This window comes from Ferrimicrobium sp. (assembly GCF_027364955.1).
Taxonomy (GTDB): Bacteria; Actinomycetota; Acidimicrobiia; order Acidimicrobiales; family Acidimicrobiaceae; genus Ferrimicrobium.
On record NZ_DAHXOI010000008.1, the window covers coordinates 57,672 to 112,334 of the forward strand.

Annotated in this window: 64 protein-coding genes, 1 tRNA gene and 1 pseudogene (2 of these 66 running past the window's edge); 54 read left to right on the plus strand and 12 right to left on the minus strand. The window is 58.1% G+C overall.

Features of this window, described 5'->3' with window-relative positions; genetic code table 11:
* The 32 genes from rplB to glmS form a co-directional block, all read left to right on the plus strand.
* Positions 1–628 carry the 3' portion of a 50S ribosomal protein L2 gene (gene rplB / locus M7Q83_RS07205; RefSeq protein WP_298336846.1) on the plus strand. It extends 209 nt beyond the left edge of the window, so the window shows 628 of its 837 coding nt (coding positions 210–837); the start codon falls outside the window, past its left edge; its stop codon occupies positions 626–628.
* Positions 629–631: 3 nt separating this feature from the next.
* On the plus strand, positions 632–913 hold the full coding sequence (gene rpsS, locus M7Q83_RS07210; protein ID WP_298208828.1) for a 30S ribosomal protein S19: 282 nt from the start codon (positions 632–634) through the stop codon (positions 911–913).
* Entirely contained in the window at positions 913–1,668 is a 756-nt protein-coding gene (rplV, locus tag M7Q83_RS14250; RefSeq protein ID WP_366526382.1) for a 50S ribosomal protein L22, read from the plus strand. Before rpsS ends, rplV begins: the two co-directional genes overlap by 1 nt.
* Entirely contained in the window at positions 1,668–2,552 is an 885-nt protein-coding gene (gene rpsC / locus M7Q83_RS07220) for a 30S ribosomal protein S3 (RefSeq protein ID WP_366526383.1), read from the plus strand. The genes rplV and rpsC overlap by 1 nt, the downstream gene beginning before the upstream one ends.
* 3 nt (positions 2,553–2,555) lie before the next feature.
* On the plus strand, positions 2,556–2,990 hold the full coding sequence (gene rplP, locus M7Q83_RS07225) for a 50S ribosomal protein L16 (RefSeq protein WP_298208829.1): 435 nt from the start codon (positions 2,556–2,558) through the stop codon (positions 2,988–2,990).
* Positions 2,987–3,196 (plus strand): 50S ribosomal protein L29, encoded by a 210-nt coding sequence (rpmC, locus tag M7Q83_RS07230; RefSeq protein ID WP_298336848.1) that lies wholly within the window; start codon positions 2,987–2,989, stop codon positions 3,194–3,196. Before rplP ends, rpmC begins: the two co-directional genes overlap by 4 nt.
* Positions 3,196–3,465 (plus strand): 30S ribosomal protein S17, encoded by a 270-nt coding sequence (rpsQ, locus tag M7Q83_RS07235; protein WP_298336850.1) that lies wholly within the window; start codon positions 3,196–3,198, stop codon positions 3,463–3,465. Before rpmC ends, rpsQ begins: the two co-directional genes overlap by 1 nt.
* Positions 3,462–3,830, plus strand: coding sequence for a 50S ribosomal protein L14 (gene rplN, locus M7Q83_RS07240; RefSeq protein WP_035389059.1), 369 nt, complete (start codon positions 3,462–3,464; stop codon positions 3,828–3,830). The genes rpsQ and rplN overlap by 4 nt, the downstream gene beginning before the upstream one ends.
* Positions 3,830–4,135, plus strand: a complete 306-nt coding sequence (gene rplX / locus M7Q83_RS07245) for a 50S ribosomal protein L24 (protein WP_298336852.1) — start codon at positions 3,830–3,832, stop codon at positions 4,133–4,135. Before rplN ends, rplX begins: the two co-directional genes overlap by 1 nt.
* Complete coding sequence (rplE, locus tag M7Q83_RS07250) at positions 4,132–4,701, plus strand: 50S ribosomal protein L5 (protein ID WP_298336854.1); 570 nt, start codon at positions 4,132–4,134, stop codon at positions 4,699–4,701. The genes rplX and rplE overlap by 4 nt, the downstream gene beginning before the upstream one ends.
* Entirely contained in the window at positions 4,702–4,887 is a 186-nt protein-coding gene (locus tag M7Q83_RS07255; RefSeq protein ID WP_298336856.1) for a type Z 30S ribosomal protein S14, read from the plus strand. It begins immediately after the preceding gene.
* A gap of 10 nt (positions 4,888–4,897) precedes the next feature.
* On the plus strand, positions 4,898–5,308 hold the full coding sequence (rpsH, locus tag M7Q83_RS07260; RefSeq protein WP_298336858.1) for a 30S ribosomal protein S8: 411 nt from the start codon (positions 4,898–4,900) through the stop codon (positions 5,306–5,308).
* Positions 5,309–5,320: 12 nt separating this feature from the next.
* Positions 5,321–5,860, plus strand: coding sequence for a 50S ribosomal protein L6 (gene rplF / locus M7Q83_RS07265; protein ID WP_298336860.1), 540 nt, complete (start codon positions 5,321–5,323; stop codon positions 5,858–5,860).
* Between the two features lie 6 nt (positions 5,861–5,866).
* Positions 5,867–6,226, plus strand: coding sequence for a 50S ribosomal protein L18 (rplR, locus tag M7Q83_RS07270; RefSeq protein WP_298336862.1), 360 nt, complete (start codon positions 5,867–5,869; stop codon positions 6,224–6,226).
* Entirely contained in the window at positions 6,227–6,769 is a 543-nt protein-coding gene (rpsE, locus tag M7Q83_RS07275; RefSeq protein ID WP_298336864.1) for a 30S ribosomal protein S5, read from the plus strand.
* Positions 6,762–6,962: a 50S ribosomal protein L30 gene (rpmD, locus tag M7Q83_RS07280; RefSeq protein WP_298336865.1), complete on the plus strand. Its 201-nt coding sequence runs from the start codon at positions 6,762–6,764 to the stop codon at positions 6,960–6,962. Before rpsE ends, rpmD begins: the two co-directional genes overlap by 8 nt.
* The gene (gene rplO / locus M7Q83_RS07285; protein ID WP_298336867.1) at positions 6,959–7,459 is read left to right on the plus strand and encodes a 50S ribosomal protein L15; all 501 of its coding nucleotides are present in this window, start codon (positions 6,959–6,961) and stop codon (positions 7,457–7,459) included. Before rpmD ends, rplO begins: the two co-directional genes overlap by 4 nt.
* A gap of 25 nt (positions 7,460–7,484) precedes the next feature.
* The gene (gene secY, locus M7Q83_RS07290) at positions 7,485–8,780 is read left to right on the plus strand and encodes a preprotein translocase subunit SecY (protein ID WP_298336869.1); all 1,296 of its coding nucleotides are present in this window, start codon (positions 7,485–7,487) and stop codon (positions 8,778–8,780) included.
* Between the two features lies 1 nt (position 8,781).
* Complete coding sequence (locus tag M7Q83_RS07295) at positions 8,782–9,459, plus strand: adenylate kinase (RefSeq protein ID WP_298336871.1); 678 nt, start codon at positions 8,782–8,784, stop codon at positions 9,457–9,459.
* A 2-nt stretch (positions 9,460–9,461) separates the two neighbouring features.
* Entirely contained in the window at positions 9,462–10,217 is a 756-nt protein-coding gene (gene map, locus M7Q83_RS07300) for a type I methionyl aminopeptidase (protein ID WP_298336873.1), read from the plus strand.
* Positions 10,218–10,348: 131 nt separating this feature from the next.
* The gene (gene infA, locus M7Q83_RS07305; RefSeq protein ID WP_081901039.1) at positions 10,349–10,573 is read left to right on the plus strand and encodes a translation initiation factor IF-1; all 225 of its coding nucleotides are present in this window, start codon (positions 10,349–10,351) and stop codon (positions 10,571–10,573) included.
* Between the two features lie 92 nt (positions 10,574–10,665).
* Complete coding sequence (rpmJ, locus tag M7Q83_RS07310) at positions 10,666–10,779, plus strand: 50S ribosomal protein L36 (protein ID WP_081901038.1); 114 nt, start codon at positions 10,666–10,668, stop codon at positions 10,777–10,779.
* Positions 10,780–10,781: 2 nt separating this feature from the next.
* The gene (gene rpsM / locus M7Q83_RS07315) at positions 10,782–11,159 is read left to right on the plus strand and encodes a 30S ribosomal protein S13 (protein WP_298336876.1); all 378 of its coding nucleotides are present in this window, start codon (positions 10,782–10,784) and stop codon (positions 11,157–11,159) included.
* 59 nt (positions 11,160–11,218) lie between these two features.
* The gene (gene rpsK / locus M7Q83_RS07320) at positions 11,219–11,617 is read left to right on the plus strand and encodes a 30S ribosomal protein S11 (protein ID WP_035389048.1); all 399 of its coding nucleotides are present in this window, start codon (positions 11,219–11,221) and stop codon (positions 11,615–11,617) included.
* A complete protein-coding gene (gene rpsD / locus M7Q83_RS07325) occupies positions 11,618–12,244 on the plus strand; it encodes a 30S ribosomal protein S4 (RefSeq protein WP_298336878.1) in 627 nt (208 codons plus the stop codon).
* A 78-nt stretch (positions 12,245–12,322) separates the two neighbouring features.
* Positions 12,323–13,261: a DNA-directed RNA polymerase subunit alpha gene (locus tag M7Q83_RS07330; RefSeq protein WP_298336880.1), complete on the plus strand. Its 939-nt coding sequence runs from the start codon at positions 12,323–12,325 to the stop codon at positions 13,259–13,261.
* A complete protein-coding gene (gene rplQ / locus M7Q83_RS07335; RefSeq protein WP_298208868.1) occupies positions 13,261–13,617 on the plus strand; it encodes a 50S ribosomal protein L17 in 357 nt (118 codons plus the stop codon). The genes M7Q83_RS07330 and rplQ overlap by 1 nt, the downstream gene beginning before the upstream one ends.
* 9 nt (positions 13,618–13,626) lie before the next feature.
* The gene (locus M7Q83_RS07340; protein WP_298336882.1) at positions 13,627–14,556 is read left to right on the plus strand and encodes a tRNA pseudouridine synthase A; all 930 of its coding nucleotides are present in this window, start codon (positions 13,627–13,629) and stop codon (positions 14,554–14,556) included.
* A gap of 2 nt (positions 14,557–14,558) precedes the next feature.
* Positions 14,559–15,008, plus strand: coding sequence for a 50S ribosomal protein L13 (gene rplM, locus M7Q83_RS07345; RefSeq protein WP_298336884.1), 450 nt, complete (start codon positions 14,559–14,561; stop codon positions 15,006–15,008).
* 8 nt (positions 15,009–15,016) lie between these two features.
* Entirely contained in the window at positions 15,017–15,409 is a 393-nt protein-coding gene (gene rpsI / locus M7Q83_RS07350; protein WP_298336886.1) for a 30S ribosomal protein S9, read from the plus strand.
* Complete coding sequence (locus M7Q83_RS07355) at positions 15,410–16,747, plus strand: hypothetical protein (RefSeq protein WP_298336888.1); 1,338 nt, start codon at positions 15,410–15,412, stop codon at positions 16,745–16,747.
* A gap of 13 nt (positions 16,748–16,760) precedes the next feature.
* The gene (gene glmS, locus M7Q83_RS07360; protein ID WP_298336889.1) at positions 16,761–18,599 is read left to right on the plus strand and encodes a glutamine--fructose-6-phosphate transaminase (isomerizing); all 1,839 of its coding nucleotides are present in this window, start codon (positions 16,761–16,763) and stop codon (positions 18,597–18,599) included.
* On the opposite strand, the gene M7Q83_RS07365 is transcribed toward glmS, so the two are convergent.
* The gene (locus M7Q83_RS07365; protein ID WP_298336891.1) at positions 18,586–19,602 is read right to left on the minus strand and encodes a glycosyltransferase family 4 protein; all 1,017 of its coding nucleotides are present in this window, start codon (positions 19,600–19,602) and stop codon (positions 18,586–18,588) included. The two genes, glmS and M7Q83_RS07365, sit on opposite strands and share 14 nt — an antisense overlap.
* Positions 19,603–19,674: 72 nt before the next feature.
* Between M7Q83_RS07365 and M7Q83_RS07370 the strand changes: the two genes are divergently transcribed.
* From M7Q83_RS07370 to M7Q83_RS07425, 12 genes are all read left to right on the plus strand, one after another.
* Positions 19,675–20,616 (plus strand): LysR family transcriptional regulator, encoded by a 942-nt coding sequence (locus tag M7Q83_RS07370; protein WP_298336893.1) that lies wholly within the window; start codon positions 19,675–19,677, stop codon positions 20,614–20,616.
* Complete coding sequence (acpS, locus tag M7Q83_RS07375; RefSeq protein ID WP_298336895.1) at positions 20,613–20,981, plus strand: holo-ACP synthase; 369 nt, start codon at positions 20,613–20,615, stop codon at positions 20,979–20,981. Before M7Q83_RS07370 ends, acpS begins: the two co-directional genes overlap by 4 nt.
* Before the next feature lie 20 nt (positions 20,982–21,001).
* Positions 21,002–22,432, plus strand: a complete 1,431-nt coding sequence (locus M7Q83_RS07380) for an NAD(P)H-hydrate dehydratase (RefSeq protein ID WP_298336896.1) — start codon at positions 21,002–21,004, stop codon at positions 22,430–22,432.
* Complete coding sequence (gene alr / locus M7Q83_RS07385) at positions 22,429–23,571, plus strand: alanine racemase (protein WP_298336898.1); 1,143 nt, start codon at positions 22,429–22,431, stop codon at positions 23,569–23,571. The genes M7Q83_RS07380 and alr overlap by 4 nt, the downstream gene beginning before the upstream one ends.
* Entirely contained in the window at positions 23,564–24,136 is a 573-nt protein-coding gene (locus tag M7Q83_RS07390) for a uracil-DNA glycosylase (RefSeq protein WP_298336899.1), read from the plus strand. The genes alr and M7Q83_RS07390 overlap by 8 nt, the downstream gene beginning before the upstream one ends.
* Positions 24,126–24,575: a tRNA (adenosine(37)-N6)-threonylcarbamoyltransferase complex ATPase subunit type 1 TsaE gene (gene tsaE, locus M7Q83_RS07395; RefSeq protein WP_298336959.1), complete on the plus strand. Its 450-nt coding sequence runs from the start codon at positions 24,126–24,128 to the stop codon at positions 24,573–24,575. The genes M7Q83_RS07390 and tsaE overlap by 11 nt, the downstream gene beginning before the upstream one ends.
* Positions 24,563–25,240, plus strand: a complete 678-nt coding sequence (locus M7Q83_RS07400; protein WP_298336901.1) for a hypothetical protein — start codon at positions 24,563–24,565, stop codon at positions 25,238–25,240. The genes tsaE and M7Q83_RS07400 overlap by 13 nt, the downstream gene beginning before the upstream one ends.
* A complete protein-coding gene (rimI, locus tag M7Q83_RS07405) occupies positions 25,237–25,761 on the plus strand; it encodes a ribosomal protein S18-alanine N-acetyltransferase (protein WP_298336902.1) in 525 nt (174 codons plus the stop codon). The genes M7Q83_RS07400 and rimI overlap by 4 nt, the downstream gene beginning before the upstream one ends.
* Complete coding sequence (tsaD, locus tag M7Q83_RS07410; RefSeq protein ID WP_298336904.1) at positions 25,742–26,815, plus strand: tRNA (adenosine(37)-N6)-threonylcarbamoyltransferase complex transferase subunit TsaD; 1,074 nt, start codon at positions 25,742–25,744, stop codon at positions 26,813–26,815. Before rimI ends, tsaD begins: the two co-directional genes overlap by 20 nt.
* Positions 26,816–26,987: 172 nt before the next feature.
* Complete coding sequence (gene groES, locus M7Q83_RS07415) at positions 26,988–27,281, plus strand: co-chaperone GroES (RefSeq protein WP_035389034.1); 294 nt, start codon at positions 26,988–26,990, stop codon at positions 27,279–27,281.
* Positions 27,281–28,933, plus strand: coding sequence for a chaperonin GroEL (gene groL / locus M7Q83_RS07420; protein ID WP_298336906.1), 1,653 nt, complete (start codon positions 27,281–27,283; stop codon positions 28,931–28,933). Before groES ends, groL begins: the two co-directional genes overlap by 1 nt.
* A gap of 154 nt (positions 28,934–29,087) precedes the next feature.
* Complete coding sequence (locus M7Q83_RS07425) at positions 29,088–29,735, plus strand: CoA pyrophosphatase (RefSeq protein WP_298336908.1); 648 nt, start codon at positions 29,088–29,090, stop codon at positions 29,733–29,735.
* Positions 29,736–29,759: 24 nt separating this feature from the next.
* On the opposite strand, the gene M7Q83_RS07430 is transcribed toward M7Q83_RS07425, so the two are convergent.
* On the minus strand, positions 29,760–30,617 hold the full coding sequence (locus tag M7Q83_RS07430; RefSeq protein WP_298336910.1) for a thioesterase family protein: 858 nt from the start codon (positions 30,615–30,617) through the stop codon (positions 29,760–29,762).
* A gap of 895 nt (positions 30,618–31,512) precedes the next feature.
* Entirely contained in the window at positions 31,513–31,827 is a 315-nt protein-coding gene (locus M7Q83_RS07435) for a DUF190 domain-containing protein (protein WP_298336913.1), read from the minus strand.
* Positions 31,828–32,059: 232 nt separating this feature from the next.
* On the opposite strand from M7Q83_RS07435, the pseudogene M7Q83_RS14255 reads away from it, so the two are divergent.
* Positions 32,060–32,925 (plus strand): annotated as a pseudogene (locus M7Q83_RS14255) (RNA-guided endonuclease TnpB family protein); the annotation flags it as partial.
* Positions 32,926–33,097: 172 nt separating this feature from the next.
* Here M7Q83_RS14255 and M7Q83_RS07440 read toward each other — a convergent pair.
* Complete coding sequence (locus M7Q83_RS07440; RefSeq protein ID WP_298336914.1) at positions 33,098–34,042, minus strand: hypothetical protein; 945 nt, start codon at positions 34,040–34,042, stop codon at positions 33,098–33,100.
* Positions 34,043–34,421: 379 nt separating this feature from the next.
* Between M7Q83_RS07440 and M7Q83_RS07445 the strand changes: the two genes are divergently transcribed.
* The 5 genes from M7Q83_RS07445 (at position 34,422) to M7Q83_RS07465 (ending at position 43,023) form a co-directional block, all read left to right on the plus strand.
* Positions 34,422–35,585, plus strand: coding sequence for a GuaB3 family IMP dehydrogenase-related protein (locus tag M7Q83_RS07445; RefSeq protein WP_298336915.1), 1,164 nt, complete (start codon positions 34,422–34,424; stop codon positions 35,583–35,585).
* Positions 35,585–37,135 (plus strand): glutamine-hydrolyzing GMP synthase, encoded by a 1,551-nt coding sequence (gene guaA, locus M7Q83_RS07450; RefSeq protein WP_298336917.1) that lies wholly within the window; start codon positions 35,585–35,587, stop codon positions 37,133–37,135. Before M7Q83_RS07445 ends, guaA begins: the two co-directional genes overlap by 1 nt.
* Positions 37,136–37,138: 3 nt before the next feature.
* Positions 37,139–39,286, plus strand: a complete 2,148-nt coding sequence (locus M7Q83_RS07455; protein WP_298336918.1) for a UvrD-helicase domain-containing protein — start codon at positions 37,139–37,141, stop codon at positions 39,284–39,286.
* Between the two features lie 351 nt (positions 39,287–39,637).
* A complete protein-coding gene (locus tag M7Q83_RS07460; RefSeq protein ID WP_298336920.1) occupies positions 39,638–41,674 on the plus strand; it encodes a glycosyltransferase family 2 protein in 2,037 nt (678 codons plus the stop codon).
* 203 nt (positions 41,675–41,877) lie between these two features.
* Positions 41,878–43,023, plus strand: coding sequence for a hypothetical protein (locus M7Q83_RS07465; RefSeq protein WP_298336922.1), 1,146 nt, complete (start codon positions 41,878–41,880; stop codon positions 43,021–43,023).
* A 701-nt stretch (positions 43,024–43,724) separates the two neighbouring features.
* Here the strand turns inward: M7Q83_RS07465 and M7Q83_RS07470 are convergent.
* The 3 genes from M7Q83_RS07470 to M7Q83_RS07480 all read right to left on the minus strand — a co-directional run bounded on the left by M7Q83_RS07470 (position 43,725) and on the right by M7Q83_RS07480 (position 46,824).
* Complete coding sequence (locus tag M7Q83_RS07470) at positions 43,725–44,384, minus strand: hypothetical protein (RefSeq protein ID WP_298336924.1); 660 nt, start codon at positions 44,382–44,384, stop codon at positions 43,725–43,727.
* 508 nt (positions 44,385–44,892) lie between these two features.
* Entirely contained in the window at positions 44,893–46,566 is a 1,674-nt protein-coding gene (locus M7Q83_RS07475; protein ID WP_298336926.1) for a DUF885 domain-containing protein, read from the minus strand.
* Positions 46,567–46,748: 182 nt separating this feature from the next.
* Positions 46,749–46,824, minus strand: a tRNA-Thr gene (locus M7Q83_RS07480).
* A gap of 146 nt (positions 46,825–46,970) precedes the next feature.
* Between M7Q83_RS07480 and M7Q83_RS07485 the strand changes: the two genes are divergently transcribed.
* Positions 46,971–48,515 carry a hypothetical protein gene (locus tag M7Q83_RS07485; protein ID WP_298336928.1) on the plus strand — a complete coding sequence of 515 codons (1,545 nt, stop codon included), beginning with the start codon at positions 46,971–46,973 and terminating at the stop codon, positions 48,513–48,515.
* A 140-nt stretch (positions 48,516–48,655) separates the two neighbouring features.
* On the opposite strand, the gene M7Q83_RS07490 is transcribed toward M7Q83_RS07485, so the two are convergent.
* Positions 48,656–49,213 carry a hypothetical protein gene (locus M7Q83_RS07490; RefSeq protein ID WP_298336930.1) on the minus strand — a complete coding sequence of 186 codons (558 nt, stop codon included), beginning with the start codon at positions 49,211–49,213 and terminating at the stop codon, positions 48,656–48,658.
* Between the two features lie 202 nt (positions 49,214–49,415).
* Here M7Q83_RS07490 and M7Q83_RS07495 point away from each other — a divergent pair, with 202 nt between their 5' ends.
* Complete coding sequence (locus tag M7Q83_RS07495) at positions 49,416–49,619, plus strand: hypothetical protein (protein ID WP_298336932.1); 204 nt, start codon at positions 49,416–49,418, stop codon at positions 49,617–49,619.
* Between the two features lie 22 nt (positions 49,620–49,641).
* On the opposite strand, the gene M7Q83_RS07500 is transcribed toward M7Q83_RS07495, so the two are convergent.
* Genes M7Q83_RS07500 through galU form a run of 3 tightly spaced genes read right to left on the minus strand, consistent with a single transcriptional unit; the run spans position 49,642 to position 52,261 of the window.
* Positions 49,642–50,121, minus strand: a complete 480-nt coding sequence (locus tag M7Q83_RS07500; RefSeq protein ID WP_298336934.1) for a YbaK/EbsC family protein — start codon at positions 50,119–50,121, stop codon at positions 49,642–49,644.
* 5 nt (positions 50,122–50,126) lie between these two features.
* The gene (gene glp, locus M7Q83_RS07505) at positions 50,127–51,380 is read right to left on the minus strand and encodes a gephyrin-like molybdotransferase Glp (RefSeq protein ID WP_298336936.1); all 1,254 of its coding nucleotides are present in this window, start codon (positions 51,378–51,380) and stop codon (positions 50,127–50,129) included.
* Positions 51,377–52,261: a UTP--glucose-1-phosphate uridylyltransferase GalU gene (gene galU / locus M7Q83_RS07510; protein WP_298336938.1), complete on the minus strand. Its 885-nt coding sequence runs from the start codon at positions 52,259–52,261 to the stop codon at positions 51,377–51,379. Before galU ends, glp begins: the two co-directional genes overlap by 4 nt.
* A gap of 125 nt (positions 52,262–52,386) precedes the next feature.
* Here galU and M7Q83_RS07515 point away from each other — a divergent pair, with 125 nt between their 5' ends.
* Positions 52,387–52,764 (plus strand): FmdB family zinc ribbon protein, encoded by a 378-nt coding sequence (locus tag M7Q83_RS07515; protein ID WP_298336940.1) that lies wholly within the window; start codon positions 52,387–52,389, stop codon positions 52,762–52,764.
* Between the two features lie 89 nt (positions 52,765–52,853).
* On the opposite strand, the gene M7Q83_RS07520 is transcribed toward M7Q83_RS07515, so the two are convergent.
* Positions 52,854–53,516, minus strand: a complete 663-nt coding sequence (locus M7Q83_RS07520; protein ID WP_298336942.1) for a PHP domain-containing protein — start codon at positions 53,514–53,516, stop codon at positions 52,854–52,856.
* Positions 53,517–53,814: 298 nt separating this feature from the next.
* Between M7Q83_RS07520 and M7Q83_RS07525 the strand changes: the two genes are divergently transcribed.
* Positions 53,815–54,663, plus strand: the 5' portion of a protein-coding gene (locus M7Q83_RS07525; RefSeq protein ID WP_298336944.1) for a polyprenyl synthetase family protein. The gene runs 246 nt beyond the window's last position; 849 of the gene's 1,095 nt are visible here — the first part of the coding sequence; it begins with the start codon at positions 53,815–53,817; its stop codon lies beyond the right edge, outside the window.

The window sequence follows — 54,663 nt, forward strand, 5'->3', positions numbered from 1 at the left end:
CAAGGACGGCGTGCCAGCGACGGTTGCTGCTATTGAGTACGACCCGAACCGCAACGCTCGTATTGCATTGTTGCACTATCATGACGGCGAGAAGCGATACATCCTCGCCCCCCGCGGACTCAAGGTTGGTGACAAGGTCCAATCGGGGATTGGTGCGGATATCACCGTTGGCAATGCGCTCCCGTTGCGGGCTATTCCCGTCGGGTCGGTGGTACACAACGTTGAGCTCCGCCCTGGACAGGGCGGTAAAATAGCGCGCAGTGCTGGCATGAGTGTGCAGCTGGTTGGGCGCGATGAAGTCTATGCAACCCTGCGTCTCCCGTCCACTGAGATGCGACGAGTACCGGCTGATGCCCGTGCCACCATCGGTGAGGTCGGCAACGCCGAGTACGAGTTGCTCTCGATCGGCAAGGCGGGCCGTAATCGTTGGAAGGGTATCCGACCACAGACGCGTGGCGTAGCGATGAACCCCGTTGACCACCCGCTTGGTGGTGGTGAAGGGAAGACTTCAGGTGGTCGGCATCCGGTCTCTCCTTGGGGTAAGCCAGAAGGTCGTACCCGTCGAGCGCATCGAGATTCGGATCAGTTAATTATTCGACGACGTCGCGGTCGCGGAGCCAGGAGATAGTAGATGCCAAGAAGTTTAAAGAAGGGTCCCTTCGTCGATGATCATCTCTTGAAGAAAGTGGATGATCTCAACGAGAAGAACGAAAAGCGCGTGATCAAGACATGGTCGCGCCGATCAACGATTATCCCTGACATGGTAGGGCACACCATTGCTGTTCATGACGGACGCAAGCATGTTCCGGTCTATGTCACTGAGTCAATGGTGGGACACAAACTGGGTGAGTTCGCGCCGACGCGGACATTCCGGTATCACGCCGGCCAAGAGAAGACGGCGAGGAGACGATAGTGGCCGAGACGTTGGAGGCGAATCAAGCACGCGCAGTGCTTCGGTATTTTCGGATGAGTCCTACGAAGGCTCGGCAGGTTCTCGATCTCATTCGCGGCAAGTCGGCCGTAGAAGCGATTCGCGCCCTGTCCTTAGTCAATCGTGAGGCAAGCGAAGTCGTCGGGAAGTTGTTGGCATCTGCTGTCGCGAATGCGACGGTGCGTTACGGTTTGGGAGCCGATGAGGTGTTTGTCGCTGCAGCGTTCGCTGATGAGGGTCCCACCATCAAGCGGTTTCGTCCTCGTGCGCGAGGCCGAGCGACGCGGGTGCGCAAGCGCAGCTGCCACATCACGATCGTGGTAGAAGAGATGCCGTTGTCGATGCGACGAGTAGAGGCAGCAAAGAACTCTGGACGGCAGAGCGCCCGTCGTGCCCAACGAGTAGCTTCCTCCCGGGGGACGAACAACGCCAGCGAGGCGAGTGCGAGGACTCCGAAGGCGGTCGACGCCGCCACCGGCGAGGTCGATGAAGGATCGTTCGCCGACGCTAGCACGGAGATGGTTGACAACTCCGTTCTCGAAGGCACGGCAGAGGCTCCCCAGGTCAACGGAGAGGTTGCAACCGAGGACAGGGCAGAGGAACTGGTCGTTGAAGCGAACGTGGTTGAAGCCAGCGCGAGTAATCCGACCGACGAATCGGAGACGGACGCAGTGGTTGGTGCTGAGACAGTGGCCGGCGATGATGAGACGCCAGCAGTAGGACAGGAGGACTCGTAATGGGTCAAAAGATACACCCGTATGGGTTTCGTCTGGGTGTCACCACTGATTGGAAGTCGCGTTGGTACGCCGACAAGGACTATCAAAAGTGGGTCATCGAGGATTACAAGATCCGGTCTTGGCTGCAGCGCGAGCTCGCGACGGCGGCGGTCTCTCGGATCGATATCGAACGTACGCGCGATCGTCTAAAGGTCGATATCCACACGGCTCGGCCTGGCATCGTCATCGGAAAGAAGGGTTCGGAGGTCGATCGTCTCCGCAAGGCGCTTGAGAAGTTAACGAGTTATCCACGAGTACAGCTCAATGTCGAGGAGGTACGTAATCCTGAGCTCGATGCGACCCTCGTCGCTCAGAGCATCGCGGACCAGATATCCCGTCGAGTGAGCTTCCGCCGGGCCATGAAACGGTCGATTCAGATCGTGATGAAAGAAGGCGGCAAGGGTGTAACGGTGCAATGTTCGGGTCGCCTCGGCGGCTCTGAGATGGCTCGCCGTGAGACCCACCGCGAAGGCCGGGTCCCACGACATACCTTGCGTGCGGATATCGATTATGGCTTACGAGAGGCGCATACCAACTCCGGCACGGTCGGTGTGAAGGTATGGATCTACCGTGGGGATATCGTCCCGTACCAGGTGGCAGTGGCGAGTGCAGCTCGTCCCAGTCTTCCCGACCGTCCTCGACGGATTATCACCGCGGGTGGTGGACGACGGCGCGCTGCCGAGGAGACAGTGGTCGAGGAGTTGGTCTCTGCCCCGACGGCGTTGTTGGAGGAGCCAGTTGTGCCAGAGGAGCTCGAACGTCTCTTGGCTGAAGAGGAAGACATCGAACGCCGCACCAAGGATGAGGGGCATGAGGCTCCGCATTTCAAGAAGGAGGTGGATTAGTCGATGCTGATGCCCCGCAAGGTGAAACACCGCAAGACCCATCGCGGTCGACTGACCGGCAAGGCCAAGGGAGGAACCGAGGTCAGCTTTGGGCGCTACGGTATTCAGGCGCTTGAGCCTGGTTGGATCACGGCTCGCCAGATTGAGGCTGCTCGTGTTGCGATGACCCGCCACGTACGCCGTGGTGGAAAGGTCTGGATTCGCGTCTTTCCGGATAAGCCGGTCACGAAGAAACCGGCTGAGACGCGCATGGGTTCGGGTAAAGGTAATCCAGAGTTTTGGGTGGCGGTTGTTCGCCCTGGCAAGATCCTCTTCGAACTCGATGGAGTGAGTGAGGAACTCGGACGCGAGGCGATGGAGCGAGCGATCCAAAAGCTCCCGATTAAGGCGCGTTTTGTTATCAAAGAGGGCGTGGAGTCGATTGGTGGAACGCGATGACAAAGGCGATTGAGTATCGAGAAATGCTCGATGACGAGTTGTTAGTTAAGCTTGGCGAGACGAAGGAAGAACTCTTTCGGCATCGCTTTGCTATTGCCTCCGCACAGGGCACCGATACCGCAAAACTCGGTGCACTGCGCAAGGAGCTTGCGCGTATCGAGACCGTTTTGAGTGAGCGACGGATCGTCGCCCGAGGAGGAAAGTGATGAGCGAGTCGCACGAAGAGCGCCCGCAACGTAAAGTTCGCGAGGGCGTAGTGGCCTCAGAGGCGATGGATCAAACCATTGTGGTGCTCGTGAACCAGCGGGTGCGCCACCCACGCTACATGCGTACGATCTCCAAGACCAAACGGCTGTATGCACATGATGTGAATAATGATGCCCATGTGGGGGATACTGTTGAGATCGAAGAGACCCGGCCTCTGTCGAAGCTCAAGCGTTGGAGGTTGGTCCGAGTAGTGGAGCGTGCAAGATGATCCAGCAGGAGAGTCGTCTACGAGTGGCGGATAATTCCGGTGCTCGAGAGGTACTGTGCATTCGAGTCCTCGGCGGTAGCCGTCGTCGGTATGCCGGTATTGGTGATGTGTTTATCGCCACGGTCAAGGATGCGTTGCCAGGAGCAGGTGTCAAGCGTGGGGATGTTGTCAAGTGTGTGGTGGTGCGCACCCGTAAGGAGTCTCGCCGCGCGGATGGAAGCTACATACGGTTCGATGATAATGCTGCGGTCTTGATCAACGATCAGATGCAGCCTCGTGGTACGCGTATCTTCGGCCCCGTCGGTCGTGAGCTCCGCGATAAGCGGTTCATGCGTATCGTTTCTTTGGCACCGGAGGTGTTGTAATGCGATTGAAGAGTGGAGATAGGGTACGCGTGCTCTCTGGTAAAGACCGCGGCTCTGAGGGTCAGGTTTTGAAGGCGTTCCCTCAGGAGCGTAAGGTGCTGGTCGAGGGGGTTCACGTGGTGCAACGCCATACCAAGGCTCGCGACGCTACCACTCCGGGTGGGATCATCGAAAAGTCCTTGCCGATCGATGCCTCCAATGTGGCGGTGATCTGTTCGTCGTGTGGTCCAACCCGCATCAGTATGGATGTTGATGAGTTTGGCAAGCGGTTTCGCGTATGCAGGAAGTGCAGGACGGCGCTATGACGACTACCGTAACACCGAGACCTCGACTCAAGGTCCGATATGACCAGGAGATACGAGCTCAGCTGTTCGAGACCTTGGGCGTTGGCAACGTTCACCAAGTTCCTACCCTCGACAAAATTGTCGTCAACATGGGGGTTGGCCGGGCTACTCAGCAGCAGTCGCTCCTCGAGGGAGCCATTCGCGACCTAGAGACGATTACCGGACAAAAACCGGCAACTCGTCGCGCCCGGAAGTCGATTGCCGCTTTCAAACTACGCGAGGGCATGCCGATCGGCGCGATGGTGACGTTGCGGGGTGACCGGATGTGGGAGTTCTTCGACCGGTTGGTCGCCATAGCGATTCCTAGGATCCGCGACTTCCGGGGGTTGAACCCGCGTTCCTTCGATGGTCATGGCAACTACTCCTTTGGGGTGAATGAACAACTGATTTTCCCAGAGATTGATTACGACAAGATTGATGCCACCCGTGGCATGGATATCACTATTGTCACGACAGCGGAGTCGGATGCACAGGGCAAAGCCTTGCTTCTTGCTTTTGGCTTCCCATTCCGGAAGGAAGGTTTGTAAATGGCAACCAAAGCGCTGATTGCGAAGTCCAATCGCCGTCCCAAATATCGAGTTCGTGCCTACACGCGATGCCAGCGGTGTGGACGTCCCCATGCGGTCTACCGGAAGTTTGGGCTCTGCAGGATCTGCCTGAGAGAGATGGCGCACCTGGGGGAGATCCCTGGCGTGACGAAGGCCAGTTGGTAGGAGGTTAGCCATGAGTATGACTGATCCAATCGCTGATATGTTGACTCGAATTCGTAATGCGACTCGGGTCCGGCATGAGGTAGTCCGTATGCCCGGTTCAAAGATTAAGACGGAGTTGGCGCGCATCCTTCAAGAGGAGGGGTATATCGACTCTTTCGCCGTTGCGCCAGCAGCAGCTGGCCCAGGGACCGTGCTCGAGATCCAGCTGCGTTACGTAGGGTCACGGCGACGTGATAGTGCTATCAATGGCATTACCCGCGTCTCCAAGCCTGGCCTTCGTGTCTATACGCAGGCTGCTTCGATCCAGCGAGTTTTTGGCGGTATGGGCGTGGCGGTGTTGTCCACCTCGCACGGATTGATGACTGATCGCGACGCTCGCAAGGCTGGTGTCGGTGGCGAAGTCATCTGTCATGTCTGGTAGAGGAGTTAAAGAGTGTCACGAATAGGTAAGCAACCTATCGTTCTTCCCGATGGAGTGACGATCACCGTTGAGGGTACGAAGGTCAAGGTCGACGGACCGAAGGGGACGTTGGAGCGCGAGATGCCGCCGATGGTCACCGTTGCACTCGATGAGCGCACGGTGAACGTAGGTCGAGTCGATGACTCGCGACAGGCACGGGCTATGCACGGGTTGTCGCGGACGTTGGTCAACAATATGGTGGTTGGCGTGAGTGAGGGATACCGTAAACAGCTCGAGATCGTTGGCGTTGGGTATCGTGCGCAGTTGCGCTCGCCCGGTGAGGTTGAACTTGCTCTCGGATTCTCTCATCCGGTCATCGTCAAGGCTCCTGAGGGCATTGGTTTTGAGGCGCCCTCGCCGACCCGTCTGGTGGTGCAGGGGGTTGACAAGGAGCTGGTCGGACAAGTTGCGGCCAACATTCGGAAAATTCGCAAACCGGAGCCCTACAAGGGTAAGGGTGTGCGGTACGAGGGTGAGAAGGTTGTGCGCAAAGTTGGAAAGGCTGGGAAGTAGGTAGCGATGTCAATAGACCAATCCCATAGTCGGCAGAAGCGGCGTCACCAACGGGTGCGTCGTAAGGTTGTCGGTTCGCCAGAGCGACCACGGTTGGCGGTGTACCGTTCTAATAAGCACATGTTCGCACAGTTGATCGATGATAGTCAAGGGGTGACTCTCGTCGCTGCCTCCACCCTTGAGGCCGACTTTGCCGGCAGCTCGACCGGTAACTGCGAAGCGGCGATCAAGGTCGGTAAGGTCATCGCCGAGCGGGCAGTCGCGCACGGGGTAACACAGGTTGTTTTTGATCGTGGTGGTTTTCAGTATCACGGTCGGGTTGCTGCGCTTGCGGATGCCGCACGCGAGGCGGGACTGGAGTTTTAGATGGCCGAAAGCCAGTATGAAGATCGCACCATCAAGGTCAATCGAGTATCAAAGGTCGTCAAGGGTGGCCGTAGATTCTCCTTCACGGCGTTGATGGTCGTGGGTGATGGCAATGGACGGGTTGGCATCGGTTATGGGAAGGCCAAAGAGGCGAGCATCGCCGTACAAAAGGGCACCGAAGAGGCACGTCGTAAGCTGATTTCCGTGCCGCTCGCTGGTACAACGATTCCTCACCCAATCATTGGACGGGCTGGCGCAGGGCGGGTGCTCTTAAAGCCAGCGGCTCCAGGTACCGGCGTGATTGCTGGTGGGGCGGCGCGTCAGATTTTAGAGATGGCAGGGATCACCGACGTACTTGCGAAGTCGCTCGGCTCCTCCAACGGTATCAACGTTGCTCACGCCACGATGGATGGCCTGGCCCACCTACTGAGTCCCGATCAGGTCGCTAAGGCCCGCGGGAAGTATCCGGATCAGATCGCTCCAAAGGGCATGCTCGCTTCGTATGAAGAGCGTAAGCGTCAACAGGAGGCGTCACATGGCTAAGGTAACGAGTGAAAAGCAACTGCGGGTGCGTCAAGTGCGCTCCTTGATTGGTTCCAAGCCGATCCATAAGGGGACGCTGCGTGCACTCGGACTCGGTCGTATTGGGAGAGAGCATGTGCTTCCCGACCGCCCCGAGATCCGCGGTATGTTGCGCAACGTACGTCACTTGGTAGTGGTCGAGGAGATTCAATGATTTATCTGCATGAACTAGCCCCGAATGAGGGTGCCAAGACCCGTAAGCGGCGTGTTGGGCGCGGTATCGGTGGTAAGGGTGGCAAGACAGCGGGTCGTGGCACCAAGGGACAGGGTGCGCGCGATACGATCCCCGTTGGTTTCGAGGGTGGTCAGCTTCCCCTGACGCAACGTATCCCGAAGCTGCGCGGGTTCGATAATCCCTTTCGTGTCTCCTACACCGTTGTCAACTTGGACCAGTTGGCCGTTCTTTCCGAACGGGGAGTGACGACGATCTCGCCGGAGGCCCTTGAGGCTGCTGGCGTGATCCGCAAGGGAGCGCTGGTCAAGATCTGCGCGCGTGGCGCGCTGAGTGCTGCCCTTGAGGTCTCGGCGCATGGATTCTCGAAGGCTGCTCGCGAGCTGATAGAATCAGCTGGTGGATCCGTCACGGAGATACCGTTGCCCTATAAGTCAGGTCGTCGCCCTTCGTTGGGTAACGCCTTGATGAATCGGTAGTGAGCCAGGAGCGATTAGTAAGCTGATGCTGCAGAACTTTGTTAATATTTTTCGTGTGAAGGACCTTAGGAATAAGGTCCTTTTCACGCTTCTCATGGTGGGTATCTACCAGTTGGGGTCCAACATTCCGGTCCCAGGGGTGAGTTACTCGGCGATCCATGAGCTGGTGACGCAGTCGCGAGGTGCTGGCATCTTTGGGTTTCTTGACCTGTTCTCCGGTGGTGCCCTCTCGAGGGCAGCTCTCTTTGGCCTCGGGATCATGCCCTATATCACGTCGTCGATTATCATTCAGTTGCTCACCGGGGTGATCCCCAAGCTGACGGAGTGGCGTGATCAGGGCTCTGCGGGCGAGCGCAAGATCACCCAGACGACACGTTACCTCACGATCGGGCTCGCGGTGTTGCAGGCGACTGGGTTGGCCTTTGTCTTCCATAGCGGCCTCGGGGTCATCCTGGGGAATCAGCAGTCCCTTGATCTCATCCCCGATTTCACCATTCCCAGGGTGCTCTTTATTGTGCTCACCCTCACCGCTGGCACTGCGCTGGTGATGTGGATGGCGGAGTCGATCACCGAGCGTGGGGTTGGCCAAGGTATGTCGATCCTCATCTTTGCGAACGTCGTCAGCATCATCCCCTCAGGAGGGCGGCTCATCTTCGATCAGGCTGGGGCTTTTAAGTTCACCATCATCGTGATTGTGGTACTCTTGCTTCTGGTGGCCATCGTCTTTGTTGAGCAGGGACAGCGCCGTATCCCGGTCGTGTTTGCACGAAGGGTTGTCGGACGCAGGATGTATGAAGGTGGGAACTCGTACATTCCGCTGAAGGTCAATCAAGCGGGGGTCATTCCCATCATCTTCGCTTCGTCGATCCTCTACTTCCCAGTGCTGCTGTCCAACGTCATCCCCGTTGATAGCTTCCGTACCTTTGTGAATGATCACCTCCTGAACGCCACTAGTGGGTTCTACATCATCACCTACGGCCTCTTGATCATCGTCTTTACATTTTTCTATGTGACGGTGGCCTTTGATCCCTATCAGCAGGCAGAGATTATTCGGAAGCAAAATGGGTACATTCCAGGGGTGCGTCCTGGCCAAGCAACCCAGCAGTATCTTTCGCGAATTCTGAACCGTATCACCTTGCCTGGCGCTCTGTTCCTAGCGGCGATCGCAGTCATCCCGTCGATACTGCTTTCCGCATGGCATATCACCTCGTTCCCGTATGCAGGGACGACCATCCTGATTGCGGTGATTGTCGCCCTTGAGACGGTCAAGCAGATCAACTCCCAGCTCACCATGCGTAACTATAAGGGATTCTTGAAGTAAGATGGTCTCCGGTCACCCTCTCCGGCTCGTGCTGGTCGGTCGACAAGGGGCGGGGAAGGGTACACAGTGTGTGAGGGTCTCACATCGGTATGCCATCCCTCACATCTCGACAGGAGATATGCTGCGGGCGGCGGTTGCGGGGGGTTCGCCCTTTGGTCAGCTTGCTAAGTCCTACATGGATCGTGGTGAGTTGGTACCAGACTCGGTGATCAACGGTGTGATCGCTGAACGGTTGGAGCAGCCAGATGCGCGCTTGCGTGGGTTTGTGTTGGATGGTTTCCCCCGTACCAAGGATCAGGCGATTGAGCTTAACGCACTGCTAGAGCCAGCCTCGTTGCACATGGTGATCAATCTCGAGGTGTCGGTGGCGTTGGTATTACGTCGGCTCTCGTCCCGTCGCGTCTGTTCAGTCTGTGGGAGTATCTACTCCGATGAACTGCCCCCCAAGACCGTGGGGATCTGTGATAACTGTGGCGGCGAGTTAGTACAGCGTGAGGATGACACCGAGGCGGCCATTCTGCGGCGGCTTGAAATTTATGAAAAGACGACGACGCCGTTGCTCGGATTCTATGCCGACATGGGGCTACTGGAGACGGTCGACGGGGTTGGTACTCCTGATGAGGTGCTCGGGCGCATCAGCGATGTTCTCGCAAAACACGGGTTTTATGAAGGTGGTTGATCATGGTTCGCACAGAGACTGAACTGGCATCGATGCGCAAAGCAGGGCGTGTCACGGCGGAGATGTTGGCGGCATGCCGGAGTGCTATTCGTCCGGGAGTCACGACGGCTGATTTGGATCGGGCAGCTCGCGATGTCTTGGAACGGCGGGGGGCGAGATCTAATTTCCTGGGCTATCATGGCTTTCCTGCGGTCATCTGCACCTCGCGCAACAACGTCATTGTGCACGGTATCCCGAGTGAGGACGAAGTATTGCGGGAGGGTGATATCATCTCGATCGACGCTGGGGCCATCGTCGAGGGTTACCATGGCGATGCGGCCATTACGGTTGCAGTAGGAGAGGTTCCCGCACGAGTAGAGCGATTGATCGAGGTGACCGAGGCATCGCTGCGGGCAGGGATTACCATGATGAGGCAGGGTAACCATCTCCACGACATCGGTCGGGCAGTTGAGGAGGTGGCGCTTGGTTCTAATCTGGGCGTGATCCGCGACTATGTCGGCCATGGTATCGGAACCCAGATGCACGAGCCGCCGAATGTCCCCAACTACTGGCCTGGGCGGCCCGGCCCAAAGTTGCGTGTCAATGAGGTCTACGCGGTGGAACCAATGCTGACCTTGGGTGGCGAGGATACCGTGGTGTTGCCCGATGGTTGGGGTGTCGTCACCGCCGATGGAACATGGGCTGCGCACTTTGAGCATACGATCGCGATCACCGAGGATGGACCGGAGGTCTTTACCGTGCTTGACGACCTTCCCTGAGGTCCTTCCGATTATACTAGCAAGGTAGCTTTTTGCGCCCCGCGGCCTGTTGGCCGCGACATAACTGCTGTAGTCGTCAGGTTCTGGCGTGTCTGGGTGATATCAATCAGCGTGATCGGTAGGAGGATGAACTGGCGAAAGGAAAAGAGGACACGATCGTCCTTGAGGGTACAGTGGTAGAACCACTCCCGAATGCGATGTTCCGTGTAGAGCTCGAGAATGGTCTCAAGGTGCTAGCCCATAGCTCTGGAAAGATGCGAATGCATCGAATCCGGATCTTGCCAGGGGATAAGGTCCAGGTTGAGTTCACGCCGTACGACTTAGCACGTGGTCGTATTACCTACCGGTACAAATAAAGAGGTTAGAGGAAGCAGCGACGAAATGACGAGGAGACTCGGTGGATCGAGTCGCCCGTTTCGGGAGTTGGTTCAGTGATGGAAGGAGCACTATGAAGGTTCGACCCAGCGTCAAGCCGATCTGTGAGAAGTGCAAGTTGATTCGCAGAGAAGGTAGGGTCCTCGTGATTTGCGAGAACCCGCGTCATAAACAACGGCAAGGATAGATATGGCTCGTATAGCAGGAGTTGATATTCCAAGGGAAAAGCGAGTAGAGATCTCGCTTACCTATATTTTTGGTATCGGTCTTACCACGTCGCAGCAGATCTGTGCGGCGACTGAGGTGAGCCCGGATACCAGGGTGCGTGATCTGACCGATGACGAAGTACTTCGGCTTCGTACCTACATCGACCAGAATTTGAAGGTTGAGGGTGACCTCCGCAGGGATGTCGATCAGAATATCAAGCGCAAGATCCAGATTGGATGTTACGCCGGTATTCGACACCGTCGTGGACTCCCGGTCCATGGACAACGGACGCACACCAATGCACGTACTCGTAAGGGTCCACGCAAGACAGTCGCGGGCAAGAAAAAGGTAAAGCGTTAAGTAATTCACGCATTGGCGATTGATGAGATTCGCCAGATGCGTTCTTTGAAGGGAGTTTCATGGCCAAGCCACGACCTGGAGGTAGGAGACCTCGCAAACGGGAGAGGAAAAATATAGCGCGAGGTGTCGCCTATATCCATTCCTCTTTCAACAACACCATTGTCACCATCACCGATCCCACCGGCAACGTACTCGCTTGGGCGAGTTCGGGCAATGTGGGCTTCAAGGGTAGCCGCAAATCAACCCCGTTCGCCGCGCAGGTTGCCGGCGAGACCTGCGCCAAGCGTGCGATGGAACATGGCGTGCGTGAGGTCGATGTCATGTTGAAGGGTCCAGGTTCCGGTCGTGAGACTGCCCACAAGGCTCTCGCATCGGCAGGTATTGAGATTCGGTCGGTGAGGGATGTGACGCCGATCCCACACAATGGATGCCGACCAAAGAAGAGGAGAAGAGTGTAAGTGGCGCGATATACGGGGCCGGTTTGTCGGCTGTGCCGACGAGAGAAGACCAAGTTGTATCTAAAGGGCCCAAAGTGCGAGAGTGCGAAGTGCCCGATTACGGTGGGTCGGTTCCCCCCGGGGGAACACGGACGGGATCGGCAACGCCAGCCCTCCGAGTACTCGATCCAGTTGCGTGAAAAGCAGAAGGTTCGTCGTACCTATGGGGTGATGGGGCGCCAGTTCTCCAAGACTTATGGGGAAGCTGCTCGCCAGCGAGGTATCACCGGCGAACGGTTGCTGCAACTGCTCGAGCTTCGACTCGACAACGTGGTATACCGTGCTGGTTGGGGGTCGTCGCGAGCACAGGCTCGTCAGTTCGTTCGTCACGGTCACATCCTGGTAGACGGGCGTCGGGTGGATATTCCTAGTTATCGTGTCCGCGCGACACAGGAGATCTCCTTGAAGGAGAGCTCACGCTCGCTTGCCGTCATCGAGTTCAACCGTGATATCGTTGCCCGGACAGCGCCCGCTTGGCTCGAGATGGCCCCTTCGGGCTTCTCGGCACGGGTGTTGAATACGCCGCTTCGAGAGCAGATCGATCTCGATGTTCGAGAGCAGCTTGTCGTCGAGCTCTTCTCGAAGTAGCCGCGATGGTTGGCCGCGCAAGAGGGCCAACATGGTTAGTAGCGATGAAGTGACTAGTGAAATAAAGAGGAACGAGTAATGCTCATAATTCAGCGACCAAGGGTGGAAGAGGTAGGCGAGGAGACCGCTAATCGTCAGGTCTTCTCGGTAGGCCCGCTTGAACCGGGGTTTGGTCACTCCGTTGGCAATGCCCTGCGAAGGGTATTGTTGTCGTCGGTGCCAGGTGCTGCCATCACGCAGGTGCGTTTTGATGATGCACTGCATGAGTTTACGACGATCGCTGGCGTGAAGGAGGATGTGATTGACATCATCCTCAATCTCAAGGACATCGTTCTGCGCTGCTATTCACCGGATCCCGTGACCATTCGGCTCGATGTGAAGGGTCCGGCAACCGTGCATGCGGGAGATTTCATGCTCTCGTCTGAGGTCGAGGTCGTGAATCCTGAGCTTTACGTGGCAACCGTCTCCGACAAGGGAAGACTCGCGTTGGATGTCGTCGTTGAACAGGGCCGTGGCTATGTGTCTGCGGAGCGCAACAAGCGGACGAACACCATCGGAATCATTCCAATCGATGCTATTTTCTCCCCGATTCGGAACGCGAACTACGTGGTAGAGCCGGTGCGGGTGGGACAAGCGACCGATTACGACCAGGTCATTGTCGACGTTGAGACCGACGGTTCGTTGTCGCCCCGTGAGGCACTCGCGTCAGCCGCCGGCACGCTCACCGGGATCTTTGAGCTCGTCTCGGAGTTGGTAGCAGATGCAAGTCGGCTGGTGGTCGCTGATGAGGTGACTGCAGAGGAGCGGTCTCCCGACTTCGATCTACCGATCGAAGAGCTCGATCTCACTGAGCGACCGAGGAACTGTTTGAAGCGGGCGCAGATCAATACGATTGGTGATCTGGTCGACCGAAGTGCCGACGATCTCTTGGCCATCACCAACTTCGGACAAAAGTCCTTGGATGAGGTGGCGGAGAAGTTGGCAGCACGAAATATGTCCCTAAGGAGTGATAGTTAATGGTACCCGGCCGTCCAAAACGAGGCAACCGTCTCGGGAGTGATGCATCCCATCAGCGAGCGATGCTCGCTAATCTCTGTGCTTCGTTGATCGCTGCAGAGTCAATCCTGACCACCGATGCCAAGGCCCGTGCGCTGCGCCCGGTGGTCGAGAAGTTGGTGACGAAAGCCAAGAAGGGTGACCTCCACCAGAGGCGACAGGTCATCGCGTTTCTCCGTGATGAGGATGCAACAAAGAAGCTGTTCGATGAGGTTGGGCCACGATATCAGAATCGACAGGGTGGCTATGTGCGGATTCTCAAGCGTGGGCCGCGTCATGGCGATGGTGCACCCATGGTCGTGATTGAGTTCGTCTAACCAAAGCAGGTGAAGTGGGCGCTGGTCCTCGCTTATGATGGATCGCCCTTCCATGGGTCGGCGCCACAACCGCAGGTAGAGACGGTTGTTGGGTCGTTGCTACGTGCGCTTTCGCTACTCAAGATCGAGGTCGGCGATGTCGCCCTTGCAGGTCGGACTGACACCGGAGTGCATGCTCGGTTCCAGGTGGTTTCATTCGCAGCCTCTGATCTGGCTCGCGAGTCATTCCCACGGCTGCAGGCGATTGTGCCTGAGGGTATCTTCCTTCGTGCGGGGATGAGCGTACCTCAGGAGTTCCATGCCCGGCACTCAGCCCTCTGGAGGCAATACCGCTATCGAATTCGTAGGGCAACACGGGATCCACTCTTCCCGAATGCCTGGCCCTTGGTTCATGAGTTGGATATCTCTGCCATGATTGAGGTCGCAAATTGGCTCGCTTCCGTCGATGAGTTCGATGCGCTTTGTAAAGCCAACAGCGCCGGAGGTTACCGACGTCGCCTCCTCGCCATCGACATCGTCGACGGTGAGGGTTTCGTTGACATCTCGGTGGTTGGGGTGAGCTTCTGCCATCAGATGGTCCGACGGATCGTAGGCGCACTTGTCCAGGTTGGGCGTGGCCGTTGGTCAGCTGCTCGCGTCGTAGAGGCCGTCGTGGCGCGCGATCGCGCTCCACTCTGTGAGTTAGCCCCGGCCCGCGGTCTTTATCTATGGAGGATCGGTTACCAGCCGATCTGGGAATGGGCAGCAAAAACCGTTTTTGATCGGGGTTTTGACCAAGACTGGGTAGTGATCGACAGGTTGGAGCTTCCCTTTCCCCTAGAATGGAGCGCCGAAGCTCCCTATGACCCGCAGCCGGTTCCAGCGCGAACACGGTATGCACGTGAGCCGGATTTGAGTGAGCCGGATTTGAGTGAGCCGGATTTGAGTGAGAAAGAGTAAGTATGAAGACGTTTGTGACCACGACCGCTACGGTGGAGCGTGAATGGTGGGTAGTAGATGCGCAAGGCTTACGTTTGGGTAGGCTTGCTACGGAGGTTGCGAGCCTCCTCAAGGGTAAGCACAAGCCCTATTTCGCGCCGTATCTCGACTGCGGCGATCATGTCGTGGTGATCAACGCCGATAAGATCCAACTGTCTGGTGCAAAGGCGGAGAAGAAGGTGTATTATCACCACTCCGGCTACCCAGGTGGTCTACGTGAGTCGAAATTTCTCGAGATGATGGACAAGCACCCAGAGCGAGCGGTTGAACTCGCCATTAAAGGTATGTTGCCAAAGAATCGCTTAGGGCGCCAGATGTTCCGCAAGCTCAAAGTGTATGCGGGCCCGAGCCACCCACACACGGCTCAGCAGCCGACCGTGTTCGATCTCAGTAATCGCATCAAGGCCTCGTAAGGAGCGAAATGACTACACCTTTGACACAGTCCACTGGTAGACGCAAGACGGCGACAGCGAGAGTGCGGTTGGTTCCTGGCAACGGTGCTGTGGTGATCAATGGCAAGGAGCTACGCACGTATGTGACTTCAGTATCGCAACGAGGCCAACTGGTTGAACCGCTGAAGCTGGTAGAGCTTGACGAGGTCTATGACGTCTATGCCACCGTCGATGGCGGTGGGATCGCTGGTCAGGCGGATGCCATCCGACTCGGCTTGGCGCGTGCCATCATCGAGTTGCACCCAGAGCATCGAGCAGCCCTGAAGAAAGAGGGCATGTTGACGAGGGACGCTCGCAAGAAGGAATCCAAGAAGTACGGTCTAAAGAAGGCTCGTAAGGCTCCTCAGTATTCGAAGCGGTAAATGCTCCGCTTTGGAACCGATGGGATTCGCGGTCGTGCGAATCAGGAGCTCACTATGGAGGTCGGTTATTGGCTGGGGGTTGCTATCGCTCACGCGATACAGCCCCCAGCCTTTGTCATTGGGCGAGATACACGCGAGTCAGGGTACTGGCTTGCCCAGGCGGTGAGCCTCGGGATCGCCTCGGCTGGGGTTGATCTGATCGACGGTGGGGTTCTGCCAACGGGAACGCTCTCGTGGGTGGCCCGTACACTGAACCGCCCGACGGTGGTGATTTCGGCCTCCCATAACCCCTACTTCGACAATGGCATCAAGGTCTTCAACGAACAGGGAGCTAAGGTGTCAGCCGAGGTCGAACGGACGATTGAAGGACATCTCGCGCGGTTCTTGGAGGGACAGCGGCCTGCATTCGGCGAACTCGGTCGTGTTGAGCATCGCTCCTTCGATGAGGCGTATGTCGATTGGGTCCTCGATCGTCTTGGCCCAGTGACGTATCCGTTGCGCGTGGTCATCGATGGTGCCAATGGAGCAGCCTGGCGCATGGGACCGCTGTTGATGTCCCGACTCGGTGCAGAGGTCGTCACCGCCATCGGCGACCGTCCGAATGGGCGTAACATCAACGATGGAGTTGGTGCCTTGCACCCTGAAGTCTTGGCCAGGTCGGTGGTTGACAACGAGGCAGACCTTGGTCTCTGCTTCGATGGCGACGCTGATCGTCTGATTGCGGTCAGTGAGTCAGGGACGGTCGTCGATGGCGATGAACTGCTGATGCTCTTCGCTCTTTATTTGCAGCAACGCCATGCGCTTGCACACAGCGCTTTGGCGGCCACCGTCATGAGCAACCTTGGCCTTGAGCGCACCTTGGCCAGACATGCCATCTCTGTTGTCAGGACCGACGTCGGTGATCGGCAGATCGCTACGGCAATGGTGCAGGGGGAGCTCTCTCTGGGTGGTGAGCAGAGTGGGCATATTATCGTACAAGACCTTGGTCCTACCGGTGATGGGCTGGTCTCCGGAGCGCTATTGTTGCACGCGCTCGCAGACTGGGGCGGATCGTTAGATCGTTTCCGTGCCCAAGAGGTGGTACGGTTTCCGCAGATACACCGGCAAGTCAAGACCGAGGTGCGCGACCGCATCCTCGCAGAGACTGATTTCTTGGAGTTGGTTGCCAAGGTCGAGGCTGAGTTGGGATCTGATGGAAGAGTGGTATTGCGTCCAAGCGGTACTGAACCCGTGTTCAGGATTCTTGTCGAAGCAGCGGATGTCGGGGTGGCCCAACGCTTGGCCGACCAGCTCGTTGCCAAGGTGGAGGTCGTCACCGGACGGCTCATGTCGATCTAAAGGAGGTCTTGCTATGTGCGGTATCGTTGGAGCGGTGGGGGCCGAGCTGGATCTTGTCTCGATTTTTGAGGGGCTTCGTCGGCTTGAGTACCGGGGCTACGATTCGGCCGGAGTGGCGATCATCCATCACGGTGAGCTTGAGGTGGCGAAGGCATCGGTAGCCCGTGAGTCAATGGGAGTCTTAGCGGATTGGTTGACAGCGCAGCCTTTCACCACGGGTCAGGTGATGGTGGGACATACTCGCTGGCCGACGCACGGAGCACCGACCCTGGCGAATACGCATCCTCACCTGGACTGCACTGGGGAGATCGCTATTGTGCACAATGGCATCATCGAAAATTTTCGCGAACTGCGCCAAGCCCTGCTTGAACGGGGACACGTGTTCCGCTCTGACACCGATTCCGAGGTGATCGCGCACCTTTTGGAGGAGGCGTTGCGCGATGGCGGGCGCCCCGCTGATGCCCTTGGTACGGTTTTTGGGCAGCTCCTTGGACATATGTCGATCGTCGTTGCGTTGCGTTCGTATCCTGGACTCCTTCTCGGTGTGCGTCGAACATCTCCATTGCTCGCTGGGCGCAATGGGCGGCAATCCTTTTTCGCCTCGGATGCGCCGGCCTTTCTTTCCCTTGCGGATCAGTTCTATGAAGTGCCCGAGGATAAGGTGGTGGTCCTTGGTGAGGGAGTCGAGGGCGACGGGGGAGTGTCATTGGCGACCTTGGAGCCACTCACGATCGAGTGGAGTTCGCAGGATGCCGTGCTCGACGGTTTTGCGAGCTATTACGAGATGGAGTTGCATCAGTCGCCCGAGGCCTTCTACGATACGGTGTCAGCGTTGATGACACTCGACCATGAGGCGATAGTCGATCAACTTTCGATTGACTCCTATGAACTTCGGCGAGTCCGCAAGGTGGTAATCATCGGATGCGGTACGAGCTACCACGCTGGTCTGGTAGGCCGTTACTTGATCGAGCATCTTGCGCGGATCCCTGTCGAGGTCGATGTCGCCTCCGAGTACCGCTACCGCGATCCAATCCTTGACGCGGATACCCTGGTGGTCGGCATCAGCCAGTCAGGAGAGTCCCTTGAGACGATCACCGCTCTGCGCGAATGCATGGCCAGTGGTGCGCGCACCATCGCCATCACCAACGTGATCGGTAGCCAGTTGAGTCGAGTCGCTGACGCCGTGCTCTACACACGGGCAGGGCCCGAGATCTCTGTTGCGTCGACGAAGACCCATCTCGCCCAGATCGGAGCGCTCGGGATGTTGGCCATCTATCTCGGGGAGTTAAAGGGGGTTCTCTACCCGGAGGAGTCCAAACGACGCCGGCGAGAGCTCCTAGCGATGACCGAACTCTTGCGTATGACGGTGCAACGGCAAGAGAGTTGGCGTGCCGGCATGGCCGAGTATCTTCATCGGGAACGATTCTTCTTCATTGGGCGTAATCTTCTCTATCCGGTGGCCATGGAGGGGGCGCTGAAGATGAAGGAGTTGAGCTATATCGCGGCTGAGGCGTACCCTGCGGGCGAGCTCAAGCACGGCCCGATTGCGATGCTCGATGAGCAGGCAGTGGTCGTGGCGCTTCTTGGCAAGGATCGTCTTCACGAGAAAATGCTCTCCAATCTCGAGGAGGTGCGAGCGCGAGGTGCCAAGCTCGTCGTCGTAGCCGTCGATGGCGACGCGAGTCCGACCGATCTCGCTGACACCATCCTCCGGGTGCCGCAATCCGATCCGCTCTGGTCACCGCTATTGATGGTCCTTCCCTTACAGGTGCTAGCTGGTTGGATGGCACAGGTACGCGGATACGATCTCGATAAGCCCCGCAACCTCGCCAAGACCGTCACTGTTGAATGATCGCCTCGATTAACTCTTCGAGGATTGCGATCGAGTGAGCAAGGCTAAAGTCGCGACGGATGCCTCGATGGTCGATGACCGGCGGTGCACTAAGGACTGTTTCAACGTCGGCCGCAAAGGAGTCGGTGTCGGTGGGTTCGGTGATTGTCGCACCGTAGGGAGCGAGTTCACGTAGCCCGCCGAGGCCACTGATGATCGTGGGAATGCCAAGTGCGAGTGCTTCAAGGGGAACAAGACCCAAACCCTCAGGTCGCGTAGAGGGTGCAAGGATGGCCGACGCGGCGGCCATACGTGTGGCGAGTTTTGTACTGGAGTCGATTCGGGGTGCCAGCGTGCATCGGGTAGAGGCCTCGATACGGGCCACGAGGGCACGATGTTCGGCGGTGGGCTCGGTCCAGGGGGAAAAGTTCGCCAGGAAGACCGTCATTGACCTTGGGTGAGCAAGCCGTTCAACGGTGGCTATGGTCTCTTCGACCCCCTTCTTGACCAGCAGGCGGTTCGGAAACAATAGCCGCTGATCTGATCCATTCCACGGCGGACCACAGAGAAAGGCTGGATCCACAAAGGGTGGTAAAACTCGGGGGAGCGAGGTGAGCCCGAGATGATGCTTCGCGTGATGGGCCAGGAAGAGCGATACCGTCGCGACGGTGACCTGGCGGGGAATGGGGACTGGCTCCAATGCGGGTGGTTGTGATTCCCCTGTGGTCGGGGTCCATGCTTCGGCGGTGTTATGGAGGATGAGCACCGTTGGCTTGTCGATCTGGTGGGTCCATTCCGGTCGGTTGTTGATCACCACCACGTCGCAGGACTCAACCACTTGGGCGAGGGGTAGACGGCTATGGTGGGTGGATTGCGTTCCATCATCAAAGCGTGAGACCAGGATGGATTCGTAACCGTCGAGTCCGGCTGCCCAACCGGTAACGAGTCGTTCGAGTCCACCTGCACTTGGTGTCAGGGGTGCGAGTTCCGTGCCGACAAAGCCGATACGCCGAGGTGATGCCATGCATGTAGCGTAGACTCACCAGACGATCAGTGTGAGCCTATTTCATTTGTTATCGGGTTTCGCGATACACTAATGGCAGTTATGATCACTCCAGAGCAACGCCGTATCGATCCCAACTACCTCATCACGCTTGCGCTTGTCGCCGAGACACATAACCTCTCTGATGCAGCCAAGGAGCTTGGTATTTCGCAACCGGGTGTCTCCCAACAACTCAAACACCTCTCGGATGCGGTGGGTCAACGGCTGCACGTCCGTTCTGGACACGGGGTGGAGCTCTCGATTGCTGGTCAAGACCTGGCCCGTCGTGCCCGCGAGGTCTATCGTGCCTATCGTGGGGTTCTTGACTACGTCGACAGCGTGGCAAAGGGTAACGACGGACTGTTGCTGATCGCGGCTTCGAATACGGTATCTGCCTACATTCTCCCACGCTGGCTTGTACGGTATCGTACCAAATTTCCCGGTGTTGATCTGCGTACACGGTCGCTCAACTCATCCGAGGTGACGGAGTTGGTGGTTGCTGGCGAGTTCGAGGTGGGGGTCATCGAATCCCCATCTGAGGAGCTGCCCGAGAACATGCTTGAGATCATGGTTGGTGGAGATCATCTCGTGTACGTGGTGCGACCAGAGCTCCTCGGTGCGCTTCCGAACCAGATGCTCGGATGGGGCGAGGTGTCACGCATCCCGCTGATCCTTCGGGAGGCGGGCTCTGGTGTGCGACGTGCCACGGAGGAGGCCCTCGCGGCCAGTGGGTTAGCACCGCGCTTGGCGATCGAGTTGGCCGGCGGCGAGGCGGTCAAGGAGGCGATTCTTCAGGGCGTTGGCGGTGGGTTTCTCTCCTCACTCGCGGTGGTGCGAGAGGTCGCTGCGCACGAGCTGGTTCGGGTAGAGATTCGAGAATTGGCACCGATAGCTCGGCGATTCAGGATCATTTCGCGGGCGCGAGAGACGCTTTCGACGCCGGCCGCACGGTTTGTGGAGACGGCCGAGATGGTCGGGGCACCTGAGATCGAGTGAGAATCCGCACCGGCATCGACGCCGTTGAGGTGCCTCGGTTTCGAGTCGCCCTCGAGCGCACTCCTCAGATCGTTGAGCGCCTCTTCACACGGGCGGAGTTCAATTCTGTATCCGGGCGTCCAGAGAGCCTTGCCGCTCGTTTTGCGGTCAAGGAGGCGACGATGAAACTGCTAGGGGTGGGCCTAGGGTCGGTGCGATTCCAGGAGATCGAGACCCTGCGACTACCCTCTGGTGCGCCTGTTCTACAGCTGTCGGGAGGTGCAGCCCAACTCGCTATGGATGGTGGCGTTGTCGAGTTTTCGTTGAGTTTGACGCACACCAAGATGCTCGCGATTGCCCATGTCGTTGCGCTAATCGAGGAGTAACGGTCGACGGCTAGGCTCATGTGACGGAGTTGAGTCGGGAGGTCGTTGTCGTGGATCCAGTAGTCTCAGTAGCAGAGGTCGCGAAGTTTGATCGCGAATTAGCGGAACAAGGGGCGACGTCTGCGGTGATCGATCGGGTGGGGTATGCACTCGCACAGGCGGCGATTTCTCTCCTCGGCGGGACCTATGGCCGTCGCGTGCTGATCGTCGCTGGGCGTGGTAACAACGGGAACGACGGGCGGAGCATGGGGCACCATCTCAACCGACTCGGGGTGTCGGCCCTGGTGGTCGAGCCCGAGGCGATGCCGCTGCTCTCGATGGGTCCTCAGCCAGATCTCGTGGTTGATGCGATCCTTGGAACGGGTCTGGCTCGGCCCTTTGACCCACCAAAGTTGCCTGACGGGGTCCCAGTACTCTCCGTTGATCTTCCCTCTGGGATCTCCGGTGACACCGGAGAACTCGTCGGCGAGGCGATTCATGCAGACTACACCGCGGTTATCGGTGCGCTCAAGTTTGGTCATCTCTTTGGGCCAGGGCGTGAGCGCTCGGGCCGGCTGGTGCGTATCCTTCCAGAGCTGCATCCGGTGGATTCGCGTTGCCATCTGGTGACAGCCCGTGATCTTGGCGCTGTCATCCCAGAGGTGCCCGCCCAGAGTCACAAATGGTCGGCAGGTGTCATGGTCGTTGGCGGCTCAGCTGGCATGCGTGGCTCTGCGGGCTTTGGTGCGGGAGGCGCAATGGCGGCTGGTGCGGGGATGGTGCACCTGGTGACGAGGGCGGAGCCGAATGAGATGATCGATCACCCTAGCGAAGTCGTCGTCGATCGGCTCGAGTCCTACTTCGCGGAACCGGTCGTCGCCGCCTCCAGACGCTTTCGTTCCATCGTGCTGGGGCCGGGCCTTGGAGGTTCGTTGCAGATTGGGAACTTCGTCCGTCGTCTTCTGGTCGATACGGATTGCCCGATCGTTCTTGATGCGGACGGGTTGACCTGTTTTCGTGACACGGCGAATCTTGCTCGAACGCTCACACGCCGGCGAGCTCCGACCATTTTGACACCGCATCATGGTGAGTTCGAACGGGTTTTTGGTCCGATCGAGGGCTCCCCAGTCGTAGCCTGTTCGCAGGCGGCCATCGATAGCGGTGCCGTCGTCCTTTTGAAGGGATCACCGACGATCGTCGCTGATCCATCGGGTGCGGTCGCCCTGTCAGCTGTTGGAACGGCCAAACTGGCGAGCGCCGGGACTGGTGATGTGCTCGCTGGAGTCATCGCCGGGCTCCTTGCACAAGGGATGTCTGCTTATGAGGCCGCCTGGGCTGGGGCCTACCTGCACGGCGCGGCTGGTGCGGGTGTGGCCACCGGCAAAGTGACGGCGACGTCGCTTGTTGAGGCCATCGCGCGCTATTACGGGAGTCTCAATTGCGTGTCGCCCGCGCAGGAATTGCTTCGGTGATCACCTCCTCGCGCCGACCGACCTATGCCGAAGTCGATCTGGTGGCGGTACGCGAGAACGTCGCGCGTCTCCATTCCCTCGCACGGAGTGCTAACGCCCAGGTCCGGCTTGGCGCGGTGGTGAAGGCGGATGCCTACGGCCATGGTGCCGAGAGGGTCTCCGCCGCCGCGGCTCTGGGTGGCGCTGACGTCTTTTTTGTGGCCACTCTCGATGAGGCGATCGCGCTGCGTACACACCTCGTGCAGTTGCCGATCGTGCTCCTTGGAGAGCCGGACCCCTCTCTGCTTGGTGAGACCATCAGACATCGCATCACCCCGACGATCCATACGACCAAGACCCTCACTTCGATGATCGAGGAGGTAGAGGCGCTCTCTCGGCGTGATCGCGCCCAGTATCAGCCGACTCTGCAACTCGAAGTGGAGACTGGCCTGCATCGCTTGGGCAGCGAGGCGGGGGAGGTCCTCATTATGGCCAAGGCGGCTCAGGCGGCCGGCATCGGGGTGACGGGGATCTACTCGCACTTGGCCAGGGCAGATGAAGGAGAGCCGGGTGAGGAGAGCGTGCTCGCACAGGTTATGCGTCTGCAAGAGGTCTATCAGGGCGTGGTCGGCCTACTGGAGGTACCGCCCCTGCTGCATCTTGCCAATACGGCGGGCCTGGTCAACTACCCACAGACCGGTTTTGACCTGATCCGTCTTGGGATCGGTATGTATGGTTATGGTGTCAGCGAAGTCGCTGTGCGACCAGTGCTGCGGCTCGTGAGTCGGGTAACGAGGCTCCATCAACTCGAGCAGGCCAGTGGAGTCTCGTACGGACATCGACGCTGGCACCCCGCGGGGACGTCGATCGCAACGATTCCCATCGGCTACGCCGATGGGTTCCGCCGCGGACTCTTCGATGCTGGGGGTCAGGTGTTGATCCGAGGAACGCGTCACCCCCTGGCCGGCGTGGTGGCGATGGATCATCTCATGGTCGCTGTGACCGATCCCGCCGTTGAGGTCGGTGATGAGGTAGTGCTCATCGGCGCACAGGGTTCGGAGTTTATCGGAGCTGATGAACTCGCGACTCGTCTCTCCACCATCAGTTATGAGATTCTGACTGGCATCAGTGATCGTGTTCCCAGGAGATATCGTGGCTGACTCCATTGCACTTCTGTGTGCGCAGGCGCTCGTCTGTCAGTCGTGTGGGTTGGCCACGACCCGCACGCAGGTCGTGGTCGGTGAGGGTGAGGTCCCAAGTGACCTGATGATCATCGGAGAAGGTCCTGGGGCACGGGAAGATGAACTGGGTCGCCCTTTCGTAGGAAGATCAGGGAAGCTCCTGGATCGGTTGATCCAGGAGGAGCTTGGGCGTACCCGAGACCAGGTCTACATCACCAATGTCGTGAAGTGCCGACCTCCAAACAACCGCGATCCGCGACCTGACGAGATGCATGCCTGTGCACCATGGCTTGAGCGCCAGATCGTGTTAGTCGATCCGCGGGTCATACTCCTGCTTGGCAAGACGGCCGTCTCTCGTGTCCTCGGTGTGACGGGGTCGTTGACCGCGTTACGGGGTCGTAGACATGATCGCAATGGCATTCTCGTTATCCCAACCTATCACCCCGCCTACGTCTTGCGAGGCGGGGCCACGCGCCTGACGGAGATGCGAGTGGATTTTGCACGAGCTCGCTTAACGCTTTCTGGTGGGCCGCATGCGACGTGAGTTGGCAACGCCCGAGGAGATGGTTGCGATCGGTCGCCGGTTTGGAACGACGCTGGTCGCTGGTGACCTCATCCTGTTGACGGGGGAGTTGGGTGCGGGTAAGACCACCTTTACCCAGGGGGTGGCCAATGGCCTCGGTATCGAGCGGCCAGTGACCTCTCCGACCTTTGTGACCGTGAAGTCCTACGCCCTCGCGAGAGGAGGCGAGCTCTACCATGTTGATCTCTACCGCGTGCAGGACCCCGACTACCTCCAGGACCAAGGTATCCTGGAGGAGTTGGATCGAGGCGCGATCGTGATTGTCGAGTGGGCAGAACATGGGCGTGCACTCGAAGAGTATGAGCGCCTGGCGATTACCATCATGGTTGCAGACTATGGACGCGTGATGGAGTTCGAAGGAACCCCCGATTGGCAGGAGCGACTGCAATGGCTACGTTGAGTACCCCGTTGACCGTCCTGGTCGACTGCACGACTCGTCCCGGACGGATTGTCGCGCGGCGCGACGGGGTCGATCGTGAGCGATCTATCGGTGATCGTCCACTCGGCACGCTCGCGAGTACCGTCGAAGAGCTCACCGATGGCGACGTGATCGAGCTACTGGCGCTGGTAACTGGGCCAGGACCACTGCTACCGTTGCGCAGCGCGGCGGCCTTTGTGCGCCTTCTGGCCTGGTCGCTGGGGGTTCCCGTGGTGAGTTTCCGATCGCTCGATCCGTTGGCTGAGGACCTTGCGAGCGTTCTTGGTGCGGGCCAGCGTGGCCTCATCCTTGAACCGCTTGGTCGCAATAAGCTACTTCAGGTCGAGGTCCGTGCGGGCCAGGCCCAGGCGATCGATCGTGTGCGTGTGCTTGCTCCGGCTGATCTGTCGATCGAACCTCAAGATCTGGTAGCGGGTCAGTTGCGTGAGGAGGGGCGTCGATGGGGTGCGGAGCTTTTTGAGGCCAAGCATAACTTGGTTGACTACGCGGTGACACGCTTCCGGTGCGGGGCGGTGAGCGATCTTGGAGATCTACGTGCCTGGTACGTGAAGGATTCTGGTGTTCGACGGGGTTTTGACGTGCGCTTAGCTGATGGGTCAATCGGTAGGGTCGGTCGCCAATCATGACCGTGCGTATCATGGCGATGCAAGAACAACACCTCGATGAAGTGGTGCGAATCGAGCAGGAAATCTCCGGTATTCCGTGGAGTCGGCGACTCTTTGAGGAGGAGATTACTCGACGCAAAGACCGACGGTATCGCGTTGCGGTGACGGAGGAGGGTGATCAGCTGCTGGGTTATTTGGGCATGCTCTACATCATCGACGAGGCACACATAGCCACCGTCGGGGTTGATCCTCATCACTGGGGACACAAGGTGGCGACCCGCCTGGTCCTCGATGCGCTTGACGCCGCCCGTGTGGAGGGAATCAAGGACTGCACGCTAGAGGTGCGCGCCCATAACGACCGCGCCAAACGCCTCTACCAGCGCTTTGGTTTTGCTCCGGTGGCGATCCGACGTGCGTACTACCATGACAACGGCGAGGATGCGATCATCATGTGGCTCTATGACCTCGATGCGCCTGGTGAGTTGGCCCGGCGTCAGGGGATTGCTGAAACGCTCACCCAGGATGGACGAACCCATGCTTGAGCACTCCAGCAACACCGCTTTCACCGAACCCTCCAGCATGCAGTTACGGCTTGTCGACGCCGGTGTGATCTTGGGCATCGAGACCTCATGCGATGAGACCGCGGTGGCGGTACTGTCAGGGACGACCGTGCTCTCGTCGATCATTCAATCCCAGATCGAGATTCATGCATCGTTTGGCGGAGTGGTGCCTGAGTTGGCTGCGCGGGCCCATGATCACGCGATCCTTACGACGATTCGCGCCGCCCTCGATGAGGCGCATCTGGGCCTCGATCAACTCGACGCGATAGCGGTGACCAACGGCCCTGGCTTGCCAGGGGCACTGATGGTGGGGGTAGGAAGCGCCCAGGGCTTAGCGCTCGGACGACATCTTCCACTCTATCCAGTGGATCATATGGAGGGTCATCTGTTCGCGGCGGCCCTTGAGGCACCGGTGGAGCTGCCGGCGCTGGTGCTCCTCGTCTCTGGCGGGCATACCGAGATGATCAGGGTGGAGGCGCCTGGCGCGTATCGACTGATCGGAAGAACTAAGGATGACGCAGCCGGTGAGGCTTTTGACAAGGTGGCTCGTCTGTTGGATCTCGGCTACCCAGGAGGGCCAGCGATTGAACGAGTGGCCCAGGAAGCCACGGCGCCGAGTATCAGTTTTCCTCGCGGGTTGCGAGGCGAAGGACTTGACTTCTCCTTCTCGGGTTTGAAGACGGCGGTGATGTCGTTCGTGAGGACGCATCCTGAGGTGGGAGTAGCTGAAATTGCGACCGCATTCCAGATCGCCGCCGTGGATGCGCTGGTGATCAAGGTCGATCGTGCGCTCTCTCTTGCACCCTATGCATCGGTCGTGCTCGGCGGTGGTGTCGCTGCCAACGAACTGTTGCGTACCATGATCCGCCAGGTCGCCACTGATCGCGGTATCGCTGGAGCGATCCCTGCGAAACGATACTGCACCGATAACGGAGCGATGATCGCTGCGGCTGCTGCCTTTCACCGATCGATGGGGGATCCAGGTGTTAGTGCCGTCGATGCCGATCCCGGGCGTACCCTTATCGAGGGTGTTTAGACGCAGAGAGGCTCGGCATCGACTTCGCCTGCGGAATCGTTGCCCATCTGGGTCAAGTACGCTCCCTGCTGCGAGAAAACTTGCCTGTGAGGATGGAAGTTAGCACTCGAGGCACTAGAGTGCTAGTTGGCCAATAGGTGGCAAGTTAACTCAAACAAGGAGGCAAAACAGAATGAATCTCCATCCCTTAGAGGATCGGATCGTGGTCCGTCCAGCAGAGTCCGAAGAGCGGACAGCATCTGGACTGGTGATTCCTGATACCGCCAAAGAGAAGCCCCAGCAGGGCCAGGTCCTTGCTGTTGGCCCAGGTAAGCGTGCTGAGTCGACTGGTGAGATTATCGCCCTTGATATCAACGTTGGTGACACCGTTGTCTACTCGAAGTACGGAGGAACTGAGATCACGGTTGACGGCGAGGATCTTCTTATCCTCAATGGTCGTGATGTGCTGGCAAAGGTGGTGAAGTAATGCCGAAGATTTTGCAATTTGATGAGACGGCTCGCCGATCCCTCGAGGCTGGCGTCAACAAGCTTGCTGACGCGGTCAAGGTCACACTAGGGCCAAAAGGTCGTAACGTGGTGCTCGGGAAGTCTTTCGGGGCTCCAACGATCACCAATGACGGCGTCTCGATTGCTCGTGAGATTGAGCTCGAGGATCCCTATGAGAATATGGGTGCGCAGCTCGTCAAGGAGGTCGCCACCAAGACCAACGATGTTGCCGGTGATGGTACTACGACAGCGACGGTGCTCGCCCAGGCGATGATCCGAGAGGGTCTCCGTAATGTGGCTGCTGGGGCTAACCCAATGGCGCTGAAGCGAGGCATTGAGCAGGGAGTCGCTGCTGCGGTGGCGGCAATCTCGGCACAGGCGAAGCCAATCGAAGGACAGAGCGACTTTACCCAGGTAGCTGCTATCTCCGCTGCTGATCAGGCTATTGGCGAGGTGCTCGCCGAGGCGATCGGCCGGGTCGGTAAAGATGGCACGGTGACGGTTGAGGAGTCGAACACCTTTGGTCTCGAGCTTGAGTTCACCGAGGGCATGCAGTTCGATAAGGGTTATCTCTCGCCGTACTTTGTGACGAACCCTGATCGACAAGAGGCGATTCTTGAGAATCCGTACATTGTGTACTACTCCTCGAAGATCTCCTCGATTCAGCAGCTGCTGCCGCTGCTTGAGAAGGTGATGCAGAGTGGTCGTCAGTTGCTGATTATCGCTGAAGATCTCGAAGGTGAGGCGCTCGCAACGCTCGTAGTCAACAAGATTCGCGGTACCTTCACTTCGGTCGCGGTAAAGGCTCCAGGTTTTGGCGAGCGACGCAAGGCGATGCTCCAAGACATGGCCGTTCTCACCGGTGGTCAGGTCGTCGCCGAAGAGGTTGGACTCAAACTTGAGAATGCAACTCTTGATCTTTTGGGAGAGGCACGTCGTGTCGAGGTGACCAAGGACGCCACCAAGATCATCGGTGGATCTGGCGAAAAGGCTGAGGTCGAGGGGCGGATTGCTCAGATTCGTCGCGAGATCGATGACACCGATTCTGACTGGGATCGCGAGAAGCTCCAGGAGCGACTCGCCAAGCTTGCAGGCGGCGTCGCCGTCGTCAAGGTTGGTGCCGCGACTGAGGTAGAACTCAAGGAGAAGAAGCACCGTATCGAGGATGCCCTGTCGGCGACTCGTGCCGCGATCGAGGAGGGGATCGTCGCTGGTGGCGGTACCGCTCTGTTGCGGGCGCGCAGCTCGGTTATGGACGTTGCTGGGAAACTCGAAGGTGACGAAGCGACGGGAGCTCGTCTGATCGCCAAGTCGCTTGAGGAGCCTTTGAAGTGGATCGCGTTCAATGCAGGGCTCGAAGGTCCTGTCGCCGTGCAAACGGTGGAGCGCGAGAGCGGCAATGTTGGCCTCAACGCGCGAACTGGTGTCTATGAGGACCTGGTGAAGGCTGGAGTTATTGATCCTGCAAAGGTGACGCGCTCAGCGTTACAGAATGCCGCTTCGATCGCAGCACTGTTGCTTACGACTGAGGCGCTCGTGGCTGATAAGCCAGAGCCCAAGGATGCCGGGGCCGCCGCAGCAGCTGCTGCCGCTGGTATGGGCGGTATGGGTGGCATGGGCGGGATGATGTAATCATCCATCCTTGCTCCTTCGCGTAAAGGAACTACTCTGGCGGGTGTGCAAACATCCGTCAGAGCTAGTTTTGGACACGGTTCATACCCAGTCATGTGAGTACAAGAAGGTTTGGTGCTGGCGTTCATGAGGGGAAGGTTGCAGCTGAGTCGCCATGACAGTACGAGATCTCCATCAATACCTCCAGGGTTTGCCGACGGTTGCCCGTCGCGTCCCCGTGATACTGAGATCGGAGTCTGGTGGTATTCCTCCATATGCCGCGGTCGTGGAGCGATTGAAACGCTCGCTCTCCCCGCTGCCTACTGGGATCGGTGGGAACGGAGCCGCCGTCTTGCTGCTGCTCTATCCCGCTGGCGACGAGACGATGGTGTTGATGACGAGACGTTCTGGGGCATTGCGAAATCACCCTCGTGAAATCTCCTTTCCGGGGGGCAGGGTGGAAGCTGGAGAGACGCTCGAGAATGCTGCTCTGCGGGAGACATACGAGGAAGTTGGCATCGATGGCTCCGCTATCGAGCTGCTCGGACTTCTCGGTTCGGGTGCCATTCGTGGAAGTGGGAGCAGTTTTTCTGGCATCGTCGGGTGCTCGACGTCGCGGCCAGTCGTCACCCTCAACGCCGACGAGGTCGAGGTCGTGCTGGAAGTGCCGTTGAGCTTGGTGTACACCCCCGACTATTTTTGTGAGCTTTGGTACAGCGAGGCGTTCGGTTGGGGTCTGTTTCATTTTTTCGTGATGGCACCGGACCTTATCTGGGGTGCCTCGGCGCGAATGTTAGTCGATCTGTTGACGCTCCTCGAGTGACTGGTTTGACACGGGAGGTTACCCCTATCGCCGGTCGACGTAGAGGGTCTGTAACAGGTACCCGTAACTGTGGTCGCGGTCAAAGAGGGTAGCGCGAGTGGTGCCGATCCCGTCGTGAGCGACGGTTGTCCGTGCCGAGATCCCGATCTCGGTGCTCAGCGGGCGTGATCGGAGGGCGATCTCCATCGCCGTAGGGATAAAGAGAAACTCATGGAAGTCGAGTTCAGAGCTGATCCCATTTGCAGAGTCCGCCACCAACAACACCGCCTCGATCGGCTGTAGGGGATCACTGTCGATCAGGTTGAGCCGTGGTTGGGCCCAGACGGTCGCGGGACCAGGATCGGTAAAGCCGCCTTCAAGAAATGACCAGTCAATGGAGGCGCCATAGGGGAATGAGGCCATGGACTGGTCTGGGTGACCATGCTCATGACCCGGTATCGTGGTGCTTGGTTCCCTTTGGGGAGCGCGTTGGTCCTCGGTCGACATCCTCCAACCGCGAGCAGAGAGCACGATGCGTCCCGCGTCGGTGTGGGCCGTGGTCTCGATCAGCTCGATGCGTCGTCCTGCCCGTAAACGGTTGGTCTCCCAGATAAGGGGTTTGAGTGGTACCTCCCCGAAGAAATCGACGTGGACCTGGGAGAGTCTGCGATCGGGATCGACTTCGTAGGACTCAATTTCATGGACGGCTAGCGCTGAGGGTGGACCGCCATGGCAGGCCCCGGGATTCCAAGGACCCTCACTGGGAGGAAGTGGCAGATAGCGATGTGTATCTTGGCGAGTGAAGTAGCTTACAGGTGCGGGAGGTGAGGAATCAGTGCCGTTCCCCTTCTCTTCTTGTGCGTCGATCAATGGGGAATTCACGTGTTGTCCATCTAATGACATATTGACGACGAGTCTAGCTCCGAGCGGATTTAGTAGAGGTCGACGGTGTGTACAGGGTCAGTCGTGACGGCCGGAGTGCCAACGATCGGAATCGTCGACGCCTTTGCGCCTGCATGGGCTCTGCTGCGCTCGGCGAGATGATCAGAAGGTTGCCAAACGCGAGTCTGAGCTAAGGACACCATATGTGGCTTGCGATGATCGATATCGTGCATCGCGGCCAGACTACAGGTGTGGCGAGCCAAGGAAAGTGATGCGACAGGTTGGTCCTATAGGAGGTGCAAAGGTGGCAGGGGAGACGTGCCAGCAGTGGCTCCCCGATGTTGTCTGGCTCTAGAGACCGTCAAGTCCAAAACAGTTGCCGAATGGATCAAGTAGCTGACAAATTCGACGATTGGATTCGATTACCAGGGGTCCGCGATGCAATGTGCAACCAGCCACGAGGAGTTCTTGTACTTGTCTATCGACTCCATGCAGTGAGTTCCAATACACCACTGGAGTGCGCCCTAAAGGATTACGTTCGCTGTCGGCGGGGTGGAAACCCACTTCAATTCCTTCGCTGCTGTCGAGCCACCAGTACAACCCTTCGTGCTGGGGTTCGCCACCGAGCATGTGGTCAGCCCACCAGCGGCACTGCGTCTCCGGGTCAGGAGCAAAGAACATCACGGTGCGAATCGAGGACACTCGGCTAGTATAACGCAAGCTACCGTCGGCAGATCCCACGGATTCACCGCACGAGCCGGGAGGCTGTGCTCGGCGGGTAGGGAATTTCCGATGTTCCGTTTCGACGTCGCCTGTCTTGCAGTGGCTATTCAGTGGGTTAAACGAAAAAGTACTCTGGTGAACAGTGCCGTAGCTGGAATATGAGCTCCTGAGTGATCACGCGGGCCCAACCAACTCAACCGAGATGGCCAAGTGTGGCAGGGAGTCGCAGAGTAGCTGCGCTTACTCCAGCAGCGGAGAGAGCGCCCACGAAATGGTCGAGTTTATCAGGGGTGTCCGAGACAAAGATGGCGATGCCCTCGTCGTCGGTCATCGAGAGGAGCGTTTGATGGTGAAGGCGGTGATGGGTACCGAACCCATCGATAGCACGAAAAGCGGAGGCTCCAACGAGCCCAGCATCAAGGGCCTGGCGGATGATGAAGTCAGCGGCTGAGCGGTGATGTACACGGTCCGATTCATTGACAAAGATGATGAGCAGCTCTGTGTCCATATTGCCCTCCTCGCGCAGGGTTTGCCCAGTGTCCAGGGTTTGCCCAGTGTCGCGGCTACGCGGCTGGCTAGAGTAGTCGACCACGTATCTTCAACCGTCATCTTTGACTGGGTAGCTTCGACACCAGGGTGCCCACGACTATCGTAGCACCGCTTACCATGCCTAGCGCACTTGTGTGGTTGTGGGCGAACACTTGAAGAACGATGGCACTCTGGTGCCTCCAGATTGATGGGTCGGGTTCCCTTAGTTCGCAAAGACGAGTCGCGACCGGGGTCGGGTCACCTTCACCACCGAAGCCATTCGTGTCGAGCCCGACTGGCGTCACGTCACCTTCCCCAGGATCGGCACGGTCCGGACCCACGAGAATACCCGGCGTTTGGAGCGCCTCATTAACAAGGACCGCGCACGGGTCCTTGCCACCGTGTCCCGCAAGGCACTCGTATGCCGGTCGCGTTATGGGTACTGGGCCAGTTACCGATTCAACCCACCCTCACCGAGCCTGCTTCCCGGGACAGGGCACGACGTCGGGGTCCGGGTCCTTGTCACCGTCGCCAACAGACGGGGCGAAGTCATCCAACGGGTCGAGATCCCAAGGCCGCGAGAGACAGCACTTAAGGAACTGCGACACCTGAGCCGGGAACGGTCCTGACGCACCATCGGATCACGTCGCTACCGGGACACCCAACACAAGATCACCCGGCGACCACGCCGCATCGCAGACATCCGCAACCATCACATCCCCGTCCTCACCACCGGACCTGCCAAAACCCACAGTGAGATCGTGGTCGCAAGACGGTAGGGATGCTCCGCCAGAAGGGTCCAAACCCGGCCAGGGCATGCAGGCGCGACCTGTCGGAGTCCGCCCTCGGGAAGACCCGACACCAGTTGGCTTGCAAGACCGGCTGGTACGGCTCGGAACTGGTGGTCGCCGACCGCTGGTACCCATCATCCAAGACCTGCCACCGCTGCCATGCGGTGCATATCGGATAGGCCGAACACTGGGCCTGCGCCAGCTGCGGTGTCACCCATCAACGGGACGATAACGCGGCCATCAACCTCGCACGGTACGAGGCATCAACTACCGTCGTCGGGCCAGGATGAGCACTATCGCTCACTCATCAGCAACGGTGATGCGCTGAGAGAGCAGGTATACGGTTACCCTCGCCAGTCCTTTGCGTCGCGGCGTCGATGCAAGCACCTCTGGGGTCCGATTCAGTTCTCCCCCAACGCGCGGACCACCAGATGAACTGGCCCTTCCTGGCGTCAAGGCTTAGGTGTGCGCAGGGTCATTTGCATAGTGTTCAATAGTGAGTTCATTGAGGAGTTTGTTGAGGCTAGCCTCTTCACTCGTGCGAGTGGCGGTGGGGAGGTTGCCACTTTGTACGAGCGACTGGGTGATCCGAACAGCAGCGGCCTCCTCTCTGGGGTGTGCAGGATCAGTGGTGATGACGGCCAGTTCGTTGGTCGTGAGGGGATACTGCGCACTACTTGGTAGGCTTGCCTGTCCACTGGTAGCGTCGACCGCAAAGGGAGCTATCGCCGGCTTGGTCAGTGAGAAATGTAAGCAACCAGGGGTCGTCGTGCAGTGCGGTGCAAAAGTTGCCCCGTAGCTTGTGGCGGGGACGGCGAGTTCACGCTCTAGAATGGCTACTCTTTGTCCTGAGGCAGGAAGTGGATTGACGGTGATGCCTAGATTGGGTAGCGTCAGATGTGGGTTCGCGGAAGCGATGAGGGGGTTGTCCCAGTTGGTGATGGATCCCTCGAGGATGCCGATGAGTACCGCATCGTTGAGCGTGACCGTTGGTGCGGATGGGAGATTAGCCGAGAGGTACAGCGTGCTGGAGGCAAATGCAAAGCGCTCAGTTCCGCCGAGCTGGTCGAGAAGTGTCCGCCCTGGGTTTACTGAAAAGACTCGCAGATTTGTTGGGTGCTCGAGGCTGATGAGATTCATGTTGGTTGGTGGTTCGTAGCTCAGCACTATCCGTATCTTTGGGTACTTGTGGCTCAGGTCAGCAACTGACGAGGTAAGTAGCGGACGGGTGGAAGATGCCGCCTCGACATCAATGGTGACTCCATTGAGTGGTACTGGCGCAAGGGTCGCCGATGTAGCATTTGGCGAGGTCGTTGGGGTCGCTACAGTGGTTGCACCACACGCTGCGAGCAACATCGGCCCTGACACGAGTAGCACAACCAGGCCGAGTCCTTTAAGGCGCATCGAATACAGAACCTCCGTGCAAGTCGTAGCTACTAGACTAGAGGATTCTAACAGTTGAGCAGGATTTGTGAATCCTCTGGCTAGGTGGTTGTGGATCAGTCAGTTGTAGCGACCGAGTCGGTAGTGAACGACACACTGTGCAACGATTGGCTTTGGCGAGTTGGGTCGCGTCAGTTGAAGCGGGGTCAGCTCAGGCAGGGTCTGTTGAAGCAGGGTCCCGGGATTGCGGCACAGTGTGACTCGTTGCTGTGAGATTGGGGCCGGACTTGTTGAGGCAGAGAGGTTCCCGACAGAGTGTGGATGGTTGATGACCGGTTCGGTGACCATGGGGTAACCATGGTCGTAGGTGTTTTTGTTAGCCCGTCGATTGGAGGAAGTAGTGGCTGAAATAGAGATCGGAATTGGGAAGTCGGGCCGACGTGCCTATGGCTTTGATGATATTGCAATCGTACCGTCTCGAAGAACGAGAGATCCCGAGGATGTAGATATCTCCTGGGAGATCGATGCGTTCAGATTTGAACTTCCCTTTCTTGCATCGGCGATGGACGGGGTGGTCTCACCTGCGACGGCCATTGAGATCGGTCGACTCGGTGGTCTGGGTGTGTTGAACCTTGAAGGATTGTGGACCCGCTACGAAGACCCTGACCCTATTTTTGCCGAGATCGCTTCGTTGCCGGCCGAAAAAGCTACCGCACGCATGCAAGAGGTCTACCAAGAGCCCATCAAGGAGTCGCTCGTTACCGAACGCATTCGTCAGATCAAGGCTGAGGGGATTGTGGTGGCTGCCTCGGTTACTCCTCAGCGGACACAACCGCTCCTCAAGTCTATTCTTGCGGGCGAATTAGATATCCTCGTCATCCAGGGTACCGTCGTCTCAGCTGAACATGTTTCGCGGTCGGAAGAACCATTGAACTTGAAGAAGTTTATTCGTGAGCTTGAGATTCCGGTGATCGTCGGCGGCTGCGCCTCCTATCAGGCTGCGCTGCACCTCATGCGCACCGGTGCTGTTGGCGTGCTGGTGGGTGTTGGCCCAGGCAACGCCTGCACCACGCGGGCGGTGCTTGGTCTTGGCGTTCCGCAGGCGACAGCGATTGCTGACGCTGCCGCGGCGAGGATGCGCCATCTCGATGAAACCGGTGTGTATGTGCATGTGATCGCCGATGGTGGCATGTCCAAGGGCGGTGACGTCTCCAAGGCCATCGCAGTTGGTGCGGATGCGGTGATGATGGGGTCTCCTCTCGCTTCAGCCTACGAAGCACCTGGGCGTGGTTTTCACTGGGGAATGGCGACATTTCATCCAACCCTTCCTCGAGGCACTCGCGTGCGTACCGAGACGCGCGGATCGCTCAAAGAGATTCTTGTTGGTCCAGCTCATGAGAACGACGGCCGCATGAACCTCTTTGGAGCTCTTCGAACCTCGATGGCGACCTGTGGCTACGAGACGATTAAGGAGTTCCAGAAGGCGGAGGTCATGGTTGCCCCGGCGCTGCAGACAGAAGGAAAGGCCCTACAACAGGCACAGCATGTTGGCATGGGGCATTAGTGGAGAGTTCTCGCGAGGCGCCAGTCATCGTCATTGACTTCGGGGCGCAGTACGCTCAGTTGATCGCCCGACGGGTTCGCGAACTGCATGTGTACTCCGAGATCGTCGGGCATGAGGTGACCGCGGCCGAGCTTCTTGCGCGAGGAGCACGAGCGATTATTCTTTCTGGTGGCCCAAAGTCGGTCTGGGTTGAGGGTGCCCCGACGCTCGATCCAGCCATCTACGATCTGGGTCTCCCGATGCTCGGTATCTGTTACGGCGCACAGCTGATGGCCCAAAGCCTCGGCGGGCGTGTGGAACGGACACCAGCCGGTGAGTATGGGCGCACTACTATTGCACAGCTCTCACCGGGTGTTGGTACGCTTTTGGCGGACCTTCCGGACTCCTTTGCATCCTGGATGAGCCATCAAGATACCATGGTCCTACCGCCAAGTGGTGCGATCGTCACGGCCTCGACGGCACACTCATCAGTTGCGTGTTTTGAGGATTCCACGCGCGCCCGCTATGGTGTACAGTTTCACCCTGAGGTCTCCCACGGAGAGCATGGGCGTGAGGTACTCAGTAATTTTCTCTTCCGGGCTGCAAGGCTTGAGCCGAAATGGACCAACTTCTCGATTATCGAGGAGTCGATCTCACAAATCCGTAGCCAGGTCGGGGATCGCAATGTGCTGTGCGCACTCTCAGGTGGAGTTGATTCCACCGTTGCCGCTGTGCTGACCCATGAAGCTGTCGGCGACCAGCTAACGTGTGTCTTTGTCGATACTGGGTTGCTGCGTGAGGGTGAGGCCGATCAGGTGGTCGCCCTCTTTTCCTCTCAATTCCACATCAAACTCGTGGTAGTCGATGCTGCACAACGCTTTCTGTCGGCATTGGCTGGCGTGTTGGATCCCGAGCTCAAACGCAAGACGATCGGGAATCTCTTTATTCGCACGTTTGAGGAGGCGTCCCTCGATATCGATGCTGGAGGGTTTCTCGTCCAGGGAACGCTCTATCCCGATGTCATCGAATCAGGGAACGGTTCCGCCGCGCTCATCAAGAGCCATCACAATGTTGGCGGGCTGCCAAGCGACATGACATTTTCCCTGGTCGAGCCGTTACGGTTTCTCTTCAAAGATGAGGTCCGCGCTATCGGTGTCGAGCTTGGTATTCCCGAAGAGGTCGTCTGGCGACAGCCCTTCCCTGGCCCAGGACTCGCCGTGCGCATTGTTGGAGAGGTCACCGCGGAGGCTGTCGCCCGGGTGCGGGCAGCGGATAGGATCGTCCGCGAGGAGATCCTGCACGCGGGGCTTGGCCGATCCATGTGGCAGTATTTCGCCGTGTTGGCTCCCTCGTTGCGTAGCGTAGGAGTCTCTGGTGATGAACGAACCTACGATGCGCCCATTATCGTACGTGCTGTTGACTCCGACGATGCCATGACGGCCGACTGGGCTCGCCTTCCCTATGAGGTCTTAGATGTGATTGCGCATCGGATCGTAGGTGAGGTGGATGGAGTCAATCGGGTGGTCTATGACATCACCTCAAAACCACCGGGAACGATTGAGTGGGAGTAGCTTTTGACGGCTGAGGCTAGCCGACAGGTCTTAGAGGGTCTGAACGATCGTCAACGAGAGGCGGTCTCAACCCTGGATGGTCCTGTTCTTGTTGTGGCTGGCGCCGGTTCAGGCAAGACGCGGGTACTGACTCGCCGGGTGGTCTATCTCCTCGAGCATGGCATCGCTCCGAATGAGATCCTAGCGATCACGTTCACCAATAAGGCAGCTCGCGAGATGGCTGAACGCGTCCATGAGCTGGTGAGCATCGAGGCCTCGCAGGCGCTGTGGATATCGACCTTCCACTCTGCTTGTAGTCGAATCTTGCGTGTGCACCCAGAGCTTGGTCGACTCCGATCAGGTTTCACCATCTATGACGCCGATGACGCGAGACGTCTGCTCGAGCGTACGATTCGTAGCTTAGAACTTGACACCAAACGTTTCCCCGCACGGGCCGTTATGGCCAAGATCAGCTCAGCTAAGGCCGATCTGATCGGACCTCGCGAGATGGCGGTTGATGCGGTGGGGGCCTACGACCGTTTGGTGGCAACCCTCTATCAGGCATATGAAGACGCGCTTATCGCCAACAATGCGGTTGACTTCGACAATCTTGTCAACTTAGTCGTGACCGGACTTCGCGAACATCCGGGAGTGCGTGAGTACTATCAACGTCGGTTTCGTTACCTGTTAGTTGATGAATACCAGGATACCAATCGGGCCCAGAATGAGCTCATCTCCATTCTGGCCGAGCCCGAGAAGAATATCTTTGTCGTCGGTGACTCGGATCAGTCGATCTATGGCTTCCGTGGAGCGGATCTTGGCAATATCATCGGTTTCTCGGAGCGTCTTCCGGCGACCCGTACGATCGCACTCGAACAGAACTATCGTTCGACAAACGCCATTCTCGAACTCGCCAACACCCTGATCACGCACAATGCTCTCCGGCACGACAAAACACTTTGGTCAGAACTTGGGCAGGGAGAACTACCACTCTATTTTGTGGCCCAGGACGACCGCCAGGAGGCGGAGTTTGTGGTGTCCCAGCTCGTGGCGCTGCTCTCCAGTGGATCCAGCCTCCGTGACATTGCGGTGATCTACCGCACGAATGCGCAAAGCCGAGTCCTTGAAGAGGAGCTCTCGAAGGCTGGCATTCCCTACCGCGTGGTCGGCGGGGTGCGTTTCTACGATCGTCGCGAGATTCGTGATATCTTGGCCTATCTACGTATTTTGGTGAATCCAGATGACGACGTAGCGCTCTTGCGGGTGATTAACACCCCACATCGGGGTATTGGAGCCGGCACCCAAGAACAGCTTGCGACTGCAGCCCGTACCCGAAACGTCTCAATGCTGCATGCCTTGGAACTCTTCTCTGCCGATGAGCTCGGGCTCTCTTCGAGGGCCGCCAAGGCGCTGACGCACTTCATGGAGTTGCTCACCTATCTTCGCCAGCAGGTCCAAGAGGGGGCTCTCGCACCGCTTGTGCTTGACGAGGTGATTGAACGTACCGAGTACGTCGACCTGATCAACGAGGAGGATCCACTCACGGCCGAGGGAAGGCTCGAGAACTTGGCGGAGCTGCGCCGAGTCGCTGGGGAGGCTGACTCGCTCGAGGCCTTCTTGGAGCAGACCGCGCTCTTTAGCGCGATCGACGCCGATCTCGATCAATCGAGTATGACCCTCATGACCGTGCATATGGCCAAGGGACTTGAGTTCCCAATCGTCTTTGTCGTAGGACTTGAGGAGGGGATCTTCCCTCATATGCGATCGTTAACCTCTCCTAGTCAGATCGAGGAGGAACGGCGCCTGCTCTACGTTGCGGTGACCCGGGCGAAGGAACGCCTCATGATCTCCTCTGCGCGCCGACGGAGTTTTCAAGGGAGCGTGATCTACAATCCAGAGAGTCGCTTTATCACGGATCTGCCTGATGGTGTCTATCGACGTTTGGAGTCGCTGGAGTACTCCTCCCTTCCTCTACCAGAGCCTCGGCAACCACAACGGTCTGGACAGCCAGCGCCGTATCGAGTTGGAGACAGGGTCTTTCATGTCCGTTACGGTGAGGGAGAAGTGCGGGCGATTCGGGAACGCTCGGTCGATCGTGAAGTCGTCGTCTACTTCGATGCCGCAGGTGAGCGAGTCTTTTTCGGATCGATGGCCAAGCTAAAGTTGGTGTAAGCTCCAAACCGAGGATCTGAGTCCTACCGCAGTGACGGGCTGGGTCTCCGAGGCGCACGCATCGCTGCTGCTTTGGTCTCGTGCATAGCCGACCAATGCGTGGCCAAGGACTCTCCAATGGGGGGTCTCTCTTCGCGCCCATCCCTTGGAATCTGCTTTAGTACCACTAAACGGCGCCGATAGGGTGAGGACAGACAAGGTAGGCCAATAGTAGGTGCCACCGGGTGGCAGGAATCTACGTGTCATGGTATCTCCTCGGCTAGAGGAAGACGAGGCTTCATCTACTTTCCGGTGAGGCGTCGACATGAACGAGGTCCTGTCTTCACGTGGCCGGATGCAGGAGCAGATGGCATGAGTGCAGGACGTACTTACCGTGTACTTGGGAGATTGTGCGGTGTCGATGTGAGCAATAACATCGCCAGGATCTCAACCCTCGCCGAGACGGTGAACGAGTATCGTATACGGAGTTTTCGACGACAGCCGAACGCTGTTAGTGTGCTCGCGGTGCTCGCGGTGCTCGCGGTGCTCTCGTCACTGTTGTGGGTCTACTGGATCGTGACACATCTGTTGCACGGTACGAATATCTTCTTGGCGATTGGCCTCGTGATCGTCCAGGTGTATGCAATTGTCTCACTGGTTCTCTCGTTGATCTATCGATTAGCCGCCCAGCGGCGGAAAGATCCGGTCCTGCACCCTCCAAGGCACTGGCCCACGATCGACGTCTTTATCACCACCTACGACGAGGAACCGGAATTGTTGTTCCCGACTATTGTGAGTGCGAAAGAGCTGCAGGGGGAGCATAGGGTCTGGGTGCTCGATGATGGTAGGCGCGAGAGTGTCGGTGCGCTCGCACGGTCACTGGGAGTTGGTTACCTCACGCGACCAGACAATTCCCACGCGAAGGCGGGCAACATCAATCACGCACTGGAGGTGACCGACGGGGAGCTGATTCTCACGCTCGACGCCGATCATGTGGTGTTGCCGTCCATGCTCACCGATCTCGTAGGGCTCTTCGACGACGCCTCGGTCGCCCTGGTCCAGACGCCGCACGAGTTTGCCAATACCGATTCGGTCCAGCACTATTCACGTTTTCGTCACGAGCAGTCACTCTTCTTTCGCGTACTTATGGAGAGCAAGGATGAGATGAACGCCGCCTTCTGGTGCGGTTCTGCGGCGATCTTGCGTAGGTCGGCCCTCCTCGAAATCGGGGGAGTCGCTGTTGAGACGGTTGCAGAGGATTATCATACCTCCATCAAGCTGATTAAGAAGGGCTGGACGACCCGGTATGTCAACACCACCTACGTGTTGGGGATGGCGCCAGGTGATCTGAACTCCTATCTGATTCAACGAGATCGATGGGCGAGAGGGAATCTCTCGGTGCTTCGCTCCGTCGATAACCCACTGATCGCCAAGGGGCTCACGCTCAAACAGCGCATCGCCTTCTCGGAAAGTCTTTTTGCCTATGGATCTGGAGTGATGCGCCTCCTCCTGTTGTTGGTGCTGGTGTTGACCCTCACCACGGGGCAGATCCCCATCTCCGCAACGGTTGATGATCTTGTGTTTTTGTGGTTACCAGCCTTCTTGCTCAACGAGTTTGTCTTCTCCTTGCTCGCTCAGGGGTACTCCCTCAATCCTGAGTTCCTCCACTTTGAAACCCTTACGATGGAGATCTTTACCAAAGCTTGGAAGGCCGTGATCTTTCGTAAGACCAACCGCTCCTTCAAAGTCACGCCCAAGACGGCAAGTGATGCCGGTGGAATCTCGGCCCTGTACCAACTCAAATGGGTCATCGTCATCACCTGCCTGCTCGTTGTTGGGGTGGTGGGGCAATTTACAGGCTTGGTTCCACGCCTGCCTGGTCTCGCTGATTGGCTGGTGCCCCTATTGGCAATCATTGAGATCCGTCGGATGCTTCGTACGATGTTGTTGGTGAGCGGACGGCGCCAGCAGCGCTTTCATTATCGTGTCGATTGTTTGGTGCCATGCGAAGTCATGCTCAGTGAACCTCAGGCCGACGAAGTCTACGGCACGGTGGTAAATGTGAGTTTGGCCGGCGCCGGTATTGTGACCAATACCGCGCTGTCGGTCGAACGAGGTACTCGGGTCGTGGTGTTCATGCGCTTTGATGGCGACAATGTCCAGTGTGCCGGTGAGGTGCGATCGATAAAGGCTAGGACACTGGGGGTCGTGTTCACCGACCTCTCCCCTGACGATCGGTATAAGATCGTGCAGCACACCTATGCTAATGACTTCCGGTCGCAGCTGATCGACACCTCTCAAGATGACATCGGCGAGGCAGCGTTCTCCGAGCTCGAGAGCGAGGAACCTCAACTGCACATCTTGGCACCCCTGTCGGACTCCGAGAAGGTCGATGATATCGCTGGATAACCTACCAGGGTCATGAACGGGTAGTTCAGTCAAGTGTCGCTATCGTTGGTGTCGCACGCTGGCAGGACTCCAGCGATAGGCCGATCTTGTGTGGAGAGACGGATGGGTCAGGCGATGTCATTGAACCTCTTCGCCAGCATTGCCACGGTGAATAGGCCTTTTGACCCTATTTCATCGACTATCGACGAACTACGATTATACACATGGAACGAGTTGGATCTGACACAGCGACGCAAGGATTGTCTGGTGACGATCCAGGATGGCTTGCCTGCCTGAGTCCTGGATGGTTTGGTGCAGTGATGGGTACCGGCATCATTGCCGTGATCGCTGCGGAGGATCCGGGCCATATCGCCAGCCTGAATGCAAGTATGCGTGATGCAGCCTACGGTGCTGCAGTGCTCGCTGCACTTCTGGCGGTGCTGCTGATTGTTCCGTATCTGCTGCGATGGATCATCTATCCGGCGCGCTCATGGGCGAGTCTCAAAGATCCACAGAGTGGACCGTTGCACGGCACGGTGCCGGGTGGAGTGCTCGTTCTTTCGGTCGTCGCAGCTACGGTCGGTCCGCGCGTTCTATCATCGAGTGCAACCGCCACGTTGATTGAGGTCCTCGACGGTATTGGTATCCCGTTGGCTCTGCTCATTAGCATCCTCTTTGCGTATCTTCTGTTCACGCTCGATCATCATGATCGCCAGGAGGTGAATGGAGGTTGGTTCATTCCTCCGGTTGTGACGATCATCGTGCCTGTGGTCCTCGTCCCGCTCATGCGACTCGTGGGTGCATCGGGGGTTCGGCTACTGCTCTTTACGGGCTACTCCTTCCTCGGTGTGGGACTGATTTTGTTTGTGCTCGTTCTGGCGATGTTGCACGATCGTATGGTTACGCAACCGCTGCCAGCGGCGACGATGGCGCCGTCCCTCTGGATCGTGCTTGGCCCGGCAGGGGTGGGAGCGGCTGCTTTGTTGGATCTAGCGCACGTTGCACAAATGGTGCTTGGTCCCTCCGCCCAGGCTATCGGCCCTCTTTCCATGATTGGAGCCACGCTTCTCTGGGGTTTTGGCGGTTGGTCACTTCTCGTGGCATTGGCCTTGCTCGGGCGGTATCTCCGCCAAGGAGGCATTCCCTATGGAGTGGGGTGGTGGGGCTTTACCTTTCCGGTGGGGGCGTTGACCGTCGCGACCGTCTCGCTCGGACAGATCTGGACATTGCCCATCATCGGTGATGTGGCGTTCGCCTTGTTCGTGTTGCTGGTGGTGCTCTGGTTGGGTGTGAGCGCTTCGACGCTTGGCTCTCTGCTGGGCGGACGTCGACAACTTCCCGCAACGATCTCTGCCCCCTCGTCATCGTAGTACAACTTCGAGGTGTGCGCCACGTACAGGTACAACAGCTAGATCGTACAGGTCTATCGATTGATGAATCGCTTGAGGTTGATCCGCTCGGTGTCTCTCGTGACCGATGGTTGGTGCGGTTTACCTCGGGGACGTACTCTGTTAGCGCGTACGTGTGTGGTCCAGGGTACTTCCGTTCGTAGCCTGCCATTGTCGATCACCGACCTACGTTCATGGGGTTATCAAAATCGCCGAGCCTTAGGCATTTGGGTGACGAGGCTGCACCTGTGGTATCCGTGAGGGTAGCGCACCGCAACCTCTTCTCGTAGCCGAAGTGCAATGCCTATCTACGAGGTGTGGGGTGGTCGCTGGCGTGGGTCACCAACCCACCCGTCGGTAGCTAGGGCTTCCATTACGATAGTCGTTGGAACACTCGCGCCGTTTCCGGAGTTCTTGGAGAACTGATCGGTGGAAGAGACCCACCTAAAAAGCACATGTTCTGTCGCAAAGGTACGACTCGGAAACGTGCTCAGGTGTAGAGCGGCAGCGGTAAGGAGACCCTGTGGGACGATCTCGTTATACCTATGGAACGCGTTGGTGAGCCACCCCTTGCGGTGTTGGCGGCAATGACGGTATCGCCAATTTACGACATCGAGATTCGACGTGTCTAGTCGCCAACGTTGAATCCATTGCGATATTGCCGTACTGTCCTCGGTTTGTGGTCAACGTGTCGTGTCCACCGAAACGGCATCAGGTGCGGGCCGTGTCGCGGTGACATGTCTTCTGCGAACCAGGAACACGCTCATTACTACCAGCACGAGTACAACTGCGACGTCGATATCACGGGGCGTCACAACGGTCGAGCCCTGCGCGAGATTACGCATGCTGATGAGGTCGATCATCGCTCCCTTGGTGTCCAGACTCAATCCGGCCAGGCACTGGGTCCGCGATGGGCACGAGATCGTGCTAACAAAACCTGCAGGATGATCGACCAAGCCCTGGCCCCGCGGGAGCGTGACCCGACTCCAACTCGCGCCACCGTTGGAGGAACCGAGTAGTACGGCAGGGCCAATGCCAGCAAGACCTGTAGCAAGGCATTTAGCTACTGTGGAGCATGAGAGTTGGTTCAGGAGTACATAGTGGCCGACCAGCCCGAGTCCAGCAGGGAGCGTGACCTGACTCCAACTCGCGCCACCGTTGGTCGAACGAAGAACAACCGCACCCTTGGTACCGTTGCCCGCCGCCAGGCACCGGGTCCGCGATGGGCAGGTGATGCCAGAAATGCCACTTAAATCCCCAGTCAACCCGAGTCCAGCGGGGAGCCGTGCTGGGTGCATTGGCGAACTGGCTTTGGCAAGAGCTGGTGCCGGTATGATCGCCAACGATAAGCTCGTCGCGACAAGGATGATCAGAGTGATCAAGAACCGGAACGATGGGTGCCGACAACGCGAGGGACGCGACTTAGTCGATGCCGAATCTTGGTTACGAGGCCTGTTTTGGATCAAGTGCACCCCCATGTTGATCGCTCTGCTCACCTCGTCGCCAGCTTGTTTTGGTGTACTGCACGATGATGAACCTTGGTCACCGTTGTGTGCCACGGTTGTCATTGCACCCGGGCGGTAGTGATCGCATTCCCACCTGGGCAGTATAACGCCCATTGTTCTAGACGTCAATTCGGTCATAGTTCGCTGAGGTCTGGTTTTTGTGCTCTCCTTATGGCTCAGCGGCTGATCGCTGCTACAGTTCAATGCGAGGAAGATCTATCGAATGAGACGCCAGAGCGATACCAATAAAGCAGCGACTCTCGGATCACTGGCCGTGTATTTAGGGAGATGCCTCAATGACTCGTCGGCGAGTGAAGACCTTGCCGGACACACTCCATGGTCTTGCTTATGTGGTTGGCGATACCGAAAAGGCGCTCGCCAATTGATCGAGACCGACAAAACCCATTGTTAGAGCCTGGTGGTGGAAGCGTTTGAGATTGAAGTCTTGTCCTTCGCGACGTCGAACCTGTTCGCGAATGGCGAGCCAGGCGCGTTCGCCCAACTTGTAACTGGTGGCTTGGGCAGGCCAGCCGAGATAGCGGTCGATTTCGGAGGTGGCAAAGATGACATCAATGCCAGCCATGTTGCGGAGGAATTCGATTGCGGATTCACGCGTCCAGTGTTCGGGTGCCCCTGGGAGGATATTATGTGGAACTGGGTAGTCGTGGTGTAGGCCGATGTCAATGACGACTCTGGCTGCTCGGAACGCCTGTGACGATAACATCCCGAGGCGATAACTAGCCTCCTCGAAGAAGCCCAATTCGTCCATCAGCCTTTCGGCGTAGAGCGCCCAACCCTCAATGTGGCCAGAGCTTCCGCCAAGGATCCTTTGGAAAGGGTTGAGTCGCTCGCCAAGCCACGTCGCATAGCCGATCTGAAGATGGTGACCAGGAACACCCTCATGGTAGACGGTAGAGAGTTCGTGCCAGAGGGGAAACTCCGTCCGTCCTTGGGTCGGATACCAGGTTCGGCCGGGCCGTGACAGATCCATCGATGGCGGCGTGTAGTACATGGCAGCCGCGCCACCGGCTGGAGCTAACATCGCTTCGATGTGTTGGATCGGGGCAGGGATATCGAAATGCACGCCGTTCAGGACCGCGACAGCGCCATCGAGGACCTGTTGGTTCCAGAGCGCGAAGGCGTCAGCGCCGTGGATGACCAGCGATGGGTCATGCTCAAGATGGGCGATCACTGCATGAATACCCGCGCCGGGAAGGATCTTCTCCGCTTCTATCTCCATCTCGCGACGGATGCGCTGCAGTTCCTCAAAGCCCCACCGGTAGGACTCCTGGGGATCAAAGGTCGCTCCGTTAAAGAGCTGGCAGTAGAGCCGCCAGCGATCTCCACCGACCCCGTCAACGGAGGTGCTACGTGGGAGATACTCCTGCTCGAAGAAGGTGGCGAGGTCGACGTAGGCCGACGCAGCCTCTTGGCAGGCGGCCTCAAAATCCATGTGGTCCCCTGGTAGCTGCCGATGATACGAAGCGGCGAGCTCTTCGAAGTAGGAGGGTCCCCCCGGTGTCGCCGTCCGTCGCGCCAACCGGGCCGCCTCGAGCACCTGGCGCTGCGAGGCGACGAGCCCTTGCGCAAGGCCCAAACGTAGACCTTGTTGATAACTCGCCAACGACGCGCGCACCCTGCGCAACCGCTCGGCGATCGTCTCCCAGTCCTCTACGGTGGCACGGGGCATCAGGTCGATGGCGTGCTTGATCTGGTGTTGGGGTGAGGCGATCACGTTGATCTCCGCCATCCATTCTCCTGCGTCATGAAGGGCGAGTTGCGTACTGAGGCGTTCAATCATCAGGTGTTGGGCGACGATCTCGTCATCACTTGCGTCGATGATGCGCGCTTTGGCCAAAATCGATCTGTCGAGATCCGCTTTTGCCACAACTCCAGTGGCCGAGTAGTCGGGAAGACCCGCTGGATCATCCCCGATGCCGAGTTCTGTGGCGAGGATAGGATCGAGTTGCAGGCGATTGGCGAGGTACTCGTTGGCGAGTTCGTTAATGGATTCGGTCATAGGGTGTTGTCTCCTCGGGTCGTGCTGTGGTCCTCGTACGGGCGGTGGGTGGGGATATCTGGCTTGTTCATCTGGTATTGGCCAAGGAGCCAGGCCAGCTGGTTTGGATGCATCTGCCCTATCCTACAGCCTCGCTGAGGAGGTCTCCAGAAGCAACCTGGTCGCTTGCGACAACTCAATCATGGAGCCGGTGGTCGGGCTCGAACCGACGACCTGACGATTACAAATCGCCTGCGCTACCAGCTGCGCCACACCGGCTGACATCTGCTAGAGCCTATCGGGTCGCGTCGGTGGGTTAGGCGCTCTTGGGCGCGCCTTCTTTGTCGTACGTTGTTTACCGTAGCTTTCCCTTGTGGATAACTGGGAGGCCTAGCTTGGTTGTTGGACCGAGAGAAGGGAGCGTTGTGGAGTCGTTGCGCTTTGTCGCTCAGCGCGAGTTGACACCAGGATTGATGGGTGGTTTTCACGATTTGCGAGCAGAGGGCGAGCCTTGTCCGATGCCATCTGGGAGGCGGTTGCTGCACCTTTTGCACCTGTCAGATATTCAGCTGGCGGATGTGAAATCACCGGCTCGATATGAGTGGGTGAACTCCTTCTTTGGTGTGCCTGGCTTTGAAGAGCTGATCCCGGGTTATCGGGCCCAGGAGTTCCTTGTTGCCCACGCGCTTGTCGCCATGTTGCGCCAGTTTAATGAGATGACGGATGGACAGGAAAGAGTCTGCTGTATCGTCACCGGTGACTCGATCGATAACTCGCAACAAAATGAACTTGACAATTTTGTTGCGGCTATCGGTGGCGGAGTCGTCAATCTGCAATCGGGTGATGAAGCCATGACCCTCGTTGCTGCCCATGGCTTTGGGGGTAGTACCTATTGGCATCCAGAGCCTGGTGATGATGACTATAAAAAGCTTTGGGGGTTCCCCACACTCGAAGGTTTGCTTGCGGCTGCCTTTGGTCCGATCGTCTCTCCAGGTCTTAACTGTGATTGGTATATCACCAATGGAAATCACGAACTGCTTGTCCAGGGGCTCGGCGTCACCAATGCTGCGGCGGGGTCGATCGTCGTGGGCGAGACAAAACAGATCGGGCCACCCGATGAGTTGGACCCAAACGACGCACTGCGTCTCGGGGTTGAATCGCCAGCGGCGCTTCTTCATGGGGGGCAGGGACACGAGATCGCCCCAGACTTGAATCGGCGCTTTATCGATCGTCGAACGCTCGCCAAGGCTATCCGGAACGCCGGCGGCACTCCTGAGGGCCATGGACTCGTGGATGACGAACATCTCTATTACAGCGCCGAACTCAATGACGAGGTGCTGCTGATCGGTCTCGACACCGCCTTTGGCTGGGGTGGAGCAGAGGGCGCCATCGACACGGTACAGGCGCGCTGGTTGGTCAAGATGTTGGAGCGCTATTCGTCTAGTAGCTTTACTGATGACGGGGAGTTGATAAGGAGTGATGGTGAGGATCGACTCGTCATTGTGGCGGCGCATCACCCACTCTCGACGCTCACGAATGAGAGAGCTGCCACGCGACCCGATTTCCAGCTGGGCGACTGGCTGCTCGCAACGTTGCTGCGCTTTCCCAATGTGATCGCCTTCGTGAATGGGCACACGCACGAGAATCGGGTCCGCGTACACCATGGCAACGGACGTCAACTGCTTGAGGTCACTACCTCTGCACTGATGGACTGGCCATGCGAGGCGCGCTCACTCGAGATCACCGTTGATCAGGAAGCGATATGGGTGACGGGTGCCATGGTGAATTTCGATGGTGTCGCTACGCCTCGGTCGGATGACCTGAGCACGGAAGGTATCGCCGCATGGCACCGGTTGCTTGCCGCAAATTCACCAGCGCTGACCCTCGTCCCTCATCTGGAACCAGAGGGCAAGCAGCAGGATAGAACTTTCCGTTACCGAATTGAGCGCCCCTCATGGTTGCGGCCTTAGGCGCATCCGTGATGCGCGATTACAAAAACAATCGTGGGAGTACACCCTGGTTTGCAGAATTGTCCAACAGATAGACAGTTTGGATCTGAGATCGGAGACCTCATCAACCAACTGCCTATCCGTTGGACTGCATGGGTGGGTTAAGGTCGGTTGCCTAAGGCGAAGGATGATGCGCTACCCTGTGAGCCAAGATTCGATGTCACACTGCTTTTCCCCATGGCATGGGCATGGCCAGTGGGCATGATACTCATTGAAACGCCACCCTGGCTCGCGCAGAGGACCGGGATCGTCTCTCCGTTTGCGGTCGCAAACTCGGCAAGCTCAAGGAAGGCATGGGCATGTGCCAGATGGGTTTCGGCATTCACGGTTGCCCCCCCGCCCATCATCAGATGGGCACGGTAGGCGACGCAGAGCCCGTGAAGACTCGCACCCGACGTGATCCCTTGATTGATCGCGGGAGTTGTCGCCTTTGTCCCTGTTTGACTCTGGCCTTCTTGACTCTGGCCTTCTTGACTCTGGCCTTCTTGACTCTGCGTAGTCGACGATTGGTGAACTAGTGTGCTCTTTGTGGATGCCACCGCGAACTCCGCCTTCGCTGCGTGTGCATTCATATGCGCTACGGCGATGGTGCCGAGGCCACCGGAGGCGAGGAGTGTTGCCGCGATGAGGCTCTTTCCGGAGATGAAGTTGATCAGCATAGTAAATCTATATCCTTTCCAACCTGTCGTTTCTCTTGCTTGTGTTTGCGACGACCGCGGTGTCTGTGGATGAAAGCGCACGCACTGATGGCGCCGTTACAGGTTCGCACAAAGTAGTTCTCGCCGATGCGTCATACGGTTGGGACCTACGAGCAACGGCGGCACTCCGAAGATCGTGAAGAGGATGAGTAGACTCGTCAGCATGCAAAGAAAAGATAGGTGGTTGCTCCGAGCCAGCGCGGCATGGAGTATCTATGTGTGGTCGGTGTTGATCAAGAATATGGTGAAGGACCGCGAGCACTCGGTGCGCTTTCGGTTGGTACATGTTGGCCTTGGAGTGATCTCAACTAGTTTTGCAGTACTCACTTGGCGGATTGCAGCAGGCAGCAACACCTCCTCCGATTAGCCGGGCACCGATCTGTCCTGGTCTAGGAGGATGAACTGGAAACTTCTGTCACTGCCATGATCTGAGCCTTGGTGATCATACGAAGCATTTCGGGAGTGATGCTCAGTACGTGTGATGGCGTGCCAGCACTGAGCCAGATCTGGTCAAAAGCAAAAAGGTCGGAGTCGATGACGACGGGAAGCTCGGTGTCTGTGGCGAGTGGCGTCACCCCACCTGGTTCAAGCTCGAGTCGCTCACGCAGATAGTCGGCGCCAACTGAGTGGAGCTTCATGCCAGTAGCCCTACCGACCTTGCGCTTGTCGATGCGGTTCGTTCCTCCCGCCACGACGATCATCGGTCCGTTGGTGGTGGCGAAAACGATACTCTTGGCGATCTGATGAACTTCGCAACCAATGGCCCGTGCGGCATCAACCGCGGTATGGGTACCTTCCCCGAAGGCTTGGATCGTGTCGTCGAGTCCCCAAAGGCAGAGCGTATCTCGGACTCGCTGGACTGGGTCCACGACGGTTAGTGTGCGTTCGCTGGGCTTGGTGGGGAGAAGGTATCGGCGTCGAGGCTGCCGATCAATAATACCTCGACACTCGCACCGATTGGGACATGCGCTCCATCGGGTAGCAGGATGAGTGCATTCGCCTGCGCAAGTCCTGTGAGCACATGAGAGCCTTGGTGTCCTTGTGGGGCGACCTGCAATCCGCCGGCGCCGTCGAGCTCAACGGTGGCCCTGACCAGATGAAGTTTTCCGTCAGGATGATGATCGAGTGGGACTGTCGTGACTGCTCGAATCGTGGGGCGAAAGAGCTGCCTGGCTCCGAGCATGTGGAGAATCGCAGGCCGTACGAAAAGCTCAAAACTCACGAGAGCTGAGACTGGGTTGCCCGGCAATCCAAAGACGGGAACGTCACCGACTCGGCCGAAGGCAAAGGGCTTGGCTGGCTTGATCGCCACCTGAAACCAGGTGATCTGGTTGTCAGAGAGTTCATCGAGCACCGTTTTGGTGTAGTCGAAGTCACCGACGCTGACTCCACCCGAGGTGATGAGGGCGTCACAGGTGGTGACTGCATGCGCGAACGCACGTCGAATGGCCTCGTAATCGTCACCTACGTTGCCGAGGTCGACGGCGGTGGCTCCGAGGGCGGCGACGGAGTCGAGGAGGGCAGGACGATTCGAGTCATGGATTTTCCCAGGTGCGAGGAGCTCGGCATCGGAGAGTTCGTCGCCCGTTGAGATGACGCCGACCGTTGGCCGAGCGAAGGTGGAGATGTGGGAAACACCGAGCGAGGCGAGGACCCCACGAACGGCTGGCGTTATCTTGGTCCCAGTTCCAAAGACATGCTGGCCAGCCTGTATATCGCTACCAGCTCTTCGAATATTGTCACCGGCCCGCGGTAATCGGTGAACCGTCACGGAGTCCCCTAGGGTCGTGGTGTCCTCAACCATGACCACGGCATCGGTGTGGGGAGGGATCGGCGCACCTGTCATGATGCGAATGGCCTCTCCTGGGTTTAGGGTGAGCTTCGAGGGATCATCCCCTGCGGCCACCGTCGCCGTCACTCGGAAGATGGTGCCCGAGTGGGCGAGTGTTTCATCCAGGCGGATAGCGAAACCGTCGACGGCAGTGTTGTCGAAGGGAGGTATCGGACTCTTGACGAGCGTTGGACCAGCGAGATAGAGGCCGCTCGCGTCGGCCAGGGGAGTCACCACCTCTGGCAAACGTTGAACGTTTGCAACGGTGTGGTCGATCACCTCGGTGAGCGGTCTCATGATGCTTGGAACTCTCGGGCCAAAATCGTCCGTAGTTCAGCAGCGAAGGCCGGCCCAATGTCCTCTCGACCAAGGGCAATCTCGACGACGGCGCGTAGGTATTCAAGTTTATCGCCGATGTCGTAACGACCTCGATTGAAGACAACACCAAGCACTGGTTGGCTCTGCCCGAGGCGGGCAATGGCGTCAGTGAGTTGAAACTCTCCATTCTTGCCCGAAGGCGTCTCCTCGATCGCGTTGAAAATCTCTGGCGTGAATAGGTAGCGGCCGGTAATCGCGAGCGTCGACGGCGCCTCGCCCGGCTCAGGTTTTTCGACCACCGATACAACCTGTATAGTGCCGTCGGGATTCGTGATGACCTCGGCACAGCCATAGAGACGGATCTGTTCGCGCGGAACCTCCATTAGTGACAAGACGCTGTGCCCAGTTCTGTGATGAAGGTCTAGCATGCTCGATAGTAGATCCGAATCTTCGGCCATAATGTCGTCGGCCAGCATCGTTACGAAGGGTTCGTTACCGACATGGGCCTTTGCGGCGAGTACTGCGTGTCCAAGGCCGAGTGGTCGCCCTTGTCGAATGTAGTGAATCGTACCGAGTTGGGAGATAGCGCGGACGAGTTCAAGGTCGGCGTGGCGACCAGACTCAATAAGGAGTTGTTCGAGTTCGAAGGACTGATCAAAGTGGTCTTCGATCGATCGCTTGCCGCGACCAGTGACGACGAGGATGTTGGTGAGATTGTTGTGGATCGCCTCTTCGATCACGTATTGGATCGCAGGCTTGTCGACAACGGGCAGCATCTCCTTGGGTTGGGCCTTTGTGGCAGGCAGGAATCGTGTGCCAAGACCCGCCGCTGGGATCACTACCTTTGTTACCGTCGACATGCCATACTCCTCGATTGCTCAGCTCATTCTAACGCGTGGGGTCTCTCGCGTGACATGCCGGTTAGAATGGATTTAGCAGTCTAGCCATTCGAGTGCTAGTAGTTCGAATCGTGAGTGGAGGAGCGATGCCGACGTATGAGTATGTCTGCAAGCAGTGCGAGAAGCATGTCGAGGTGGTGCAGTCGTTTTACGACGACCCTTTGACCGTCTGCGATGCATGCGGAGGTGAACTTCGTAAGGTCTTTGGCAACATTGGTATTGTGTTTAAGGGTTCGGGTTTCTACAAAACGGACTCGCGCGGAAGCTCCTCAGCGGTGACACCATCGACGGGAGCCGCTCAGGAAGCGACCTCGAAAACTGATGCGGCCAAGGGCTCGTCGGGTGAGGTGTCGACCCCCACGACGCCGACGGAGACGAAATCAACGGCGCCTGCTCAAAGCTCCGAAGCGAAGGGCTCCAGTTCAAAGGGCTCCAGTTCAAAGGGCTCAGACTCCGCAGCGTAGTGTCCACCGTGGGGGTGGCATGAACGCTTCACGACGCTTGCCATCGCGACGCATTCTTCGGTGCTTGACCCTATGAATTGGGTGTTACCCTATGAATTTGGTGTTGTAGCGCCGGGCACCACAAAGGTCGCACGCGTCTCTCGCACGGGATCATAGGGTTGATGGTGATAGTGCCCTCCCAAGAGGAGTTGGACAAGATCGGGTGCGTCAGCTGGTGAGCGCGCAATCGTGGTATAGCTCGAGCCTATTGCCTCGGCGGTGTGTGCGTCCGAGGCAGCGGCCACTGGGATCCCGAAGGAATGGGCGATGCCCTCGGCGTCTCGTTCTGGTAGCGCGGACTTGGAGTTGCCGACCTCCACGATGTCGACGAGCCCCATCCTGCAGAGGGTGACGAGGCCCGTCAGGCCGATCGCTTTTCGTGTGGTATCGGTTGGGTGCGGCACGTAGACCAATCCATGCTGGCTACGGATTCTCCGACACGTCTCCTCCATACCGAGAAGCCTCGGAATTAGTTGGGTGACGTAGAGGCCGATGAGTTCCCCTTGCCCGGTGTTCACCTCCTCCCCTTGGATGACAGTGAGTCCGTAGTCTCGGCCAAGTATGGCTGCCGCCCAGAGGTCGTGATGATCGGTGACGGCAACGAGCCCAAGTTGAGACGCGATCGCAGCAAACTCAGCTAGGGGCGTCTTGGCGTCACCCGAGCGATAAGTGTGCGTGTGAAGGTCGATCCGTATGTTGGGCGTAGCATCCACGTTTGTGCCTTTCACCTGGCGCTATTGTCTCGTGGACACTGCCTCAATTGGCTCACTACTGTGCCTCCGCAGTGGTTGGCAGGGCCTTACTGGTCTGAGTGTAGTCGCTTGGTAACTTCCAATGGTGAGCTGATGAACCCGAATTCCGGCTAGTGCACGATAGGTCGATAGGCTAGAAGCAGTAGACAACCTGGGCCGGCCTAGACCTCAACTTTGACGACAAAGGCCAGAAACTGGGAAGAGGATAGCGGTCAAGGGTGGTTGTAGTAGTCAGCGATCCTGACGAAAGGGAGTTGGTGTGCTAGAGGAGAACGATTCGTTGGCTCACATGATGACGGAGGTGGCAGCGCCTCGCTCCATTGTAGAGATCTCAAAGAGGGTCGAATCTGAACTCTTGCAGTTTCTCACGACAGAGCACACTCGGTGGAGCCTCATCGATCCTGACTTCGCTCTCCCGATCGATGCACTGCGTCGGTTTGTGATCTCTGGAGGCAAACGTCTGCGTCCGGCCTTCTGTTACTGGACGGCGGTGGGCATGGGTGCAGACTCCGGTGATCCTGTCCTCATGAGAGCGCTAATGGGGCTTGAGCTGCTCCATACGTTCGCGCTGATCCACGATGATCTCATGGATCGCTCCGACGTGCGCCGCGGGGAGCCCTCGGTGCATACCGCCTTTGCGTCGCAACACCGGCAAGAGGCGTTGCGTGGCTCCTCGGTCCAGTATGGCGATTCGATGGCGATTCTTGTTGGCGACCTTGCGTTCGCTTATGCGGATCAGATGTTGATCGATGCCAATCGACGGGCTCGTCAACTCTATGCTGAGTTGAAACTCGAGGTGAACCTAGGACAGTCGCTCGATGTGTCGGGGAGCTTCGCCTCCGGTACGACACTGGCGAAGGCTGAACGCATCGCTCTCTATAAGTCGGGCAAGTACACCGTAGAGCGTCCCATGCACATCGGTGCGGCGCTCGCCGATGCGTACTTTGCCTCAACAGAGGCGGTCACGCATTTTGCTGTCCCACTCGGCATGGCGTTCCAGCTCCGCGACGACATTCTCGGTGTCTTTGGTCAGACGGAACGGACCAAGAAGCCAGTTGGTGATGATTTGCGGGAAGGGAAACAGACACTCCTCATCGGGTTGGCTTGT

What these genes read in the sequence shown, in the direction of transcription:
- rpsS (WP_298208828.1), top strand. Translation starts at nt 632, where the DNA reads ATGCCAAGAAGTTTAAAGAAGGGTCCCTTCGTCGATGATCATCTCTTG.
- rpsC (WP_366526383.1), top strand. Translation starts at nt 1,668, where the DNA reads ATGGGTCAAAAGATACACCCGTATGGGTTTCGTCTGGGTGTCACCACT.
- rplP (WP_298208829.1), top strand. Translation starts at nt 2,556, where the DNA reads ATGCTGATGCCCCGCAAGGTGAAACACCGCAAGACCCATCGCGGTCGA.
- rpmC (WP_298336848.1), top strand. Translation starts at nt 2,987, where the DNA reads ATGACAAAGGCGATTGAGTATCGAGAAATGCTCGATGACGAGTTGTTA.
- rpsQ (WP_298336850.1), top strand. Translation starts at nt 3,196, where the DNA reads ATGAGCGAGTCGCACGAAGAGCGCCCGCAACGTAAAGTTCGCGAGGGC.
- rplN (WP_035389059.1), top strand. Translation starts at nt 3,462, where the DNA reads ATGATCCAGCAGGAGAGTCGTCTACGAGTGGCGGATAATTCCGGTGCT.
- rplX (WP_298336852.1), top strand. Translation starts at nt 3,830, where the DNA reads ATGCGATTGAAGAGTGGAGATAGGGTACGCGTGCTCTCTGGTAAAGAC.
- rplE (WP_298336854.1), top strand. Translation starts at nt 4,132, where the DNA reads ATGACGACTACCGTAACACCGAGACCTCGACTCAAGGTCCGATATGAC.
- M7Q83_RS07255 (WP_298336856.1), top strand. Translation starts at nt 4,702, where the DNA reads ATGGCAACCAAAGCGCTGATTGCGAAGTCCAATCGCCGTCCCAAATAT.
- rpsH (WP_298336858.1), top strand. Translation starts at nt 4,898, where the DNA reads ATGAGTATGACTGATCCAATCGCTGATATGTTGACTCGAATTCGTAAT.
- rplR (WP_298336862.1), top strand. Translation starts at nt 5,867, where the DNA reads ATGTCAATAGACCAATCCCATAGTCGGCAGAAGCGGCGTCACCAACGG.
- rpsE (WP_298336864.1), top strand. Translation starts at nt 6,227, where the DNA reads ATGGCCGAAAGCCAGTATGAAGATCGCACCATCAAGGTCAATCGAGTA.
- rpmD (WP_298336865.1), top strand. Translation starts at nt 6,762, where the DNA reads ATGGCTAAGGTAACGAGTGAAAAGCAACTGCGGGTGCGTCAAGTGCGC.
- rplO (WP_298336867.1), top strand. Translation starts at nt 6,959, where the DNA reads ATGATTTATCTGCATGAACTAGCCCCGAATGAGGGTGCCAAGACCCGT.
- secY (WP_298336869.1), top strand. Translation starts at nt 7,485, where the DNA reads ATGCTGCAGAACTTTGTTAATATTTTTCGTGTGAAGGACCTTAGGAAT.
- M7Q83_RS07295 (WP_298336871.1), top strand. Translation starts at nt 8,782, where the DNA reads ATGGTCTCCGGTCACCCTCTCCGGCTCGTGCTGGTCGGTCGACAAGGG.
- map (WP_298336873.1), top strand. Translation starts at nt 9,462, where the DNA reads ATGGTTCGCACAGAGACTGAACTGGCATCGATGCGCAAAGCAGGGCGT.
- rpmJ (WP_081901038.1), top strand. Translation starts at nt 10,666, where the DNA reads ATGAAGGTTCGACCCAGCGTCAAGCCGATCTGTGAGAAGTGCAAGTTG.
- rpsM (WP_298336876.1), top strand. Translation starts at nt 10,782, where the DNA reads ATGGCTCGTATAGCAGGAGTTGATATTCCAAGGGAAAAGCGAGTAGAG.
- rpsK (WP_035389048.1), top strand. Translation starts at nt 11,219, where the DNA reads ATGGCCAAGCCACGACCTGGAGGTAGGAGACCTCGCAAACGGGAGAGG.
- M7Q83_RS07330 (WP_298336880.1), top strand. Translation starts at nt 12,323, where the DNA reads ATGCTCATAATTCAGCGACCAAGGGTGGAAGAGGTAGGCGAGGAGACC.
- rplQ (WP_298208868.1), top strand. Translation starts at nt 13,261, where the DNA reads ATGGTACCCGGCCGTCCAAAACGAGGCAACCGTCTCGGGAGTGATGCA.
- rplM (WP_298336884.1), top strand. Translation starts at nt 14,559, where the DNA reads ATGAAGACGTTTGTGACCACGACCGCTACGGTGGAGCGTGAATGGTGG.
- rpsI (WP_298336886.1), top strand. Translation starts at nt 15,017, where the DNA reads ATGACTACACCTTTGACACAGTCCACTGGTAGACGCAAGACGGCGACA.
- M7Q83_RS07355 (WP_298336888.1), top strand. Translation starts at nt 15,410, where the DNA reads ATGCTCCGCTTTGGAACCGATGGGATTCGCGGTCGTGCGAATCAGGAG.
- glmS (WP_298336889.1), top strand. Translation starts at nt 16,761, where the DNA reads ATGTGCGGTATCGTTGGAGCGGTGGGGGCCGAGCTGGATCTTGTCTCG.
- M7Q83_RS07365 (WP_298336891.1), bottom strand. Translation starts at nt 19,602, where the DNA reads ATGGCATCACCTCGGCGTATCGGCTTTGTCGGCACGGAACTCGCACCC.
- M7Q83_RS07370 (WP_298336893.1), top strand. Translation starts at nt 19,675, where the DNA reads ATGGCAGTTATGATCACTCCAGAGCAACGCCGTATCGATCCCAACTAC.
- tsaE (WP_298336959.1), top strand. Translation starts at nt 24,126, where the DNA reads ATGCGACGTGAGTTGGCAACGCCCGAGGAGATGGTTGCGATCGGTCGC.
- M7Q83_RS07400 (WP_298336901.1), top strand. Translation starts at nt 24,563, where the DNA reads ATGGCTACGTTGAGTACCCCGTTGACCGTCCTGGTCGACTGCACGACT.
- rimI (WP_298336902.1), top strand. Translation starts at nt 25,237, where the DNA reads ATGACCGTGCGTATCATGGCGATGCAAGAACAACACCTCGATGAAGTG.
- tsaD (WP_298336904.1), top strand. Translation starts at nt 25,742, where the DNA reads ATGGACGAACCCATGCTTGAGCACTCCAGCAACACCGCTTTCACCGAA.
- groES (WP_035389034.1), top strand. Translation starts at nt 26,988, where the DNA reads ATGAATCTCCATCCCTTAGAGGATCGGATCGTGGTCCGTCCAGCAGAG.
- groL (WP_298336906.1), top strand. Translation starts at nt 27,281, where the DNA reads ATGCCGAAGATTTTGCAATTTGATGAGACGGCTCGCCGATCCCTCGAG.
- M7Q83_RS07425 (WP_298336908.1), top strand. Translation starts at nt 29,088, where the DNA reads ATGACAGTACGAGATCTCCATCAATACCTCCAGGGTTTGCCGACGGTT.
- M7Q83_RS07430 (WP_298336910.1), bottom strand. Translation starts at nt 30,617, where the DNA reads ATGTCATTAGATGGACAACACGTGAATTCCCCATTGATCGACGCACAA.
- M7Q83_RS07435 (WP_298336913.1), bottom strand. Translation starts at nt 31,827, where the DNA reads ATGGACACAGAGCTGCTCATCATCTTTGTCAATGAATCGGACCGTGTA.
- M7Q83_RS07440 (WP_298336914.1), bottom strand. Translation starts at nt 34,042, where the DNA reads ATGCGCCTTAAAGGACTCGGCCTGGTTGTGCTACTCGTGTCAGGGCCG.
- M7Q83_RS07460 (WP_298336920.1), top strand. Translation starts at nt 39,638, where the DNA reads ATGAGTGCAGGACGTACTTACCGTGTACTTGGGAGATTGTGCGGTGTC.
- M7Q83_RS07465 (WP_298336922.1), top strand. Translation starts at nt 41,878, where the DNA reads ATGGAACGAGTTGGATCTGACACAGCGACGCAAGGATTGTCTGGTGAC.
- M7Q83_RS07475 (WP_298336926.1), bottom strand. Translation starts at nt 46,566, where the DNA reads ATGACCGAATCCATTAACGAACTCGCCAACGAGTACCTCGCCAATCGC.
- M7Q83_RS07490 (WP_298336930.1), bottom strand. Translation starts at nt 49,213, where the DNA reads ATGCTGATCAACTTCATCTCCGGAAAGAGCCTCATCGCGGCAACACTC.
- M7Q83_RS07495 (WP_298336932.1), top strand. Translation starts at nt 49,416, where the DNA reads ATGCAAAGAAAAGATAGGTGGTTGCTCCGAGCCAGCGCGGCATGGAGT.
- glp (WP_298336936.1), bottom strand. Translation starts at nt 51,380, where the DNA reads ATGAGACCGCTCACCGAGGTGATCGACCACACCGTTGCAAACGTTCAA.
- galU (WP_298336938.1), bottom strand. Translation starts at nt 52,261, where the DNA reads ATGTCGACGGTAACAAAGGTAGTGATCCCAGCGGCGGGTCTTGGCACA.
- M7Q83_RS07515 (WP_298336940.1), top strand. Translation starts at nt 52,387, where the DNA reads ATGCCGACGTATGAGTATGTCTGCAAGCAGTGCGAGAAGCATGTCGAG.